The sequence below is a fragment of the Nocardia sp. NPDC020380 genome (assembly GCF_044386975.1).
In the GTDB taxonomy this organism is placed as follows: domain Bacteria; phylum Actinomycetota; class Actinomycetes; order Mycobacteriales; family Mycobacteriaceae; genus Nocardia.
In genome coordinates, this window is the sequence record NZ_JBIRVQ010000006.1 from 115,344 (window position 1) to 173,014 (window position 57,671).

Annotated in this window: 39 protein-coding genes and 1 pseudogene (2 of these 40 cut by a window edge); 26 read left to right on the forward strand and 14 right to left on the reverse strand. The window is 68.2% G+C overall.

From position 1 onward, the window contains the following. From ACH438_RS17425 to ACH438_RS17440, 4 genes and pseudogenes are all read left to right on the forward strand, one after another. Positions 1–5,446, forward strand: the 3' portion of a protein-coding gene (locus tag ACH438_RS17425; protein WP_397006260.1) for an amino acid adenylation domain-containing protein. 2,030 nt of this gene lie to the left of the window's left edge; 5,446 of the gene's 7,476 nt are visible here — the last part of the coding sequence; the start codon falls outside the window, past its left edge; its stop codon occupies positions 5,444–5,446. A 248-nt stretch (positions 5,447–5,694) separates the two neighbouring features. Next, positions 5,695–23,034 (forward strand): annotated as a pseudogene (locus ACH438_RS17430) (amino acid adenylation domain-containing protein); the annotation flags it as partial. Positions 23,035–23,397: 363 nt separating this feature from the next. After that, positions 23,398–24,390, forward strand: a complete 993-nt coding sequence (locus ACH438_RS17435; protein ID WP_397007125.1) for an alpha/beta hydrolase — start codon at positions 23,398–23,400, stop codon at positions 24,388–24,390. A 132-nt stretch (positions 24,391–24,522) separates the two neighbouring features. Beyond that, positions 24,523–25,770 carry an Nramp family divalent metal transporter gene (locus tag ACH438_RS17440; protein ID WP_397006262.1) on the forward strand — a complete coding sequence of 416 codons (1,248 nt, stop codon included), beginning with the start codon at positions 24,523–24,525 and terminating at the stop codon, positions 25,768–25,770. A gap of 3 nt (positions 25,771–25,773) precedes the next feature. Here the strand turns inward: ACH438_RS17440 and ACH438_RS17445 are convergent, their stop codons facing one another. After that, the gene (locus ACH438_RS17445; RefSeq protein ID WP_397006264.1) at positions 25,774–26,619 is read right to left on the reverse strand and encodes an enoyl-CoA hydratase-related protein; all 846 of its coding nucleotides are present in this window, start codon (positions 26,617–26,619) and stop codon (positions 25,774–25,776) included. A gap of 127 nt (positions 26,620–26,746) precedes the next feature. Here ACH438_RS17445 and ACH438_RS17450 point away from each other — a divergent pair, with 127 nt between their 5' ends. Beyond that, on the forward strand, positions 26,747–27,979 hold the full coding sequence (locus tag ACH438_RS17450; RefSeq protein ID WP_397006266.1) for a TetR/AcrR family transcriptional regulator: 1,233 nt from the start codon (positions 26,747–26,749) through the stop codon (positions 27,977–27,979). Between the two features lie 197 nt (positions 27,980–28,176). Here the strand turns inward: ACH438_RS17450 and ACH438_RS17455 are convergent, their stop codons facing one another. Further along, the gene (locus ACH438_RS17455; RefSeq protein ID WP_397006268.1) at positions 28,177–29,667 is read right to left on the reverse strand and encodes an aldehyde dehydrogenase family protein; all 1,491 of its coding nucleotides are present in this window, start codon (positions 29,665–29,667) and stop codon (positions 28,177–28,179) included. Positions 29,668–29,975: 308 nt separating this feature from the next. On the opposite strand from ACH438_RS17455, the gene ACH438_RS17460 reads away from it, so the two are divergent. From ACH438_RS17460 to ACH438_RS17475, 4 genes are all read left to right on the forward strand, one after another. Then, positions 29,976–31,001, forward strand: coding sequence for an ATP-binding cassette domain-containing protein (locus ACH438_RS17460; RefSeq protein WP_397006270.1), 1,026 nt, complete (start codon positions 29,976–29,978; stop codon positions 30,999–31,001). After that, the gene (locus ACH438_RS17465) at positions 30,998–31,807 is read left to right on the forward strand and encodes an ABC transporter permease (RefSeq protein WP_397006272.1); all 810 of its coding nucleotides are present in this window, start codon (positions 30,998–31,000) and stop codon (positions 31,805–31,807) included. The genes ACH438_RS17460 and ACH438_RS17465 overlap by 4 nt, the downstream gene beginning before the upstream one ends. Continuing rightward, positions 31,804–32,661 carry an ABC transporter permease gene (locus ACH438_RS17470; protein WP_397006274.1) on the forward strand — a complete coding sequence of 286 codons (858 nt, stop codon included), beginning with the start codon at positions 31,804–31,806 and terminating at the stop codon, positions 32,659–32,661. Before ACH438_RS17465 ends, ACH438_RS17470 begins: the two co-directional genes overlap by 4 nt. Positions 32,662–32,771: 110 nt before the next feature. Next, complete coding sequence (locus ACH438_RS17475; RefSeq protein WP_397006277.1) at positions 32,772–33,800, forward strand: SDR family oxidoreductase; 1,029 nt, start codon at positions 32,772–32,774, stop codon at positions 33,798–33,800. 3 nt (positions 33,801–33,803) lie between these two features. On the opposite strand, the gene ACH438_RS17480 is transcribed toward ACH438_RS17475, so the two are convergent. From ACH438_RS17480 to ACH438_RS17495, 4 genes are all read right to left on the reverse strand, one after another. Continuing rightward, positions 33,804–35,042 carry a lycopene cyclase family protein gene (locus ACH438_RS17480; protein ID WP_397006279.1) on the reverse strand — a complete coding sequence of 413 codons (1,239 nt, stop codon included), beginning with the start codon at positions 35,040–35,042 and terminating at the stop codon, positions 33,804–33,806. Between the two features lie 95 nt (positions 35,043–35,137). Next, positions 35,138–35,614: a hotdog fold domain-containing protein gene (locus ACH438_RS17485; RefSeq protein ID WP_397006281.1), complete on the reverse strand. Its 477-nt coding sequence runs from the start codon at positions 35,612–35,614 to the stop codon at positions 35,138–35,140. A gap of 60 nt (positions 35,615–35,674) precedes the next feature. Continuing rightward, complete coding sequence (locus ACH438_RS17490; RefSeq protein ID WP_397006283.1) at positions 35,675–35,983, reverse strand: type II toxin-antitoxin system PemK/MazF family toxin; 309 nt, start codon at positions 35,981–35,983, stop codon at positions 35,675–35,677. Next, entirely contained in the window at positions 35,980–36,192 is a 213-nt protein-coding gene (locus ACH438_RS17495; RefSeq protein ID WP_397006285.1) for a hypothetical protein, read from the reverse strand. The genes ACH438_RS17490 and ACH438_RS17495 overlap by 4 nt, the downstream gene beginning before the upstream one ends. Positions 36,193–36,737: 545 nt before the next feature. Between ACH438_RS17495 and rpsJ the strand changes: the two genes are divergently transcribed. The 12 genes from rpsJ to ACH438_RS17555 all read left to right on the forward strand — a co-directional run bounded on the left by rpsJ (position 36,738) and on the right by ACH438_RS17555 (position 42,838). Continuing rightward, positions 36,738–37,043, forward strand: coding sequence for a 30S ribosomal protein S10 (rpsJ, locus tag ACH438_RS17500; protein ID WP_003938093.1), 306 nt, complete (start codon positions 36,738–36,740; stop codon positions 37,041–37,043). Between the two features lie 14 nt (positions 37,044–37,057). After that, positions 37,058–37,723: a 50S ribosomal protein L3 gene (gene rplC, locus ACH438_RS17505; RefSeq protein ID WP_397006287.1), complete on the forward strand. Its 666-nt coding sequence runs from the start codon at positions 37,058–37,060 to the stop codon at positions 37,721–37,723. After that, on the forward strand, positions 37,720–38,391 hold the full coding sequence (gene rplD, locus ACH438_RS17510) for a 50S ribosomal protein L4 (RefSeq protein ID WP_397006289.1): 672 nt from the start codon (positions 37,720–37,722) through the stop codon (positions 38,389–38,391). The genes rplC and rplD overlap by 4 nt, the downstream gene beginning before the upstream one ends. Beyond that, entirely contained in the window at positions 38,388–38,693 is a 306-nt protein-coding gene (gene rplW, locus ACH438_RS17515; protein WP_067712168.1) for a 50S ribosomal protein L23, read from the forward strand. Before rplD ends, rplW begins: the two co-directional genes overlap by 4 nt. A gap of 33 nt (positions 38,694–38,726) precedes the next feature. After that, positions 38,727–39,557: a 50S ribosomal protein L2 gene (rplB, locus tag ACH438_RS17520; protein ID WP_397006291.1), complete on the forward strand. Its 831-nt coding sequence runs from the start codon at positions 38,727–38,729 to the stop codon at positions 39,555–39,557. A gap of 14 nt (positions 39,558–39,571) precedes the next feature. After that, a complete protein-coding gene (gene rpsS, locus ACH438_RS17525) occupies positions 39,572–39,853 on the forward strand; it encodes a 30S ribosomal protein S19 (RefSeq protein ID WP_040804204.1) in 282 nt (93 codons plus the stop codon). After that, entirely contained in the window at positions 39,850–40,251 is a 402-nt protein-coding gene (gene rplV / locus ACH438_RS17530) for a 50S ribosomal protein L22 (protein WP_397006294.1), read from the forward strand. Before rpsS ends, rplV begins: the two co-directional genes overlap by 4 nt. Continuing rightward, positions 40,252–41,064: a 30S ribosomal protein S3 gene (rpsC, locus tag ACH438_RS17535; protein ID WP_397006296.1), complete on the forward strand. Its 813-nt coding sequence runs from the start codon at positions 40,252–40,254 to the stop codon at positions 41,062–41,064. A gap of 3 nt (positions 41,065–41,067) precedes the next feature. Continuing rightward, on the forward strand, positions 41,068–41,484 hold the full coding sequence (gene rplP / locus ACH438_RS17540; RefSeq protein WP_397006298.1) for a 50S ribosomal protein L16: 417 nt from the start codon (positions 41,068–41,070) through the stop codon (positions 41,482–41,484). Then, positions 41,484–41,723 carry a 50S ribosomal protein L29 gene (gene rpmC, locus ACH438_RS17545; RefSeq protein WP_397006300.1) on the forward strand — a complete coding sequence of 80 codons (240 nt, stop codon included), beginning with the start codon at positions 41,484–41,486 and terminating at the stop codon, positions 41,721–41,723. Before rplP ends, rpmC begins: the two co-directional genes overlap by 1 nt. Further along, a complete protein-coding gene (gene rpsQ / locus ACH438_RS17550) occupies positions 41,720–42,016 on the forward strand; it encodes a 30S ribosomal protein S17 (RefSeq protein WP_397006301.1) in 297 nt (98 codons plus the stop codon). The genes rpmC and rpsQ overlap by 4 nt, the downstream gene beginning before the upstream one ends. Positions 42,017–42,301: 285 nt before the next feature. Further along, positions 42,302–42,838, forward strand: a complete 537-nt coding sequence (locus ACH438_RS17555) for a hypothetical protein (protein WP_397006303.1) — start codon at positions 42,302–42,304, stop codon at positions 42,836–42,838. Between the two features lie 60 nt (positions 42,839–42,898). Here ACH438_RS17555 and ACH438_RS17560 read toward each other — a convergent pair whose 3' ends face one another. From ACH438_RS17560 to ACH438_RS17580, 5 genes are read right to left on the reverse strand one after another with little or no spacing between them, the layout of a single operon-like run. Beyond that, on the reverse strand, positions 42,899–43,276 hold the full coding sequence (locus ACH438_RS17560) for a hypothetical protein (protein ID WP_397006305.1): 378 nt from the start codon (positions 43,274–43,276) through the stop codon (positions 42,899–42,901). Further along, positions 43,273–44,592: a hypothetical protein gene (locus ACH438_RS17565; protein ID WP_397006307.1), complete on the reverse strand. Its 1,320-nt coding sequence runs from the start codon at positions 44,590–44,592 to the stop codon at positions 43,273–43,275. The genes ACH438_RS17560 and ACH438_RS17565 overlap by 4 nt, the downstream gene beginning before the upstream one ends. Before the next feature lies 1 nt (position 44,593). Then, positions 44,594–44,893 carry a WXG100 family type VII secretion target gene (locus ACH438_RS17570; protein ID WP_397006309.1) on the reverse strand — a complete coding sequence of 100 codons (300 nt, stop codon included), beginning with the start codon at positions 44,891–44,893 and terminating at the stop codon, positions 44,594–44,596. Next, on the reverse strand, positions 44,890–45,213 hold the full coding sequence (locus tag ACH438_RS17575) for a WXG100 family type VII secretion target (protein ID WP_397006311.1): 324 nt from the start codon (positions 45,211–45,213) through the stop codon (positions 44,890–44,892). Before ACH438_RS17575 ends, ACH438_RS17570 begins: the two co-directional genes overlap by 4 nt. A gap of 46 nt (positions 45,214–45,259) precedes the next feature. Beyond that, entirely contained in the window at positions 45,260–45,931 is a 672-nt protein-coding gene (locus tag ACH438_RS17580) for a TetR/AcrR family transcriptional regulator (protein WP_397006313.1), read from the reverse strand. Positions 45,932–46,075: 144 nt separating this feature from the next. Between ACH438_RS17580 and ACH438_RS17585 the strand changes: the two genes are divergently transcribed. Together ACH438_RS17585 and ACH438_RS17590 are read left to right on the forward strand one after the other, a co-directional pair. Further along, positions 46,076–48,133 (forward strand): CocE/NonD family hydrolase, encoded by a 2,058-nt coding sequence (locus ACH438_RS17585; RefSeq protein ID WP_397006315.1) that lies wholly within the window; start codon positions 46,076–46,078, stop codon positions 48,131–48,133. 138 nt (positions 48,134–48,271) lie between these two features. Further along, complete coding sequence (locus tag ACH438_RS17590; RefSeq protein ID WP_397006317.1) at positions 48,272–51,595, forward strand: FAD/NAD(P)-binding protein; 3,324 nt, start codon at positions 48,272–48,274, stop codon at positions 51,593–51,595. A gap of 91 nt (positions 51,596–51,686) precedes the next feature. On the opposite strand, the gene ACH438_RS17595 is transcribed toward ACH438_RS17590, so the two are convergent. After that, on the reverse strand, positions 51,687–52,106 hold the full coding sequence (locus ACH438_RS17595; RefSeq protein ID WP_397006319.1) for a DUF5997 family protein: 420 nt from the start codon (positions 52,104–52,106) through the stop codon (positions 51,687–51,689). 60 nt (positions 52,107–52,166) lie between these two features. Here ACH438_RS17595 and ACH438_RS17600 point away from each other — a divergent pair, with 60 nt between their 5' ends. The 3 genes from ACH438_RS17600 to ACH438_RS17610 all read left to right on the forward strand — a co-directional run bounded on the left by ACH438_RS17600 (position 52,167) and on the right by ACH438_RS17610 (position 56,170). Beyond that, positions 52,167–53,180 (forward strand): LysR family transcriptional regulator, encoded by a 1,014-nt coding sequence (locus ACH438_RS17600; RefSeq protein ID WP_397006321.1) that lies wholly within the window; start codon positions 52,167–52,169, stop codon positions 53,178–53,180. Positions 53,181–53,448: 268 nt separating this feature from the next. Next, positions 53,449–53,979, forward strand: coding sequence for an EXLDI protein (locus tag ACH438_RS17605; RefSeq protein ID WP_397006323.1), 531 nt, complete (start codon positions 53,449–53,451; stop codon positions 53,977–53,979). A 37-nt stretch (positions 53,980–54,016) separates the two neighbouring features. Beyond that, positions 54,017–56,170 (forward strand): MMPL family transporter, encoded by a 2,154-nt coding sequence (locus ACH438_RS17610; protein ID WP_397006325.1) that lies wholly within the window; start codon positions 54,017–54,019, stop codon positions 56,168–56,170. Positions 56,171–56,257: 87 nt separating this feature from the next. Here the strand turns inward: ACH438_RS17610 and ACH438_RS17615 are convergent, their stop codons facing one another. Continuing rightward, positions 56,258–57,022: a lysostaphin resistance A-like protein gene (locus ACH438_RS17615; RefSeq protein WP_397006327.1), complete on the reverse strand. Its 765-nt coding sequence runs from the start codon at positions 57,020–57,022 to the stop codon at positions 56,258–56,260. Between the two features lie 46 nt (positions 57,023–57,068). Next, on the reverse strand, positions 57,069–57,671 hold the 3' portion of the coding sequence (locus ACH438_RS17620; protein ID WP_397006329.1) for an RluA family pseudouridine synthase. The gene runs 342 nt beyond the window's last position; only the last 603 of its 945 coding nucleotides appear in the window; the start codon falls outside the window, past its right edge — the gene reads right to left on this strand; its stop codon occupies positions 57,069–57,071.

Here is a 57,671-nt window from a genome sequence, read left to right on the forward strand (position 1 = left end):
CGCCGCGGCGCGTGACCTGGTGGCGCGTCACGAGGTACTGCGCACCGTCTACCCGGAGGTCGACGGCGAGGGCTACCAGCTGGTGCTGGCGGCCGACGATCTGCGCGCGCTGCCGGTCATCCCGGTGCTGGATGTGGCCGCGGCCGATATCCCGGCCCGGGTGGCCGAGGTGGTCGGCGGCGGTTTCGATGTCACCGCCGCGCCGCCGATCCGCCTGCGGCTCTTGCGGATTGCCGCCGAGGAGCATGTGCTCGTCGCGGTCATCCACCACATCGCCGGTGACGGCGTCTCCATGGGCCCGCTCACCCGTGACCTGGTGACCGCCTATGTCGAGCGGGCCGGTGGCAAGGCGCCGCAGTGGGCGCCGCTGGCCGTGCAGTACGCGGATTACGCGGTGTGGCAGCGCGAAACCCTGGGCCGCGAGGACGATCCGGAATCGCTGCTGGCCCAGCAGATCGCGTTCTGGCGCGAGACCCTGGCCGACCTGCCCGACGAACTGGTGCTGCCGTTCGATCGCCCGCGCCCGCCGATCGCCTCCTACCGCGGTGGCACCTACGCCTTCCGCATCGACGACCGGATCTATGCGGCCGCACGGCATTTCGCCGAATCCCGCAACACCACGCTGTTCATGGTGGTGCACAGCGCGCTGGCCGTACTGCTGGCGCGGCTGTCCGGCACCCGCGATATCGCGATCGGCACCCCGGTCGCCGGCCGTGGCGAGGCCGAACTCGACGATCTCATCGGCATGTTCGTGAACACGCTGGTGCTGCGCACCGAGGTGGACCCGGCCGCCGGTTTCGAAACGCTGCTGCGGCAGGCCCGCGACGTGGACGCGCGCGCCTTCGGCAATGCCGATGTGCCGTTCGAGCGCCTGGTGGAACTGCTGGATCCGGCGCGCTCGCAGGCCCGTAACCCGCTGTTCCAGGTCATGCTGGCGTTCCAGAACATGGCGCCCACCACGCTGGAGCTGCCGGGCCTGAAGGTGGCGGGCGCGGATCTGCAGATCCCGTTCGCCAAGTTCGACCTGCAGCTCACCATGGCCGAGTCGTACGACGAGTACGGCGACGCCAGCGGACTGGCCGCCGAATTCTCCTATGCGCTGGACCTTTTCGACGAGGCCACGGTGGCCTCGTTCGCGCGCCGGTTCCAGCGGGTGCTGGCGGCCGCCACCGCCGACCCGGAGGTCCCGGTCGGCGATCTGCCGTTGCTCACCGACGCCGACCGGCAGCGGGTGCTCGGCGACTGGAACGACACCGCCTTCGATATGCAGGCCGCCGTCGGGCTGCCGGAAGGCACTGCCGCCACCCTGGTTTCGATGTTCGAGGCGCAGGTCGAGGCGACCCCGCACAATATCGCGCTGTCCTACGAGCACGAGACGCTCACCTACCGCGAGCTGGACGAGCGGGCCAACCGCCTGGCGCGGGAACTGCTCATGAACGGCTACGGCGCGGGCCCGGAATCGCTGGTGGCGCTGGCCATGCGGCGGTCCACCGAGCTGGTGGTCGCCATGTACGCCGTGCTCAAGGCGGGCGCCGCGTATCTGCCGATCGATCCGGATCAGCCGCTGGAACGCTCCGGCTACATCCTCGACATCGCCGCCCCGCGCCTGGTGCTGACCACCGAGCGGGACGAATTCGGTGTCGGCGACCGGGAACTCACGGTGCTCTACACCGAGCAGTTGGAGGCGACCGCCGGGCACCGGCACAGCTCCGCGCCGCTCACCGACGCCGAACGCATCCGGCCGCTGCGGGCGGGCAATACCGCGTACGTGATCTTCACTTCCGGCTCGACCGGACGCCCCAAGGGTGTGGCGGTCTCGCACACCGCCATCGTCAACCGCCTGGTGTGGATGCAGGCCGAATACCGGCTCGCCGGCGATGACGTGGTGCTGCAGAAGACCCCGGCCACCTTCGACGTGTCCGTGTGGGAGTTCTTCTGGCCCTTGCAGAACGGCGCGAAGCTGGTCGTGGCGAAGCCGGACGGGCACCGCGACCCGGTCTACCTGGCCCAGGTCATGTCCGAACAGGGCGTCACCACCGTGCATTTCGTGCCTTCGATGCTGTCGGTCTTCGTGGCCACGCTCGGCGGCGAGATCGGCACCGGCGGCCTGCGGCTGCGGCGGGTGTTCGCCTCGGGCGAGGCGCTGCCCGCCCCGACCGCGCAGAAGCTGCGCGAGCTGACCGGCGCGGAGCTGCACAATCTGTACGGCCCCACCGAAGCCGCGGTCGACGTCACCTACCACGAGGTCACCGACGCCGACACCGTCGCGGTGCCGATCGGCCGCCCGGTCTTCAATACCCGCCTGTACGTGCTGGATTCGCGGCTGCACCCGGTCGCCCCGGGCGTCGCCGGTGAGCTGTACCTGGCGGGCGATCAGCTCGCCATCGGGTACCTCTCGCGCGCTGATCTGACCGCGGATCGCTTCGTGGCCAACCCCTTCGGCCACGGCGAGCGCATGTACCGCACCGGCGACCTGGTCACCTGGACCGCCGAGGGCGAGGTGAACTACCTGGGCCGCACCGACTTCCAGGTGAAGCTGCGCGGCCTGCGCATCGAACTGGGCGAGATCGAGGCCGCGCTGCTGGCGCAGCCCGGCGTCGCGCAGTCGGTCGTGGTGGTGCGCACCGATCCGCACGCCGGTGATCAGCTGGTCGGCTACGTGGTGCGGGAGACCGTGGCGGGCCGCGCATCGGATACCGCGGCGGGCCGTGTATCGGATACCGTGGCGGGCCGCGCATCGGATACCGCGGCGGTCGAGCCCGAGGCGGTGAAGACCGCACTGGCCCAGCTGCTTCCGGGCTACATGGTCCCCGCGGCCGTGGTGGTGCTGGACGAGTTCCCGCTCAATGCCTCCGGCAAGCTGGACCGCCGCGCCCTGCCCGCACCGGTGTTCGAGGCCAAGCGTTTCCGGGCGCTCTCCACACCGATCGAGGAGATCGTGGCCGGCGTGTTCGCCGACCTGCTCGGCGTGGAGCGCGTCGGCGCGGACGACGACTTCTTCGACCTCGGCGGCAATTCGCTCATCGCCACCCGCGCGGTGTCCCGCATCAACGAGGCCCTCGACGCGGGCGTCTCGGTGCGTGAACTGTTCGAGACCTCCACGGTCGCCGCCCTCGCCGCCCGCATCGTGCCGGGCAGTGGTGTCGGCACCCGGCCGCCGCTGGTCGCCGCAGCGCGGGGAGGCGGAGCGGAGCGCCCAGAGCGGGTGCCGCTGTCGCTGGCACAGCAGCGCATGTGGGTGCTGAACCAGTTCGATACCAGCTCACCGGCTTACAACATTCCGATGGTCATCCGCCTCACCGGCACGCTGGACCTGCCCGCCCTGGGCCAGGCCGCCGAGGATGTGCTGGCCCGCCACGAGGTGCTGCGCACCCGCTACCCGGAGTCCGGGCCCGGCGGCGCGCCGTACCAGGAGGTGCTGTCGGTGGCGCAGGCGCTGCCGGAGATCGTCGGCACCCCGGCGCGTGGCCTGGAGGCCGAGCGGGTCGAGGACATCGGCGCGCGGGTGCAGGACCTCATCTTCACCGGATTCGATGTGGCGGCACAGGTTCCGGTGCGGCTGCGGCTGCTCACCGGTGACGCCCCCGACGACTACCTGCTGATCCTGGTCGCGCACCACATCGCCGCGGACGGCGCGTCGCTGGCCCCCCTGGCCCGCGACATCATGACCGCGTACGTGGCCCGCTCCGGCGAGGAGAACCCGGGCTGGGCGCCGCTGCCGGTGCAGTACGCGGACTTCGCGGTGTGGCAGCGCGCGGTCATCGGCTCCGACGAGGACGAGAACTCGGTCGCCGCACAGCAATTGGCGTACTGGCGCGAACAGCTCGCGGAACTGCCGGAGACGGCGCTGCTGCCGCTGGACCGCCCGCGGCCGCCGGTGGCGTCCATGGTCGGCGCGCTCGTCGACTTCAGTGTCGGCGCGGACGTGCACACCGGCCTGAATCGGATTGCGCGGCGGCACAATGCGTCGCTGTTCATGGTGGTGCACGCGGCCATCGCGGTGCTGCTGGCGCGCATGTCCGGCAGTTCGGACATCACCATCGGCACGCCGATCGCGGGTCGTGGCGAGCAGGCCCTCGACGATCTGGTCGGCATGTTCGTGAACACGCTGCCGCTGCGTACCGAGGTCGATACCGCGGCCTCCTTCGACGATCTGGTGGAGCGGGCCCGCGAAACCGATCTGTCCGCCTTCGCCAACGCGGATGTGCCGTTCGAGCGGGTCGCCGAGGTGGCGGCCCCCGGTCGCGGCGCAGCCAATCCGCTGCTGCAGGTGGTGCTGGCGCTGCAGAACACCGAGACCCCGGTGCTGGACCTGCCCGGTCTGACCGTCTCGGCCGTGGACGCGGAACTGGCGCAGGCCAAGTTCGATCTGCAGATCGGCGTGGACCCGCTGCCCGGTGCGGACGGCGCGCTCGGTGAACTGCTGGTGATGTTCTCCTACGCGACCGATCTGTTCGACGCGGAGACCATGGAGGCGCTGGGCCGCCGCCTGGCCCGCATCCTCACCGCGGTGGCGGCCGACCCGCACATTCCGGTCGGCGATATCGACATCCTGGATGCCACCGAACACGAACGCGCGCAGGCGAACACGCCGGTCGCGCAGCCGCCCGCCAATGCCCGCGGCACGGCGCTGCCGCAGTCGCTGTCGGCGGTGGTCGAGGACGATCCGGACGGTCCGGCCCTGGTGTGGGGCGAGGAAGCGTTGTCCTACAACGAACTCGACGCCCGCTCCTCGCGGCTGGCGCGGGTGCTCATCGGCCGCGGTTGCGGTCCGGGCACCGGTGTGGCGATCCGGCTGGATCGCGGTGTCGAGCTCGCGGTGGCCACCTGGGCGGTGCTCAAGGCGGGTGCGGCCGTGGTGCCGCTGCCGCTGACGGACACCGTGCCGCCGGCCGGACTGGACGTGAAGGTCGGCTTGACGGTCGGCGCTCCGGCGCCGGTGCCCGGCATCGACTGGCTGGCCCTCGACGATCCGTCGGTGGCCGCCGAGATGACGGCCGAATCCGCGCGCCCGGTCACCTACGCGCATCGCACCCGCGCCCTGCGCGGCGACGACACCGTCTTCGCCGCACCCGGCGCGATCACCCTCGACTACGACGCGCTGGCGGCCCTGGCCGATCGGGTGCGTTCGGCCGCGGAGCTGACCTTCGAGTCGCGCACCTATCAGCTGGGTCGCGGGCAGGGTCCGCTGGCGCTGGTGGAACTGGTGGCCGTCGGCGGGGTCGGCGCGTCCATGGTGCTGCCGGATCTGAGCGCGGGTCTGACGGGTGCGCTGGCCGACGAATGGGTCACACATCTGATCGCCGAACAGGCCCGATTGTCCGAAGTCGATCCGGGGGCCCTCGAGGATCTGCACGCTGTCGTCGTGGATGCGGATAAGGTGCCGGAGAACTGGGAACGAACGTTGTTGGTCACTCTGCCGGAACTGTCGGACGGCGCCGCGTAAGGGGTCGGCGCCACACCGCACAGGTCGCTGCACTGGTCATCGCCGACCAGCAGGGATGAGTAACACACCGCCCGTTCCCGCTCGATGAAAGTCGAGGGGTGAACGGGCGGCTGTAGTGATGACAGACAGGATGAGGACACCTAAATGATTCGAGTGGTCGGGGACCGGCGCTATGAGATGCCGGCGGTGCTCGCATGACCCGCACGGCTCGCGTACGTCCCACTCGAACCCGGCGTCCTCGGGTCCCCACGCTGCCGCAGCTGATGGCCACGGCGGTGGAGGCCAATCCCGGCGGTACCGCCGTCGTGCTGGCCGATGCCGAACGCACCCTCGGCACGCTCGGCTACGCCGAACTCGACGAGCGCTCGACCCGGCTGGCCCGGCTGCTCATCGACCGCGGCATCGGCCCGGAGGATCTGGTCGCCGTCGGCATCCGGCGCTCGATCGAATCCGTGGTGGCGGTCTGGGCGGTCGCCAAGGCCGGCGCCGGATTCGTGCCGGTCGACCCGAACTATCCGCCGGACCGCGTCGAGCACATGGTCTCCGATTCCGGCGCGGTACTGGGTCTCACGGTCGCCGATACCCGTCCGGAGCTGCCCGGCCTGATCGAATGGCTGGCCATCGACTCCGATGAGCTGCCCGTCGCCGACTATCCGGCCGATCCCATCACCAATGCCGACCGCGTCGGACCGCTGCGCGCCGAGCATCCCGCGTACGTCATCTACACCTCCGGTTCCACCGGAAAGCCCAAGGGCGTCATCGTCACCCACGCGGGCCTCGCGGGTTTCTGTGAGGTGCAGCGGGATTGGTACGGCGTCACCGCCGCGGACCGCACCCTGCACTTCGCGTCGCCGTCCTTCGACGCCTCGGTGCTGGAACTGCTGCTCGCCGTCGGCGGCGCGGCCACCATGGTCGTGGTGGCCCCGACCGTGTTCGGTGGCGCGGATCTGGCCGCGGTGCTGAAGCGCGAGCGGGTGACCCATGCCTTCATCACGCCGGCGGCCCTCGCCTCCGTCGATCCGGCCGGGCTGGACGATTTCCGGGTCGTGGTCGTCGGCGGCGAGGCCTGCCCGCCGGATCTGGTGCAGCGCTGGGCTGTTCCCGGCCGCGCGTTCTGGAACGGCTACGGGCCGACCGAGACCACCATCATGACCAATATCGCCGAGCAGTCGGTGGATCAGCCGGTGCACATCGGGCCCGGTATCCCGACGGTCACCTCGTACGTGCTCGACGAGCGGCTGAACCGCACCGCCACCGGCGCGGTGGGGGAGCTGTACCTCGCGAGCGCGCAGTTGGCGCGCGGGTATCACCAGCAGCCCGCGCTGACCGCTTCGCGTTTCGTGGCGAACCCGTTCGAACCCGGCGCGCGGCTGTACCGCACCGGTGACCTGGTGCGCTGGACCGCCGACGGCGGCATCGAATACATGGGCCGCAACGACTTCCAGGTGAAGATCCGCGGGTTCCGCATCGAACTCGGCGAGATCGACGCGGTGCTCGCGCAGCATCCGGCCGTGGATCTGGCCGTCACCGTCGGGCACGAACTGCCCAGCGGCGGCACCGTTCTCGTGTCCTATGTGCATGCGCGCGACGGGCAGACCGTCACCGCCGAGGAACTCATCGAGCTGGCCGGGCGCAGCCTGCCCGCGCACATGGTGCCCACCGCCGTCATGCTGCTGGACCACATTCCGCTGACCCCGGTCGGCAAGCTGGACCGCCGGGCGCTGCCCGAACCGGTGCTGCGGGCCAAGGAGTACCGGGCGCCGGAAACGCCGGTGCAGCAGGCCATCGCGGACGTGGTGGCCGAGGTGCTGCGAGTGGAGCGGGTCGGCCTCGACGACGATCTGTTCGCCATCGGCGCGGACAGCATCACCTCCATCCAGATCGTGTCCCGGGCGCGGGCGGCCGGTGTCGCCTTCCGGCCCAAGGATCTCTTCGAATCCCGCACCATCGAGGCGCTCGCCGCCGTCGCCGAGACGGTCGATCCGGGCGAGCCCGAGGAACAGCTGGCCACCGGGCCGCTGGTCACCCTCGGCAATGCCGATCTGGCCCGGCTGCGCGCGAAATACCCGAACCTCAACGAGGTCTGGCCGCTCACGCCCTTGCAGTCCGGCATGCTGTTCCATGCGCAGCTGGCCGAATCCTCGGTCGACGCGTACATGGTGCAGTTCGCCATCGATATCGCCGGGCAGATCGAGGTCGACCGGGTGCACGCCGCCGCCCAGGCCATGCTGGACCGGCATGTGAACCTGCGCGCCGTGTTCACCGAGGACGCCGCCGGGAATCCCGTCCAGGTCGTCCTCGACGATGTCGAACTGCCCTGGCAGTACCTGGATCTCAGCGACCGGGATCCGGCCGAGGCGGTCGCCGAGATCGACCGGCTGATGGCCTTCGAGGTGGCGCGGCACTTCGATATGAGCGCCGCGCCGCTCATGCGGATCGCGCTCTACCGCACCGCCGCCGACCGGTACCGGCTCGCCATCACCAGCCACCACATCCTCATCGACGGCTGGTCCATGCCGCTGCTCACGCAGGACATGCTGCTGCTGTACGCCGCCAACGGCGATGCCTCGCAGATCCCGGCCGTGCGGCCCTACCGCGACTACCTGGCCTGGCTGGCCGCGCGCGACCACAGCGCGGCGCGCGAGGCCTGGCGAGAGGCGCTGGCCGGATTCACCGAGCCGACGCCGCTCGCCTCCGTGGACCGGTCCCGCGAAATCGCTTCCGGCATCGGCGAAATCCGCTTCGACCTGCCCGCCGACGCCACCGCGGCGCTGGCCCGGGTGGCCGCCGACGCGGGCGTCACCCTCAATACCGTGGTGCAGGCGGCGTGGGGTCTGCTCATCGCGCGCAGCGCCGACCGCGACGATGTGGTGTTCGGCGCCACCGTGTCCGGCCGCCCGCATCAGCTGGCCGGTATCGAGACCATGGTCGGCCTGTTCCTGAACGCCATTCCGGTGCGGGTGCGGCTCACCGCGGGCAGCACGCTCGCGCAGGTGCTGCGCGCCCTGCAGGACGATCAGGCCGCGCTGCTCGATCATCATCACGTCGGGCTGGGCGAGATCCAGGAGATCGCCGGAGTCGACGGGCTTTTCGACTCCATCGTGGTGTTCTCGTCCTATCCGGTGGACGAGGAATCCCTCGACGATGCCGCCGCGCCCATCGACAATGCGGGCATCCTCGGCGCGTCCTCCACCAACGGCACCCACTACCCGCTCACCGTCATGGCGCAGCCGCACGGCGACGAACTGCGGTTCACGCTCAAGTACCTGCGTGACCTGTTCGACGCGGACGCGGCGCAGGCCGTGGTGCAGCGGCTCACCGCACTGCTGGACCGCTTCGCCGCGGACCCGCAGGCCCGGGTCGCCGATATCGACGCGCTGCTTCCCGCCGAGCGTGCGGAACTGGCCGCGGTCAACGACACGGATGTGCCGGAGCTGCTGGACGATTCGACCCTGCTCACCCTGTTCGACGCCCAGGTGGCGCGGACACCGGACGCCCCCGCCGTCATGTTCGGCGCGACCACCCTGAGCTACGCGGAACTGGATGTCCGTTCCCGGCGGCTCGCGCAGGAACTGACGCTGCGCGGCGTCGGCCCGGAATCCCGTGTCGCCGTGGCCATGCGGCGCAGCATCGACCTGGTCGTGGCCATCTACGCGGTGCTGCGTTCCGGCGGCGCCTACGTTCCGGTGGACCCGGACCATCCGGCCGAGCGCAATGAATACGTGCTCACCAGTGCGACTCCGGTCTGCGTGCTCACCCGCGCCGACGACGATTTCCTCACCGGTTCCGGGGTGCCGCTGTTCTTCGTCGAGGCGCTGGCGGGCGCGGATTCGCTCGTCGACGTGCGGCCCGCGCAGCCGCGGCCGCACAATGCCGCCTACGTCATCTACACGTCGGGTTCCACCGGCCGCCCCAAGGGCGTGGTGATCACCCACCGGCAGATGGCCAATCAGTTCCGCTGGGCGCAGCGCACCTACCCGCACGGTCCCGGGCACGTGGTGCTGCACAAGACGCCCATCACCTTCGACATCTCCACCTGGGAGCTGTTCTGGCCGCTGCAGAACGGCGCGGCCGTGGTGATCGCCGAACCGGACGGGCACCGCGACCCGGCCTATATCGCGCGCACCATCGACGAATACGGCGTCACCTCGGTGCATTTCGTGCCGTCCATGCTGGACGCCTACCTCGACGGCGCCGCCCGCCGGCATCCATCGCTGCGCTGGGTCTTCGCCGCCGGTGAAGCCCTCGCCGCGGAGAGCGCCACGAAATTCGCCGCCGCCCTGCCGGATACGGCCCTCGTCAACTGGTACGGCCCCGCCGAAGCCACCGTCGTCACCGCCCACCCGGCCGAACTGACCGCCGGCAATGCGGTGCCGATCGGCAGCCCCGTCGCCAATACCCGCGTCCACGTGCTGGATCGGCAGCTGCAACCGGTGCCCTTCGGCGCGGCCGGTGAACTCTACGTAGCCGGCGTCCAGCTGGCCCGCGGCTACCTCAGTGCCCCCGCCCTCACCGCGGAACGCTTCGTCGCGCACAGCGACGGCGAGCGGCTCTACCGCACCGGCGACGTGGTCCGCTGGATCCCCATCGAAGCGCGGGGAGGCGGAGCGGATGGTCACGCCCTGGAATACCTGGGCCGCAGCGACTTCCAGGTCAAGCTCCGTGGCCAGCGCATCGAACTCGGCGAGATCGAGACGGTACTGCTCAGCCACCCCGCCGTCCACCGCGCCGCCGTCACTCTGGTGCGCGGCGCGACCGGCGACCGCCTCGTGGCCTACATCGTGCCGGAGGCCGCCGCGGGATCCCGCACCGCGCGGGCGGATTCCACCGCCGCGCTGGACCCGGCATCGCCGGGATCCATTGCGGCACTGTCGGATTACAGCGCGACCGCGCAGGACGCAGTGCCGCCGGGATCTGCTGCGGCGGCGTCGAATTCCGCCGTGCTCGCGGGAGCCGGTACTTCGGTCGCCGAGGTCACGGATGCGGATCTGCTGGCGCATGCGCGGGCGGCGCTGCCGTCGTACATGGTGCCGTCGGCCGTGGTGCGGCTCGAGGCCATGCCGCTCAATGCGTCCGGGAAGCTGGATCGTAAGGCGCTGCCGGTGCCGGAGTTCCAGGCGCGTGCGTACCGGGAGCCGTCGAGTGCGGCCGAGCGCACGGTGGCCGAGGTGTTCGCGGCGGTGCTCGGCGCGGAACGGGTCGGCGCGGACGATGACTTCTTCGAGCTGGGCGGCAACTCGCTGAACGCCACCCAGGTGGTCGCGCGGCTGAGTGCCGCACTGGGCGTGCGGGTTCCGGTAAGGGCCGTGTTCGAAGCGCCCACCGTCGCCGAACTCGCCGCGACCGCGGGCTCGCATGCGGTGTCGCACACCGGTCCGCTGCGGCCCATGCCACGGCCGGAGCTGGTGCCGTTGTCCTATGCGCAGCAGCGCATGTGGTTCCTGAACCGCTTCGACACCGAGGCCGCCACCTACAACCTGCCCATCGCGCTGCGTGTGCAGGGCCCCCTCGACGTGGACGCCCTGCGCGCCGCCGTACACGATCTGGTGGAGCGGCACGAGGTGCTGCGCACCGTCTATCCGGAGCACGAGGGCGTGGGACACCAGGTGGTGCTGGGCGCCGACGATCCGGAAGCCCGCCCGTCGCTGTCCATGATCGACATCACCGAGGCCGAACTGCCCACGGCCGTGGCCGAAGTCGCGTTCTCCGGCTTCGATGTGACCGTGGCGCCTCCGCTGCGGCTGCGTCTGCTGCGCCTGGCCACGGACGATCACGTGCTGGTGTGCGTGGTCCACCACATCGCCGGTGACGGCTTCTCCGGCGGCCCGCTCACCCGCGACCTGATGACGGCCTACCTGAGCCGCATCCAGGGCGCGGAACCGCAGTGGACGCCGCTGCCCGTGCAGTACGCCGACTACGCGCTGTGGCAGCGCGAAACCCTCGGTGACGAAAGCGATGCCGATTCGCTGCTGGCCCGCCAGTTCGCCTTCTGGCACGACACCCTGGCCGGCCTGCCCGACCAGCTGGAGTTGCCGACCGATCGGCCGCGTCCGATCGCGGCCTCCGGCCGCGGCGCCACCTACGCCTTCGATATCGACCCGCACGTGCACGCCGCACTGAACCGGCTTGCGCAGCAGCACAATGCGACCCTGTTCATGGTGCTGCACTCCGCCTTCGCGGTGCTGCTGTCGCGCCTGTCCGGCAGCCGCGATATCGCGGTCGGCGCGCCCATCGCGGGCCGCGGCGAGGCCGAACTGGACAACCTGATCGGCATGTTCGTGAACACGCTGGTGCTGCGCACCGACGTGGACCCGGCGCAGTCCTTCAGCGACCTGCTGACCCGCGCCCGCGGCATCGACCTGGCCGCCTTCGAACACGCCGACGCGCCGTTCGAACGCATTGTGGAACTGCTGGATCCGCCGCGCTCGCAGGCCCGGCATCCGCTGTTCCAGGTCGCGCTGACCCTGCAGAACATGGCGGCCGCCGCGCTCGACCTGCCCGGCGTCTCCGTCACCGATGTCGACCTGAACGTGCCGGTCGCCAAGTTCGACCTGGACGTCACCCTGGTCGAGCGCACCGCCGCCGACGGTGTGCCGCAAGGCATCTCGGGCGGCTTCACCTACGCCACCGATCTGTTCGACGCCGCCACCGTGCGCGTGTTCGCGCAGCGGTTCGTGCGCCTGCTGGTGGCCGTCGCCACCCATCCGGAGACCGCGGTCGGCCGCCTGCCCATGCTGGACAGCGCCGAGACCGACCTGCTCACCCGGGTGGCCCGCGACGAGGTCATGGCCACCGCGCTGCTGCCCGAACTCCTCACTCGCGGTGTGGAACTCGGCCAGGAGCGCATCGCGGTGCGTTACCGCGGCCGCAGCATCAGCTACGGCGAACTCGACGAGGATTCCTCGCGCCTGGCGCGGGTGCTCGTCGCGCACGGCGTCGGCCCGGAGAAGCTGGTCGCCGTCTCCTTCCCGCGCTCCTACGAAATGGTGCTGGCGGTGCTCGCCATCGCCAAGGCCGGCGGCGCGCACGTGCCCATCGACCCCACCTATCCCGAGGACCGCGTGCGCTACATGCTCGCGGATTCCGGTGCGGTCCTGGGCATCACGAGCCGCGAACACCGCGCCGGACTGCCGGACGACACGCAGTGGCTGCTGCTCGACGAACGCGCCACCGTCCAGCAGTGCGCCGAACAATCGGCCCTGCCGGTCACCGATGCGGACCGCCTCGAGCCCCTGGACATGCGGCACCCGGCGTACGTCATCTACACGTCGGGTTCCACCGGAAAACCCAAGGGCGTCACCGTCACCCACGGTGGCCTGGGCGGGCTCTTCGATCACGCCGTCGGGCTGTACCAGCTGCGCGCCGAACACCGGTTCCTGCACATCTGCTCGCCCAGCTTCGACCCGTCGGTGCTGGAGTGGATGGTCGCCTTCGGCACCGGCGCGACCCTGGTGATCGTGCCCGGCGAGATCCTCGGCGGTGTCGAACTCGCCGATCTGATCCGCTCCGAGCAGGTCACGCACGCCATCATCACCCCGGCCGTGCTCGGCTCGGTCGATCCGGCCGGACAGGACCAGCTGGTCATGCTGTCCGTCGGCGGCGATGTCACCACCCCGGAACTGCTGGAGAAGTGGCAGCCGGACCGCAACTACTTCAATGGTTACGGCCCTACCGAAACCACCATCATCTCCTCGTACGCGCGGCTGCGCGCCGGTCGGCACATCACCGTCGGCACGCCGGTGCGCGGCATGTCGGCGCTGGTGCTGGATTCCCGGCTGCAGCCGGTGCCGCCGGGCGTCCCGGGCGAGCTGTACCTCGCGGGCGGCGGCCTGGCGCGCGGTTACTGGAGCCGGCCGGGCCTCACCTCGGAACGGTTCATCGCCAATCCCTGGGGCGCGCCGGGCGCGCGCATGTACCGCACCGGTGACCTGGTGCGCTGGTACGCGCACACCGAACAGCGCAACGGCAATTACGCCGTGCCGTCGGTGAATTGGGAGATCGACTACGTCGGGCGCACCGACTTCCAGGTCAAGATCCGCGGCTACCGCATCGAACTCGGCGAGATCGACGCCGTGCTCGCGCGGCATCCCGAGGTGGAATTCGCCATCACCCTCGGCCGCGAGAACGCCACCGGCTCAACGGTGCTGGTGTCCTACGTGCTGGGCGCGCCCGGCGCCGCAGTGCACGCCGAACAGCTGCGCGAGCACGTCGCGCGCAGCCTGCCCGTGCACATGGTGCCCTCGGCCATCGTCGTACTCGACGAACTGCCGCTCACCCCGGTCGGCAAGCTGGACCGGAAGGCCCTGCCGGAACCCGTGCTGCCCGAGCGCGAATACCGCGCTCCCGCAACACCCGTCGAGATCGCGGTGGCCGCGGTCTTCGCCGATGTGCTCGGCCTCGAACGGGTCGGCGCCGACGACGACTTCTTCGAACTCGGCGGCAACTCGCTCATCGCCATCCGCGTCGCGGCCCGCCTCGGCGCGGACCTCGAGACCCGGGTGCCGGTGCGCATGCTCTTCGACGCACCCACCGTCACCGAACTGGCGGCCGTGCTGGCCACGCACTCCGGAGCGATCCGCCGACCGGCGCTGGTGGCCGGTGCACGGCCGGAACGCATTCCGCTGTCGCTGGCGCAGCAGCGCATGTGGTTCCTGAACCGCTTCGACGCCGCCTCGACCGCCTACCACCTGCCGATCGCGCTGCGGCTGAGCGGCGAACTCGATGTCGCCGCCCTGCGGCAGGCCGTCGCGGACCTGGTGGCGCGGCACGAGGTGCTGCGCACCGTCTACCCCGAAACCGCCGGTGTCGCACACCAGATGGTGCTGCCCGTCGAACGGGCGGTTGTCGACCTCGCACCCGAACAGGTCGAACTCGCGATCCTGCCGGAGCGGATCGCCGCCCTGGTCGCCGCCGAATTCGATGTGACGAGCGAAATCCCGCTGCGCGTCCGCCTCTACCAACTGAGCGCGGACGAACACGTGGTGGCGCTCGTCGCCCACCACATCAGCGCCGACGGCTGGTCCATGGGCCCGCTGGCCCGCGACCTCATGACCGCCTACATCTCGCGCAGTCAGGGCGCCGCCCCGCAGTGGAGCGAATTGCCGGTCCAGTACGCGGATTACGCGCTCTGGCAGCGGGAAACCCTCGGCTCCGAACAGGATCCGGACAGCGTCATCACCGCGCAGGCCGACTACTGGCGCACCCAGCTCGCCGGACTGCCCGACGAACTGAACCTGCCCGCCGATCGCCCGCGCCCGCCGGCGCAATCCTTCCGCGGTGGGGCGGTGACCTTCCCGATCACCCCCGAGGTGCACGAAGGGCTGCGGCGCATCGCGCGTGAGCAGAACGCCACCCTGTTCATGGTGGTGCACAGTGCGCTCGCGGTCCTACTGGCCCGGCTCTCCGGCACGGACGACATCGCCATCGGCACGCCCATCGCGGGCCGCGGCGAGGCCGAACTCGACGATCTCATCGGCATGTTCGTCAACACCCTGGTGCTGCGCACCGCGGTCGACGGCGGGGAATCGTTCACCGATCTGCTCGCCCGCGCCAAGGACGCCGACCTGCAGGCGTTCGCGCACGCGGACATTCCGTTCGAGCGGCTCGTGGAACTGCTCAACCCGGAACGCTCCACGGCGCGTAACCCGCTCTTCCAGGTCGCCCTGTCCTTCCAGAACCTGCCGGACACCGACTTCGAACTGCCGGGCCTGCGCATCGCCGCGCTCGACTCCGGTATCGAGGCCTCCCAGTTCGACCTCTCGCTGACCATGCGGGACACCGGCGCCGACGCGGGCATGCTCGCGCTGTTCACCTATGCGCGAGACCTGTTCGACGAGGCCACCATCGAGGTGTTCGCGCTGCGGTTCACCCGCCTGCTCGAACAGATCGTGGCCGCGCCGGAAGCGCGGGGAGGAGGAGCGACCGCCGTCGGCGATCTGGAGATCCTCTCCGGCACCGAACGCGCCGATCTGCTCAGCCACACCGGCGGCCCGGTCGTGCCCGCCTCCACCCTGCCCGAGCTGCTGCGGGTGACGGTGGCGGCCAACCCGGACGGTGACGCCATCACCTACGCCGGGCGCACCTTCACCTACGCCGAACTCGACGACGCCTCCTCGCGCCTGGCGCGGGAACTCATCGCGCAGGGCGCGGGACCGGATGTCCGTGTGGCCATGGCCATTCCGCGTTCGGTGGAATCGGTGCTGGCCATGTGGGCCATCACCAAGACCGGCGCGGCCCTGGTGCCCGTCGACCCGACCTACCCGGCCGACCGGATCGCCCACATGGTGAGCGATTCCGGCGTGCGCTTCGGCATCGCCATGGCGGGCGCCATTCCGGCGCTGCCCGAACTGCCCGGCCCCTGGCTGGCGCTGAACACCCCCACGTTCGCCGCCGACGTCGAGAATCATTCCGGCGCCACCATCACCGACGCCGACCGGCGGGCGCCGCTGCGGCCCGGCAATATCGCCTACATCACCTACACGTCCGGTTCCACCGGCGTGCCCAAGGGCGTCGTGGTCACCCACGCCGGTCTCGCCAACTACAGCCAGGCGCAGCTGGACCGCTACCAGCTCGACTCGTCCTCGCGCACACTGCATTTCGCGTCGCCCAGCTTCGACGGCGCCATGATGGAGATCCTGCTGGCCGCCGGGCCCGCCGCCACCATGGTCGTGGTCCGGCCGGGTGTCTACGGCGGTGAGGAACTCGCCGAGATCCTGCGCACCGAACGCGTCACCCACGCCTTCATCACCACCGCGGCCGTCGCCACCATGGACCCGACCGGCCTCGACGACCTGAAGGTACTGGCCGCGGGCGGCGAGGCCATGCCGTCCGACATGGTCGCCAAGTGGACCGTGCCCGGCGCCGACGGCCGCGTCCGCGCGTTCCACAATGTGTACGGGCCCACCGAGACCACCATCGTCACCAATATGAGTCACCCGCTGTCCGCGGGCGATCCGCTCGTCATCGGCGGGCCCATCCGCGGCGTGCAGGAACTCGTGCTCGACGCGCGGCTGCGGCCGGTGCCGGAGGGCGTCTCCGGTGAGCTGTACATCGCGGGCATCCAGCTGGCCCGCGGCTACCACGATCGGCCCGGGCTCACCGCCGAACGGTTCATCGCGCACCCGTACCTCGAGGGCGCGCGCATGTACCGCACCGGTGACGTGGTGCGCTGGCGTGCCGACGGCACCGGGCGGCCCGCCATCGAATACGTGGGGCGCAACGACTTCCAGGTGAAGATCCGCGGCTTCCGCATCGAACTCGGCGAGATCGACGCGGCCCTCGTCGCGCACGACACCGTCGACTACGCGCTGACCGTCGGCCACAAGACCGAAGCCGGGGCCACCATTCTGGTCTCCTACGTGCTGCCCGTCGCCGGCCGCGAGATCGACACCGACGCGCTCACCACGGATCTCGCGGTGCGGCTGCCGGAATACATGGTGCCCGCGTCGATCATGGTGCTGGACGCCATCCCGCTCAACCCGGTCGGCAAGGTCGACCGGCGGGCACTGCCGGAACCGGTGCTCACCACGCGTGAATTCCGTGCTCCCAGTGGGGAAGCCGAACTCGCCGTCGCCAAGGTCTACGCCGATGTGCTGGGCGTGGAACGCGTCGGCGCGGACGACGACTTCTTCGAACTCGGCGGTAATTCGCTGCTCGCCACCCAGGTCGCGGCCCGCCTCGGCGCGGCCCTCGACATCCGGGTACCGGTGCGCACCCTGTTCACCGCCTCCACCGTCGCCGGGCTGGCCGCCGAACTCGCCGCGCTGGAAGGCACCGGCGGGCGCAAGGCGCTCACCGCACAGCTACGGCCGGAAGCGATTCCGCTGTCGCTGGCCCAGCAGCGCATGTGGTTCCTCAACCAGTTCGACCCGGCCTCCGCCGCCTACAACGTGCCCATCGCGGTGCGGCTGCGCGGCGATCTGGACACGGACGCCCTGCAGCAGGCCGTCGCCGATGTCATCGAACGGCACGAGACGCTGCGCACCGTCTACCCGCAGCCCGCGGACGCCGGTACACACGGCAATCCGCCCGCACAGGTGATCCTGCCCGCGGCACAGGCGGTTCCGGACCTCACGCCCATCCCGGTGAGCCCCGCCGAGGTGGTCGCCCGCGTGATCGAGGTCATCGCACCGGGCTTCGACGTCACCACCGAAGTGCCGTTGCGCGCCAAGCTGTTCCGGCTCGACACCGAACCCGCCGAACACGTGCTGGTCTTCACCGCCCACCACATCGCGGCGGACGGCTGGTCCATGGGACCGCTCACCCGCGACGTCATGCTCGCCTACGCGGCCCGCGCCAACGGCCAGGAACCGATGTGGCAGCCGCTGCCCGTGCAGTACGCGGACTTCGCGCTCTGGCAGCGCGAGGTACTCGGCGCCGAGGACGACCCGTCGAGTCTCATTGCGGCACAGGCGGATTACTGGCGCACCCAGCTCGCCGACCTGCCCGACGAGACCAACCTGCCCTCGGATCGCCCGCGCCCGCCGGTGCAGTCCTTCCGCGGCGGCGCGGTCGCCTTCCCGATCAGCCCCGAACTGCGGCACGGCCTGCAGGACATCGCGACCGGCCGCAACGCCACCATGTTCATGGTGCTGCACGCCGCCCTCGCGGTCTTCGTCTCCCGCCTGGCCGGCGTGAACGACGTCGCCATCGGCACGCCCATCGCGGGTCGCGGCGAGGCCGAACTCGACGATCTCATCGGCATGTTCGTCAACACCCTGGTGCTGCGCACGGCCGTCGACGGCGGGGACACCTTCACCGAACTGCTGGACCGGGCCAAGGACACCGACCTGCAGGCGTTCGCGCACGCGGACATTCCGTTCGAGCGGCTCGTCGAACTGCTCAACCCGGAACGCTCCACCGCGCGCAACCCGCTCTTCCAGGTGGCCTTGTCCTTCCAGAACCTGCCCACCGGCACCTTCGAACTCCCCGGGCTGACCGTCTCACCCGTCGAATTCGATGTGGAGATCGAGAAATTCGATCTGCAGCTGACCGTCAGCGACGGCGGTGACGCCGGCATGCACGCCATCCTCACCTTCGCGCGGGACCTGTTCGACCCGGTCACCGCCGAGGAGTTCACACAGCGGTTCACCCGCCTGCTCGAACAGATCGTGGCCGCGCCGCAGGCGCTGGTCGGCGATCTGGAACTGCTGGCCCCGGCCGAACGCGCGGACCTGCTGGACCGCACCGGCGGCCCGGCCGTCCCGCCCGTCACCCTGCCGGAACTGCTGCGCGCCGCTGTCCTCGCCAACCCGAAGGGCCCGGCGGTCTCGCTGCACGGACGGTCCTTCAGCTACGGCGACCTGGACGCGGCCTCGTCGAAGCTGGCGCGCGAACTCATCGTGCAGGGCGCCGGACCCGAAGTGCGGGTGGCCGTGGCGATCTCGCGGTCCATCGAATCGGTGCTGGCCATCTGGGCCGTGATCAAGACCGGTGCGGTCTTCATCCCGGTCGACCCCGACTATCCGGCCGATCGCATCGCGCACATGGTGAGCGACTCGGGCGCGGCGTTCGGTCTCATGCTGTCGGTCAAGTCCCCGGACCTGCCGCCCATCGACACCCTGACCGGGTGGATCGCACTGGACAACCCGCGCTTCATCGCGCAGGTCGAAACCCGCGCGGCCACCCCGGTCACCGACGCCGACCGGCTCGCGCCGGTGTCGCCGCAGCAGGCGGCGTACATCATCTACACCTCGGGCTCGACCGGCCTGCCCAAGGGCGTCATCGTCACCCACGCGGGCCTGGCGAACTTCCGGGCCGAGCAGAACGAGCGCTACGGGCTCGACTCCTACTCGCGCGCACTGCATTTCGCATCGCCGTCGTTCGACGCGTCGGTGCTGGAATACCTGCTCGCCATCGGTGCGGGCGGTGCCCTGGTCATCGTGCCGCCGGGCATCTACGGCGGCGAGGAACTGGCCGAGGTGATCCGGCGCGAACGGGCGACGCACGCGTTCATCACGCCCGCCGCCCTGTCCACCTTCGGACCGGCCGGACTGGATTCGCTGCGGGTACTGGTCGCCGGCGGTGAAGCCGTACCGGCCGATCTGGTGGAGAAGTGGGCGGTGCCGCTGGCGGACGGCACGATTCGCGCCTTCCACAATGGTTACGGTCCCACCGAGACCACCATCATGACCAATATCAGCGACGCGCTGACCCCGGGCGATCCGGTCACCATCGGCGCCCCGATCCGCGGCATGCAATCGCTGATCCTGGACGACCGGCTGCGGCCGGTGCCGGAAGGCGTTGCGGGCGAGCTGTATCTGTCCGGCATCCAGCTGGCGCGCGGCTACCACGCGCGACCCGGACTGACCGCCGAACGGTTCGTGGCCAACCCGTATGTCGACGGTGCCCGCATGTACCGGACCGGTGACGTGGTGCGCTGGCGCACCGACGACGACGGCCAGGCCGTCGTGGAATACGTGGGCCGCAATGACTTCCAGGTGAAGATCCGCGGCTTCCGCATCGAGCTCGGCGAGATCGACGCGGCCCTGGTCGCGCACGACACCGTCGACTTCGCGGTAACCGTCGGGCACAAGACCGACGCCGGGGCGACCATCCTGGCCTCCTACGTGCTGCCCGTCGCCGGTCGCGAGATCGACGTCGACGCACTCCTCGAGTTCGTGTCCGGCAGGCTGCCCGAGTACATGGTGCCCACCGCGGTCACCGTGCTCGACGCCGTGCCGCTCACCCCGGTCGGCAAGCTCGATCGCGCCGCGCTGCCGGAACCCGTACTGCGGCAACGCGAATACCGGGCTCCGCGCACTCCGCTGGAAGAAGCCGTCGCCAAGACCATCGCCGAAGTCCTCGGCATCGACCAGGTCGGCATCGACGACGACTTCTTCGCGCTCGGCGGCACCTCGCTGCTGGCCACCCAGGTGGTCAGCCGGCTGCGGGCGCTCACCGGCGCCCAGGTCATGGTGGCGTGGTTCTTCACCGGGCCCACCGCGGCCGGGCTCGCGGCGCAGATCGTGGCCGCGCTGGAGAGCGAGCACGACTACGACTCGGCCTCCGAGGCCGCGCTCGCCGTCGTACTGCCGATTCGGGCGACCGGTACCCGCACACCGCTGTTCTGCCCGCCGCCCATGTCCGGAATGGCCTGGTGCTACGCCGGTCTCGCGCGGGTGCTGCCCGAGGATCAGCCGATCATCGGCCTGCAGTCGCCGGTGTTCACCGAAATCGATTACGCGCCGACGTCATTGCGGGAGGTGGCGCGGCGGTACATCGCCGAGATGCGCGCCATCCAGCCCGAGGGGCCGTACCGGCTCGCCGGGTTCTCCCTCGGCGGCACCCTGGCCCAGGCCATTGCCACCGAACTCCAAGCCGACGGCGACAAGGTCGATCTGGTGGCGATCCTGGACACGTTCCCGGACATGGAATTCGCGGACTTCCGCGACGCCATCATCGACGAATTCGCGCAGCTGGGCATCGGGCCCGAGGCGTTCCCCGACGGGGATCTCCTCGAACTCAGCGAGGAGGCGCTCGCCGCACTGCACGCGGCGCTGCCCACCGACCTGGGCGTGCTCACCCTCGAACGGGTGCGGCGCATCTACCAGGGTGCGGTGCGGACGGTCGCGCTGCGCACCGAGCATCGGGCGGGCGTCTTCGTCGGCGATATCGAACTGTTCTACGCCGAGGTGCCGACCGAGGGGTATGAACAGCGCTCCCCGGAGGAGTGGCGGCCGTACACCACGGGCCGGATCACTGTGCACTCCATGCCGTTCCGGCATCAGCTGCTCATCACCGCGGAGGCCTTCGCGCTCATCGGCCCGCAGCTGACCGAACTCCTCGACGCCGCCGACCGCAAACGCGACACCCGGGACATTCCGGACACCGGCGACGACTGGGCCGTCACCCAGGTCCTCCCCGTCATCCGCCCCGAAGACCTCGTACCGGTCAAGCTGCTTTCCGACACGCACCCGGAACTCGCCGAGTCCCAGCCGAATCCGGCCGACGACCCGGAATCCGAAGTTTATGCTCCCGCAAATGGGGAAACGGCCGACAGGAAATCGGCACAAGCAGGGGAAACCACGGAACCGGACGACCCGGAACCCGTCACCACCACACCGGCACCCGAATCCACCTCCGCCACAACCACTCAGCCGACCGCAGTCGAGGCGGACGAGACTGCCGCAGCGCGGACCGGTGCAGCCGGCTCGGAGCGGACTGCCGCCACCGGTGACGCTGCCACGGCGGCGGCCGGGGACTCCGCGGCCGAGTCGGCTGGGGTTCGGCCCGTGCACATGGGGCCGAGACTCACTGCGGTGGGGGAGGTTTCGGCATTGCCCGCCGGTGCGATGACGCTGCTGGAGCTCGAGCCGTCGGGATTGTGGGTGCGGGCCATCACCCTCGATATCGCGGCCGGGATCTCCGGTAGCCGGGTGCGGCGGTCCGTGGCCACGCTGCTGGATCGGCATCCGGGACTGTGGGCGCGATTGCGGCGCGACGGGGAAGCCGCCGTGCTGGACATTCCGGCGCAGCAGCCGCGTGGCGCGGCTGTCGTGTGGCAGCTGGATCCCTCGGTCGAGGCCGTCGGCGATCCGGTGGAGGCCGTGATCCACGCCGCCGCAGCGGAACTCGACCCCGAGAAGGGGTACAACATCCGCTTCGTCCTGATGGAGAACGCCGCCGCCAACACCGCCAACGCCGCCGACCCGGACGAACGCCCCGCGGCCATCCTGGTCGTGGTCGCCAACGGCCTGGTCGTCGACGACACCTCGTGGCGCACCGTCATCGAGGACCTCACCGCCTCCTGGTCCGGCGGCCACGCCACCCCGCCCAGCGCCGACGCCCACCCGGTCGGCATCGCGGGCGCCCTCGCCGACCGCGCCCTCGACCCGGGCACCGTCGCCGAATTGGGCTGGTGGCGTACCGAACTGGCCGGCGCCCTCCCCGGCGTCTCCCCGGAACAGGTGGCCGCCGACGGCCGCCTCGGCGGTCGCGGCCGCGTCTCGGTGACCATCACCGGTGAGGGCGCGGCAGCCGTGGACATGGCGGCCCGCCGCTACCGCGCCACCATCGACGAGGTCCTGCTGGGCGCGCTCGCCGTGGCCCTGCTCGACCCGGGCGCCGAATCCGCCCGCGACACCGCGGGTTCGGTGGTGCGCCTCGTCGCCGACGGGCGGCTGCCCGGCGATCCGGCCGGACTGCGCACCGTCGGCGCGTTCAGCACCACCTACCCGTTCCCGCTGCGCCTGGACGATATCGACTTCGCCCAGGTGCGAGCGGGCGGCCGGGACGCCGGCTCGGTCATCGAGCAGATCCGCGACCGATGCCGCGAAGTGCCTTCGCGCGGTGTCGGATTCGGGCTGCTCGCGCACCTGAACTCGGCCACCGTGGCCGATATCGCCGCCCTGCCGGTCGGCCGCATCGGCTTCCGCTACCGCGATCTGCGCCCGGCCCGGGTCTACCCGGAACCGGTCGCCGACGACCTGTACCTGGACGTCACCGTCGACACCAGCCAGGACGGCCTGGTGGCCCGCTTCGACTTCGCGGGTGCGGTTCTCGACCTCGAACAGGTCAAGAAACTGGTCGAAGGCTGGGTGCAGGCGCTCGGCGGACTCGCCGAACACGGCCGCTCCGCGGGGCAGTGACACCACTCTGCGGGCCGGCAGTGACACGCCCGCACCGGACCGCAGTGACGGAGCAGCGCAGCGTAATTGCGACATAGCAGGCGGGCCGGACGGAATCGATGACATTCCGTCCGGCCGGTGCGTCCATCCCAGCGATCAACCCGTAACATGGGGCGCTGTCGCGGCGATTGGATAGGCCGTACGGTCTGTCAGGGTCGGCCATCTACACCGGAGCACCCGGCCGCGGGGTCTGCCGACCTGCAAATCGACACGAGATGAAGGTGCGAAACATTGATTCGTCGAACTGTCCGGAACGGGGTAGCGCGCCGCCGTGGCGCCAAGGCCGCGGCCTTCCTCGCCGCCACAGCGGTTCTCACCGGCCTCATGACCGGCATCGGTGGCGGCACCGCCTCCGCTGACCCGATCATCGACGGCAAGAAGCTCCTGGCGGATCCGGTCTCGCCCGACGGGTCGAAGATCACCAAGGCCGAGATGAAGGACGGCCGGAACATCCGGCTCTACGTCTACTCCGCGGCCATGGACGCCACCTACCCGATCGATGTGCAGCGTCCCTCCGACGCGTCCGTCCCGCGCCCCACCCTGTACCTGCTCAACGGTGCGGGCGGCGGCCAGGACAGCGCCACCTGGGTGCACAACACCGATATCGTCAGCGGCTTCCTCGGTGACAAGAACGTCAATGTCATCCAGCCCATCGGCGGCAAATGGTCCTACTACCAGGACTGGGACAAGACCGACCCGACGCTGGGCGTCAACAAGTGGACCACCTTCTTCACCCAGGAACTCCCGCCGCTGATCGACGCCGCGCTGGGCACCAACGGCGTGAACGCCGTCGCCGGCATCTCGACCTCCGGCACCACCGTGCTCACCCTCGCCGAGGCCAAGCCGGACCTGTACAAGTCCGTCGCCGCCTACTCCGGCTGCGCGCAGATGGCCGACCCGGTCGGCCGGGAGTTCATGCGCCTCACCGTCGACACCTGGGGTGGCGGCGATCTGACCAATATGTACGGCGACGACAACTCCCCGGAGTGGGCCGAGCACGATCCGGTCATCAATGCCGAGAAGCTGCGCGGCATGAACCTCTACATCTCGTCCGGCAGCGGCCTGCCCGGCCAGTACGACACCCTCAACGGTCAGTACGCGCTGCCCGGCGCCTACGGCCTGGCCAACCAGATGATCATCGGTGGCGCCATCGAGTCCGGCACCAACTTCTGCAGCCACAATCTGATGAACAAGCTGAACTCGATCGGCATCCCGGCCACCTACAACTTCCCGCCCACCGGCACCCACTCGTGGGGCTACTGGCGGGACGACTTCATCAACTCCTGGCCGGTCCTGGCCCAGGGCCTCGGCATCTGATCCGAACCAGCGCATACTTGACCGCCCCGGCGTATTACGCCGGGGCGGTTTCTTTTTGTGGTCTCGTCATGCGGTCCAGTTCACAGTTTCACGGCCTTAACAAAAAAGTTCGGGTACCCGTAAACTATGGAAATGAGTACCAGCGTGGCCGAACATCGCACGGCGTTCCAACGAGCCAGATCCGCCTCGCTGCTCCTGGGGCCCGCCTTCGTCGCGGCCATCGCCTACGTCGACCCGGGTAACGTCGCCTCCAATGTCAGCGCCGGCGCGCAGTTCGGCTACCTGCTGGTCTGGGTCATCGTCATGGCCAATGTGATGGCCGGGCTGGTGCAGTTCCTCTCCGCCAAACTCGGACTCGTCACCGGCAGATCCCTGCCGGAACTGGTGCGGGACAAGGCCAGTGGGCCGGTTCGCCTCGCCTACTGGGGGCAGGCCGAAATCGTCGCCATGGCAACCGATCTCGCCGAGGTGGTCGGCGGTGCCATCGCACTGAAACTGCTGTTCGGACTGCCGCTGCTGCTGGGCGGCGTCATCACCGGCGTGGTCTCGCTGGGCCTGCTCGCCATTCAGAACCGGCGCGGGCAGCAACCCTTCGAACGCATCATCCTCGGCATGCTCGGCATCATCTCCATCGGATTCCTTGCCTCCGTGGTCATTTCACCGCCCTCCGCCTCCGGCACCCTGGAGGGCCTGATACCCCGCTTCGACGGCAGCGAGAGCGTGCTGCTGGCCGCCGCCATGATCGGCGCGACCGTCATGCCGCACGTCGTCTACCTGCACTCCGGCATGTCCCGCGACCGGCACGGGCATCCGGAACCCGGCCCGGCGCGCAAGCGGCTGCTGCGCATCACCCGCTACGACGTCGGCCTCGCCATGCTGCTGGCCGGCGCGGTGAACCTGGCCATGCTGCTCATGGCCGCCAATACCCTGCGCGGCCGCGAGGGCGTGGACACCATCGAGGGCGCCCATGCGGCCGTACGGGATTCGCTCGGACCGCTCGCGGGTCTGCTGCTGGCCGTCGGACTACTGGCTTCCGGGCTGGCCTCCACTTCGGTCGGCGCGTACGCGGGCGCCATGATCATGCAGGGCCTGCTGCATCGTGGCATTCCACTCGTGGTGCGCCGCGTGGTCACCCTCATCCCGGCGCTGGCCGTGCTCGCCGCCGGCGTCGACGCGACGCGGGCGCTCATCATCTCCCAGGTCGTCCTGTCCTTCGGCATTCCGCTGGCGCTGATCCCCCTGGTCCGCTTCACCAGCAATCGGGAGCTGATGGGGGACAACGTGAATCACCGCGTCACCACGGCGCTGGCCTGGCTGGTGGCGGCGGTCATCAGCGTCCTCAATATCCTGCTGATCTACTTGACCGTGAAGGGCAACTGATCCCTATTCCCCGAAAACCGCCTTGCGTTTTCCGAGCATGGCGGCCACCCCCTCGGCGAAGTCGGGCTGCTGCAGCAGTTCCACCTGGCCCTTCCGCTCGGCCGCCAGCACGGCATCGAGCGGAGTCAGGGTGGCGGTATTGAGGGCGCGTTTGGTGAGTTCCAAGGCCCGGCGTGGACCGTGAGCAATCTTGTCCACGGCGGCCTCCACCTTCGCGTCCAGTTCCGCCTCCGGGTAGACCCCGGCGATCAGGGCATGCTTCACGGCCTCGGTCACGGGCAGCCGATTCCCCAGCAATGCCATCTCGGCCGCCAGCGGGCGTCCGGCCGCCGCCGCGACCATGGCCGCCGCGCCGCCGTCGGGCATGATGCCGATATTGATGAACGCCAGCAGCAGATACGCCTCCTCGGAGGCGTAGGTGAGGTCGGCGGCCAGCGCGAGGGCGACGCCGATGCCCGCGGCCGCGCCCCGCACCCGGGCAATGACCGGAATAGGCGCGTCCACAATGGATTTCACCATCGCATTGGCGGCGACCATGGTCTGATCGGCGGTGTCTTCGTCGATCGAATCGCCGCTCACCGACAGATCGGCGCCGGTGCAGAAGTCGCCGCCCTCGCCGGTCAGTACGATCACCCGGACCGCGGGATCCGCCGACGCCGCGCGTATGGTGTCGCCGAGCCCGAGCATGGTGGCGTAGTCGATGGCGTTCTTGCGCTTGGGGTTGGTGAGCGTGATGCGTAGCACCCGCTTGTCCAGAACCGCCGTGTAGCCAGTGGTGGTCGCGGTATAACGCCCACCCGTCGCCCGGCCACCGCCCCCCGAGGAATCGCTGCGCGATACTGTAGCCATTTTTCGCTCCTAGCTCCGCGTGCGGTACGCACGCGGAGCGATATGTTCACTTTTGCGAATTGTGGTTAACTTAGGGGCGTCCGTCCGGCGGTGTCAACAGCCGGAGCCACTGAGAAGGAGAAACCGCATGGTCGCCGACAGCAGCGAGGCAGGCCTCGCTTCCGCGCGACCCGACGGCGAATCCGGACCGCGGCGCCGCCCCAAGAATCGTAAGGCGCAGATTGTCCGCGTCGCCGCGCGCGCCTTTGCTGAGCGGGGCTATCACCCCGTCGGCGTGGATGAGATCGCCGCCGAGGTCGGAATCTCCGGCCCGGCCCTCTACCGGCACTTCACCAACAAGTACGCGCTGCTCGTCGCCGCCGCCGAAATGGGCGCACAGCATCTGCTGGACGCCGCCCGCGCCGCCGACGATCCGGCCCTGGAACCGGAACCGCGACTCACCGCCCTGATCCGCGGCATCGCCGAGTACACCATCGACGTGCGCCGCGAGGGCGGTCTCTACCGCTGGGAACGCCGCTACCTGGAACGCGAGGACCGCGCCCGCATCCGCGTCATCTACACCGAACTCCACGAAACCGTCGAAGCGCCCATCGCCGCGCTCTACCCCGACGCCGACCCGGCCGACAGCCAGCTCCGCGCCGCCGCCGTGCTCAGCGTCATCGGCAGCATCACCGCGCACCGCACGGCCCTGTCCACCACGCGTCTGGTCAACCTGATCAACGACATCTGCTGGGACATCCTGCGCGTCGAACTGCCGCCCGCCCCGCCCGCGGTCGCCGGCGACCCGATCCTGCGCGGCCTGCCGGTCATCTCCAAGCGGGAGCAACTGCTCACCGAGGCCATCCGCATCTTCGGCCGGCAGGGCTATCACGAGGCCAGCATCGAGGAGATCGGCGCCGCGGCCGGTATCAACGCCTCCAGCGTCTACCGCTACTTCAGCAGCAAGGCCGATCTGCTCGCCGCCGCCTTCCACCGCACCGGCGAACGCGTCGCCATCGCCAATACGGAAGCCTTGTCCGAGGCCACCTCTCGCGCCGACGCGGCGGTCCGCATCGCCGACCGCTTCGCCCGCATGACCTTCGCCATGCCGGAGATCCTGCCCGTCTACTTCTCGGAATTCTCGAACATCCCGGCCTCCGAACAACATCGGCTCCGATCCATCCAGCGCCAGAACGTCCTGGAGTGGGCCAACCTGCTCGACGGCGATCAGGTGGAGGCCCGCTTCCGCGTGCACGCCGCCATCGGCCAGGTCATCGATGTCGGCCGCCGCATCCGCTTCGACGGCCGCCCGCAGAACCTGGCCCGCGTCAGCGCACTCATGCGCGCGGTGCTGCTCGGCGCCAATGCCGCCGCCGAATAGCGCTGCCCGGCAAGGCTGAACCACGCCGCGTGGCGGGCTGAATCCCGCCGCGTTGCGGGCCGTAGTCCGCTGCGTGGCAGGCCGGAGTCCGCGCTGGGCAGGGCCGATGACCGGGGCTCGGCCGAATGCCCCCGCGGGGAAAACCGGACATTGCTGCCGGGCAGGGCCCACCCCGCCCTACCGCGGCATCGTCTGTGTCACACCCGATGTCGTAGGCGGAAGAGCGCCCGGGCCACCCGCAGACGCTGCGGATGACGTTCGAAGGTGCCCAGGGTGACCTGATCGGTCGGGTGCTTGTCGCTGATGGTCTGGGCGCGGGTGAACAGTTCCGGTGTGAGCGGGTCCCGCGTGCGGCCGGGGCCGTGGATGCCGTAGACCGGCGTGGAATTGACGGTGACCAGTTCGGTGCGCAGCCGCCCCGCGAAGTCCGGCACGCTCCGTACGTCCCGCGTGAAAACCGCTACGGGAAGCGGGGTTTCGGCGGCATTGATGCGTTCGGCGGCCTCGTCCATGTCGGCCACGCGGTCGATGATCAGTACCGGGCCCACCGCTTCCCCGGTCACGGCGGAACTCGTATCGGGCACATCGGTGAGCACGATCGGCTCGATGTACGGCTCCCGGATGGAGTCCAGTCCGCCCACCAGTGCGTGACCGCCGCGGCTGAGCGCATCGCGAACCTGCTTGCGTACCAGGTCGATCTGCGCCTCGACCAGCATCGGGCCGTACGAGGCGCGCTTGTCCGCGCCGGGCCGCAGCCGCTGGGCCTGATCGGCGACCAGTTCGAGGAACGGGTCGTAGACGGAATCCGCGACGTACGCGATGTGCACCCCGGCCGGATGCTGGCCGGAATTCGCCATGGCCCCGTACACCGCTGCCGCCGCCGCGGTATCGAGCCGCGCGTCGACCTGCACCACCATCGCGCCGCGTCCGCCGGGCTCCACGGTCAGGGGAGTTCCGGACTGCGCGCACAGCACCGACAATTCGCGGGCGCCCGCGGGGGAACCGGCGTACGCGATCTTGTCGAGGCGGGCGCGGGTGAGCGCGGCGGCCGTGGTGCTGTCACCGGTGACCACTTGCAGCACAGGCTGATTCGGCGCCAGATGACTCCAGGTGTCGGCGATCCACGCGCCCACACCGGGGGTCAGTTCACTGGGTTTGAAGACCACGCTGTTGCCGCCCGCCATGGCGGATGCGATCGAATTCATCGGTGTGAGAACGGGATTGTGCCACGGCCCCAGCACCCCCACCGTGCCCAGCGGCAGCCGCGCCACCGAGCCGTTGCGGTCGCGGCGGAAGCGGGCGGCGACCCGGCGGCCGAGCATCCGTTCGGCATGGCGGGCAACCCAATCCAGTTGTTCCACCGCGAGCGTCACCTCGATGGCGGCGTCCATCCGGGGTTTGCCGGTCTCGCTGCTGATCAGCTCCACCAGGTCCCGGGTGCCGCGGGCGATGCTGCGTTTCCAGTCCAGCAGCCAGCGTTTGCGGCCGTCGAATCCGATTGCGGCCCACCACTGCTGGGCGGTGCGCGCGGAACGGACGGTGCGGGTGAGCTCACCCGCACCCATGACGGCGTATTCGCCGAGCACCTCTCCGGTGCGTGGATCGTAGGAGGTGAGGACCTTCGGTCTGCTCGCCCCGGTACGCGCTGCGCGCGGCTGTTCGGAACGAGCCTGCGCGGATTCGGCCATGGTTACCCTCTCGCGGCCATTGAACTACTCCCCGCTTCGCCAGACTATGGTTCGAGTCGCAGATGCGACAAGGTAGCGAAATCACTGCATACCGCCCGGTCCGCGCCTGGATCAGCGGCTATGCGGTGACCGATCGGTTTGTGACCAAGGACACGTTTGCCCAATAACTGCTTTGGCGAAGGAAAGGTCCCGTTCCAGACTCGCCTGTAACATCACGGCCGACGGTGTGGATCATCCCGGGAGGGATGTGGGGACCCGTCCGACGGGGCGTCAGAAAATCGTGCCCGCCCAGCAATAGTGGAGAGTTGATGCCGAGCTTGGACAGACCGGATTCGAAAACGCCGCACCCGGAAACCGGCGTCGGAGACCCGGCCGTATATGTCGAAGACGTCCGCAAGTCATTCGGCGAGGTGCACGCCTTGCGCGGCATCTCCTTCACCGCCGACCGCGGCCGCGTACTCGGCATCCTCGGGCCCAACGGCGCCGGCAAGACCACCACGGTCAAGATCCTCTCCACCCTGCTGCGCCCCGACTCCGGCATCGCCCGCGTCGCCGGGCACGACGTCCGCAAGGACCCCGCGGCGGTCCGGCGATCCATCATGATGACCGGACAGTTCGCCGCCCTTGACGAAAATCTCTCCGGCCGCGAGAACCTCGAACTCTTCGGCCGCCTCATGGGCCTCGGCCGCAAGGACGCCCGTCGCCGCGCCGACACCCTGCTCGAGGAATTCGATCTCACCGGCGCCGGCCGCCGCGCCGTCCGCCACTACTCCGGCGGCATGCGCCGCCGCGTCGACATCGCCTGCGGGCTCGTCGTCCGGCCCGAGGTCGTCTTCCTCGACGAACCCACCACCGGCCTGGATCCCCGCAGCCGCCAAGGCGTGTGGGACCTCGTCACCGCCCTCAAGAACCAGGGCATCACCGTCCTGCTGACCACGCAGTACCTCGAAGAGGCCGACGTGCTCAGCGACAACATCATCGTCATCGACAAGGGCACCGTCATCGCCGAAGGCACCGCCGACGCCCTCAAGCAGAAGACCGGCGGCAGCTACTGCGAGATCGTGCCGCTCGACCCGACCCAGCTGAGCCGTGTCGCCGAGGCGCTCGGCGATCTGGTGCCGGCCGCGGTCCTCGCGGATATCGGTGGCCACGACCGGCTTTCGATCCCCGCGCCGGACGGGGCCGCCACCCTGTCCGACGCGCTACGCCGGCTCGACGGCGTCGGCATCGAACTCGCCGACATCGGGCTGCGGCGGCCCTCTTTGGACGACGTATTCCTTTCCCTCACAGGGCATTCCGGCACTCCGGAAATCGAAGCGGGAGAGTCGCAATGAGCGCCCCCGCGACCACCGCCGCCGACCTCTTCACCGACGTCCCCCCCACCCGGCCCAACAGCTTCGCGCAGTGGCGGGCGCTCACCGGGCGCATCGTCTGGGTCATGGCCACCAAGGGCGAACTCGTCGTCGCGGCCATCACACCGCTGGTGTTCGCCGTCGGCTTCTACCTGCCGCTCAAATTCGTCATGCAGGTCAAGGGCATTCACTACGCGCAGTACGTCATGCCGATCATCGTGCTGCAGACCATGTCCTTCACCATGATGTCGAACGCGCAGCTTGCCGCATTCGAGACCTTGACCGGACTCAATATGCGCATGCAGACCATGCCGATCGGCAAACTGGTGCCACTGCTGTCCCGCTTGTCCGCGGGCCTGGTGCGGTCGGTGACCTCGCTGGCCGCCGCCATCGGCTGGGGCTACATGATCGGCTTCCGATTCATCGCCGGTCCGGGACAGGCCGTGCTGTTCTGTGCGTTCTCGCTGCTGGTCGGCACCGTGCTGGCGATCGGGGCGGACGGACTCGGATCGCTCACGAAGAGTCCCGAATCCCTCAGTCAGGCGCTGACCCTGCCCACGCTCATCTTCGGCATGCTGTCCTGCGGATTCGTTCCGGAAGCCGGTTTCCCGGAGTGGATTCGGCCGTTCGCCCGTAATCAGCCCATCTCGCAGTTCTCCTACGCGCTGCGTGACATGGCCCAGGGCGGCGTGACATGGCATGTGTTCTGGGTGCCGCTCGTCTGGCTGATCGGCCTCGCGGTCGTATTCCTGCCGATGGCGGTCTGGGCGAGTGTGAGGCGATCATGACCACAGTCGAGGCCGGTGTGGCCGAAAAGGATTGGGCCGGATACCAGCCGCTGCCCGAGGTGAAGCCGCGCTCCGAGCGGACGATCGGGATCTGGGCGGAGCAGACCCTCATCCAGACCAAGCGGTTGCTGATCGGGTGGTCCAGGGACCCCGCTACCGCGGTCCAGGCCCTCATCTACCCGGCCCTCACATTGCTCATGTTCCATGTGGTGCTGGGCGATACGATCAGCTCCGTCACCGGAATCCCCGCCGTCTACGGGCAGGTGCCGATGGTCATGCTGGTCGCGGCCATGTCCGGATCCGTGATCAGCGCGCTCGGATTCAAGGCGGAGAAGGCGACCGGACTGCTCGGCCGCTTCTACACCATGCCCACCCACCGGGCCGCCGGCTTCACCGGACGCCTGCTGGCCGAGGCCATCCGCGTACTCGTCACCACGCTGTTCGTGCTCATCGTGGGGATCTGCCTCGGCTTCCGATTCTGGTACGGGCCGGGCGGCGCCATCGGCATGATATTGATGCCGGTCTTCTTCGGCATCGGATTCGCGGTGCTGGTCACGGCGCTCGCCACCCTCTCCGACGGTGTCGTGCTGGTATCGGTGGTCGGCATCATCAGCAATCTGCTGATGTTCTTCAACTCCGGCTTCGTGCCCGTGTACGCGTATCCGCGGTGGCTGCAGAAGGTCGTCGAGAACCAGCCGATGAGCACCACCATCGACGCCATGCGCGGGCTCGCCTACGACGGGCCGATCTTCACGCCGCTGTGGAAGACGCTCGCCTGGGTGCTCGGCACCATCGTCATATTCGCCTACCCCGCGATCCGCGGTTACCGCCGCGCCGCCGAGACGGGCGCGTAGCTCACTCCGATTGCCTCGGCGATCCGCACCTACTGTGCGGATCGCCGAAATACGCGCGCCCCGACCGTGGTACGGGCGGAATGCGTGTTGTGTCACGTTAAGGTGGCCGCATGGCTTACCTGGTTACCGGGGCAACTGGGTTCATCGGTCGGTTTCTCGTCCCCGAACTTCTGCGTCGAGGCGAAGACGTCCATGTACTCGTGCGCCCCGGCGAAGACTCCGTGCTCCGCTTCAACCGGTGCCTCCGCACCTGGGGACCGACCGGTCGCGTCCGACCGGTCCGCGGCGACCTCGGCGCACCCGGACTCGGCATCGACCCGGGCTGGATTGCCGCACAGCGCGGTTCGATCGACCACGTCTTCCACCTCGCCGGCGGCTACGACACCGCCGGCCCCGCCGGCGGCACCCGCCGCGTCACCGAACTCGCCGCCGCCGTGGAAGCGGGCCGCCTGCACCATGTTTCGACCGTGCAGGTCGCCGGCTCCTGGGACGGCATGTTCACCGAGGACACCACCGAGGTCGGCCAGGTCCTCGCCACCCCGTACCAGCGCGCCATGCTGCAGGCCGAACACGCCGTGCGCGAACAGGCCGCCGTGCCGTGGCGCATCTACCGGCCGTCCATCATCATCGGCCACTCCCGCACCGGCGAGATCGACCGCATCGACGGGCCCTACTACTTCTTCCGGCTGCTGCGCATGGCCGCGCAACTGCCGCGCATCCTGCCCGTCGTCGCACCCAAGCTCGGCGAAACCAACCTGGTCCCGGTCGATTTCGTGACCCGCGCCCTCGACCACATCGCGCACCGCGCCGGCGGCGACAACACCACCTACCACCTGGTCGACCCGCGCCGGCAAACCGTCGCCGAGGTCTTCAACCTCTTCGCCGACGAAGCGGGCGCACCGCATCTGGTCGAGGTCATGCCCAAGCAGACCCTCGACCTCACCCTCCGCGTCCCCGGCATGGGCTGGGCGCTGCGCCAGGTCGGCGTCCCCACCGACCTCATCGAGCACACCCAGCTCAGCTGCCATCTCGACGCGCGCCACACCGCCGCCGCCTTGGCCGGCACCGATATCCGGGTCCCGCCGCTGGAGGCCTACGCGCCCATCATCTGGAAGTACTGGATCGAAAACTGGGTGTGACCGCTAGGGCGTGGCCGAGTCCTCGTGACGGGAATCCTCGTGCCGGGAAAGCGAAGTCCCGCCCGCGGGCGTCGGCCGCGGATACTCCCACCCCACCCACCGATTCCGGTTGGTCCACCCGACCAGATCGAACCGCCACCGGAACGGCCACGTCCGCGCCACCGTCATGAACAGCGCCGACCCCAGCGCGGTGTAATCGTCGTGCGCCGACAACAGTGCCCGCTGCTGCCGCGGCGGCCGCGTGAAGAACGCCTCGAACATGGCGATCGACTGTGCGGTGGTGAGCCGCCCCAGCCCGTACACGCCCCGCATCCGCATCCAATAGACGAGTCGCGCCTCCCACGGCCACATCGCCTCGATCGGATCCTTCCCCTGCCGAATGGCCTCCACCGCCGTATCCACCAGCGAAAGCGAATCCGCCACACAGTATCCCGTGATCGGATGCATCATCCCGCCCCGCGACCCGAACGGAATCACCTGCCCCCGCCCGGCTTTCGGCGGCATCTGATCCAGCGGATAATGCGCCGCCTCGGTAGGTTCATCCCCCCGTAATGTAATCCCATGCGCGGCAAGCCGATTCAACGTCCGCCGCCGCAATTCATGCTGCGGCATCCCACCCCGCAACCCGAGACTGGTCTCCTCGAAAATGACCGTCCCATCCCCGAGCGGCACGGAATAAAGGAACGACGGCGGCTCATCGGGCCCTGCCCCATTCTCCGCCCGCCAATCCAAAAGCAGCCCCTGCCCCTCGCTCACCATCGGCGCCGCAATGTCTTCATCCACGAAAATCCCATGCGCACTGGCAGTCCGCCGCGCCCCTGGCGCGCCCTGCCCTCGCGTATCGATGACGGTCGCAGCCCGAACCTCGGTCCCATCGCCCAACTCCACCCGATGCGCCTCGACAGTCCGGGCTCGCCCAGCAATAACGGTCGCATCATCCAGCGGCACCGAATCGAACAGCCCTTGCTTCGACAGCACGCAATAAGGCCGAGGAATCCGATGCTCACTCGTGGTCCACACCACCGGCGCCTCGATCCGGCTCGCAATCGCCGTGCGCGGCAACCACTCCGGCAATTCATCGATCCAGCACGAGTAAGTGGGCCCCCAAAGCCGCTCGGGCCGCGGATCCACCGCGACAACCCGCATCCCCGCCACCATCGCCCGATGCGCCAACGCCCGCCCCGTAGGCCCGAGCCCCACCACACACACGTCGGCCGCCCCGCCGACCTCCCGGCCACTCATACCCGCATCCAACCAGCCCGGCCCCTACGTCCGCCAGCACCGCCCCGGCCCCGCGCGGACGGCAAAAGGGCCCGGCATTCCGGGCCCGTCCGCGGCTACTTCGGGGTGACCCAGGTGGTGATGTCGGCGTGGACTACCTCGAGGCCGGACTTGTCGTAGATGGAGACGGGGACGATCAGGTCCTGGCCTTCGGTGATCTTGTCGAAGTCGGGGAGTTCGGGGAGTTTGGCTACGGCGCGGAGGCTGGAGTTGGCCTTGGCGAGGTATTGGACATTCATGGATTTGGGGATCCAGCGGTGGGTGCCGGGGACGGTGGCCTCGGAGAGCATGCCCATGGCGACCTCGGCGAGGTTGCAGGCCGCGATGGCGTGGAAGGTGCCCAGGTGGTTGTGGATGCCGAACCACTTGGGGGCCGTGACCTCGCACAGGCCGGGTTCGAGGCGCACCACGCTGGGCAGCACGGTGCCGAAGTAGGGGACCCGCGCGACCATGCCGAGGGAGAACAAGGTGTGGCCGATGCGGTTGTCGGGAAGCTTCTTCCAGCCGCGGTAGGTGGCGGTCTCTTTGGTCATGCCGCCGATCTTACTCAGAAGTAAGTTCAGCGGAAGGAGCTGCTCGACACGATGTCCGCCTCAGGGGAGATTCAGCAAACGGCGTAGCGCCCTGTCGACGCTGTCCATGACGTCCTCGCTCACCGTGAACAGCAAATCTCGTAGATTCTCGGGGTTGACGCGAGAAACGTTCAAGCACTTCGCGTACAGGCCGTCTCCGACCGCAACGCTCAGGGACAGGGCGACGTTTTCGCTGATCGGCATCACATCGGTTATGTCGATGCATACGCACGCACCTTCGGCGTTGACCGGGTCGGCGCTGACCACAAGCACGTTCCGTATCCGGCCGATCGCCTGGTAGGCGCGAACTTCACCGCGAGCATGGCTCAAGATCGAAACTCCTCCATCTCCGCTTCGCGGTCTTCGTGGGAAATGAACGCGCCGGGCACCTTTCGCTCGGCGGCCAGTTCCATGCGGACGGCCGCGCGCAGCAGGGCCTCTTCGCACACCTTCGCCACCCATGCGGACACGTTGCCGTTCGCTTCGGCTTTGATTGCGTCGGTTAGGTCGTCCGGCAGCCGGACGGTCATCTTCGCCATACTTCTGAGCCTACCCAGCGTCCGACAGATGCGCCGGTGTTTGCCGGCCTTGCAATCACCTCGCTGGGCTGCGGCGGTGGTGCCGGATGGGCTGGGCGAGCGGATCACCCCGCGCGGTGGTTGTGACCAGGGCCATCGGCCGTGGGCGGGGGAGGGGGTCCGATTTGAAGTCGGCCCTGCGCTCGAGGCATACTGTTCGGGTTGCCCACACCGAGTTGTGTCTATTCCATTGGAAAGATGCAGGTCGTGGGTGAGTATGACCCAATTTTGCACCCCGCTGATAGCGGCGTGGGTGCGTCCGGGACAATGTTCCGAGGCCATAGCGGATTTACTCCGGGGCCGAGGAATGAGCGGCGGAGCGACACGCCCGACCGCGTGGACCGGATGAACCATGACAGATGAACAGCGGCGATGGATCGGGCCCAGGTGGCCGGTCGTGTGGTGGCTGATGCGTCTTCGTGTGTTCGGGCTGTGCAAATGAGGGTGGTCTGAGAGGGCAATAGCCTTTTTGGCCCACAACGCAAGCGGAGAAAAGGACACTCAGCGTGGCGGGACAGAAGATCCGCATCAGGCTCAAGGCCTACGACCATGAGGCGATCGACGCGTCTGCGCGCAAGATCGTCGAGACGGTGACCCGTACCGGCGCCCGTGTCGTCGGACCGGTGCCGTTGCCGACCGAAAAGAACGTGTACTGCGTCATCCGTTCGCCGCATAAGTACAAGGATTCGCGCGAACACTTCGAGATGCGCACCCACAAGCGGCTTATCGACATCCTCGACCCGACGCCGAAGACGGTTGACGCCCTGATGCGCATCGACCTGCCGGCCAGTGTCGACGTCAACATTCAGTGACGGGGACTTCGAATATGACTGACAACAAGACTCGTCCGGCCGCGGGCATCCTGGGCACCAAGCTCGGCATGACCCAGGTCTTCGACGAAAAGAACCGCGTCGTTCCCGTGACCGTCATCAAGGCGGGCCCGAACGTCGTTACCCAGATCCGCACGGTCGAGCGCGACGGCTATTCCGCCGTCCAGGTCGCCTATGGCGCCATCGACCCGCGCAAGGTGAACAAGCCGGTCTCCGGCCAGTTCACCAAGGCCGGTGTCACCCCGCGCCGCCACATCGCCGAGATCCGTCTCGCCGATGTCGCCGGCATCGAGGTCGGCCAGGAGATCAACGCCGATGCTTTCGAGGCCGGCGGCTACGTCGACGTGACCGGCACCTCCAAGGGCAAGGGCTTCGCGGGCACCATGAAGCGTCACGGCTTCAAGGGCCAGGGTGCTTCGCACGGTGCGCAGGCCGTGCACCGTCGTCCGGGCTCCATCGGTGGTTGCTCCACCCCGGGTCGCGTGTTCAAGGGCATGCGCATGTCGGGCCGCATGGGTAACGACCGTGTGACCACGCAGAACCTCTCGGTCCACAAGGTGGATGCCGAGAACGGCCTGCTGCTGATCAAGGGCGCGATCCCGGGCCGCACCGGCGGCATCGTGGTCGTCAAGAGTGCAGTGAAGGGTGGTGCCCGGGCATGAGCACCGAGACCAAGACCAACCTGACGCTCACGGTCAAGGCCGCTGGCGGCAAGACCGAGGGCACCGTCGAGCTCCCCGCGGAGATCTTCGACGTGACCGCGAACATCGCGTTGATGCACCAGGTCGTCGTGGCCCAGCAGGCCGCGGCTCGCCAGGGCACGCACGCCACCAAGACCCGCGGTGAAGTCCGCGGTGGTGGCAAGAAGCCGTACCGCCAGAAGGGCACCGGCCGTGCGCGTCAGGGTTCGACCCGTGCGCCGCAGTTCGCCGGCGGTGGCACCGTCCACGGCCCGCAGCCGCGCGACTACACCCAGCGCCTGCCCAAGAAGATGAAGGTTGCCGCCCTGCGTGGCGCCCTGTCGGACCGGGCGCGCAACGAGCGCATCCACGTGATCACCGAACTGGTTGCGGGACAGACCCCGTCGACCAAGGTGGCCAAGTCCTTCCTGGCCGAGATCTCGGACCGGAAGAACATCCTGGTCGTCGTCGGTCGTGAAGATGTCACCGCGTGGAAGAGCGTGGCGAACCTGCAGAACGTGCACCCGATCGCCCCTGATCAGCTGAACACCTACGACGTTCTCAAGAGCGACGAGGTCATCTTCAGCGTCGAGGCGCTCAACGCCTTCGTGCACGGCCCTGCCGAAGCTGCACAGGAGGAGAGCAAGTGACCACCATCGCCGACCCGCGCGACATTCTGCTGGCGCCGGTGATCTCCGAGAAGTCCTACGGACTGATCGAGGAGGGCACCTACACCTTCATCGTGCACCCGGACTCGAACAAGACGCAGATCAAGATTGCCGTCGAGAAGGTTTTCGGCGTCAAGGTGACCAGCGTCAACACCGCCAATCGTCAGGGCAAGCGCAAGCGGACCCGCTTCGGTTATGGCACGCGTAAGAGCACCAAGCGCGCGCTCGTGACCATCTCGGCCGACAGCAAGCCCATCGAGATCTTCGGAGGCCCGGTCGCGTAAGCGGGCGGACATCCAGAAAGTAGAGAAGAACTCATGGCAATCCGTAAGTACAAGCCCACGACCCCGGGTCGCCGCGGCGCATCGGTCTCGGACTTCGCCGAGATCACCCGCTCGACCCCCGAGAAGTCGCTGCTGCGTCCGCTCACCAAGACCGGTGGCCGTAACGCGCAGGGCCGCATCACCACTCGTCACAAGGGTGGCGGCCACAAGCGCGCCTACCGTCTGATCGACTTCCGTCGGCTGGACAAGGACGGCATCCCGGCCAAGGTCGCGCACATCGAGTACGACCCGAACCGCACCGCCAATATCGCTCTGCTGCACTTCGCGGACGGCGAGAAGCGCTACATCATCGCGCCGAAGGGCATTGCCCAGGGCACGAAGATCGAGTCGGGCACCGGCGCGGACATCAAGCCCGGCAACAACCTGCCGCTGCGCTCGATCCCGACCGGTACCACCATCCACGCGGTGGAGCTGCGTCCCGGTGGCGGCGCCAAGCTGGCCCGTGCGGCCGGCATGAGCATCCAGCTGCTGGGTAAGGAAGGCCAGTACGCCGTGCTGCGTATGCCTTCCGGTGAGATCCGTCGTGTCGACGTGCGCTGCCGCGCCACCGTCGGCGAGGTCGGCAACGCCGAGCAGTCGAACATCAACTGGGGCAAGGCCGGCCGTATGCGGTGGAAGGGCGTTCGCCCGACCGTCCGTGGTGTGGTCATGAACCCGGTCGATCACCCGCACGGTGGTGGTGAGGGTAAGACCTCCGGTGGTCGCCACCCGGTCTCCCCGTGGGGCAAGCCCGAGGGCCGTACCCGTAAGCCCAACCGTCCCAGCGACAAGCTCATCGTCCGCCGCCGCGGCAAGAAGCGTTAAGGAGGAGGTTAAAGATGCCACGTAGCCTGAAGAAGGGCCCGTTCGTCGACGGACACCTCCTCAAGAAGGTGGACGTCCAGAACGAGAAGGGCACGAAGCAGGTCATCAAGACCTGGTCGCGTCGTTCCACCATCATTCCCGACTTCATCGGTCACACGTTCTCGGTCCACGACGGCCGCAAGCACGTGCCGGTGTTCGTGTCGGAGAACATGGTTGGACACAAGCTCGGTGAATTCGCGCCGACTCGCACGTTCAAGAGCCACGTCAAGGAAGATCGGAAGAGCAAGCGGCGATGAGCACTGAAACTCAGAACCCGACCGCGCGCGCGACCGCCAAGCACGTTCGCGTGACGCCGATGAAGGCGCGTCGTGTCGTGGACATGGTCCGTGGCCGTCGTGTCGAGGATGCGCTGAACATCCTGAAGTTCGCGCCGCAGGCCGCGAGCGAACCGGTCGCGAAGGTTGTCGCCTCGGCGGCCGCCAACGCCGAGAACAACCTCGGCCTGAACCCGGCCACCCTGGTCATCTCGACGGCGTATGTCGACGAGGGCGCGACCATGAAGCGTTTCCAGCCGCGGGCCCAGGGCCGCGCGTTCCGGATCCGCAAGCGCACCAGCCACATCACCATCGAGGTCGAGAGCGTGCCCACCGCCGGCGCTGCCACTCGTAGCCGCCGGAAGGGAGGGGCAAAGTAAATGGGACAGAAGATCAATCCCCATGGCTTCCGCCTCGGTATCACCACCGACTGGAAGTCGCGTTGGTACGCCGACAAGCAGTACAAGGAATACGTCGGCGAAGACGTCCAGATCCGCAAGCTCCTCGCCACCGGCATGGAGCGGGCCGGCATCTCGAAGGTCGAGATCGAGCGCACCCGTGACCGTGTGCGTGTGGATATCCACACCGCGCGTCCGGGCATCGTGATCGGTCGCCGTGGCGCCGAGGCCGACCGTATTCGTGCCGAGCTGGAGAAGCTCACCAAGAAGCAGGTGCAGCTGAACATCCTCGAGGTCAAGAACCCCGAGTCGGATGCGCAGCTCGTTGCTCAGGGTGTTGCCGAGCAGCTGTCGAACCGTGTGGCGTTCCGTCGCGCGATGCGTAAGGCCATCCAGTCGGCCATGCGTTCGCCGAACGTCAAGGGCATCCGTGTGCAGTGCTCGGGCCGCCTCGGTGGCGCCGAAATGTCGCGCTCGGAGTTCTACCGTGAGGGTCGCGTGCCGCTGCACACCCTGCGTGCGGACATCGACTACGGCCTGTACGAGGCCAAGACCACCTTCGGCCGTATCGGCGTGAAGGTCTGGATCTACAAGGGCGACATCGTCGGTGGCAAGCGTGAGGTCACTGCCGCCGCCGCGCCGTCCGGTGATCGTGATCGTCGCGAGCGTCGTGAGCGTCCGAGCCGTCCGCGTCGCTCGGGTGCCCAGGGCACCACTGCGACCAGCACCGAGGCCGGCCGGGCCGCTACCGCCGTTGCGGAGGCGCCGGCTCCGGCAGAAAATCAGGAGGGCTGACCAATGTTGATGCCCCGCAAGGTCAAGCACCGTAAGCAGCATCACCCGAAGCGCTCTGGCATGTCCAAGGGCGGCACCGCGGTTTCGTTCGGCGAGTTCGGCATTCAGGCCCTGGAGCCGGCCTACGTGACGAACCGTCAGATCGAGTCGGCGCGTATTGCGATGACCCGCCACATCAAGCGTGGCGGCAAGGTCTGGATCAACATCTACCCGGACCGTCCTATCACCAAGAAGCCGGCCGAAACCCGCATGGGTTCCGGTAAGGGTTCGCCGGAGTGGTGGATCGCGAACGTGAAGCCCGGTCGGGTCATGTTCGAGTTGTCCTACCCGAACGAGGAGACCGCTCGTGAGGCCCTGCGCCGCGCGATGCACAAGCTCCCGATGAAGTGCAGGATCGTGACGCGAGAGGAGCAGTTCTGATGGCTACCGGAACTCCGGCTGCAGAGCTGCGCGAGCTGACCGCTGAGGAGCTCGTCGCGAAACTGCGTGAAGGCAAGGAAGAGCTGTTCAACCTGCGCTTCCAGATGGCGACCGGCCAGTTGCAGAACAACCGGCGCCTGCGTGTGGTCCGTCACGAGATCGCCCGTATTTACACGGTCATGCGTGAGCGCGAGCTCGGCCTGGCCTCCGGTCCTGAAGGCAAGGGAGACGCCGCATGAGCGACGTAAAGGGCCCGGCCAAGACGCCGGCCAAGCAGGAGGAACGCGGTCAGCGCAAGGTGCGCATCGGCTACGTCGTCTCCGACAAGATGACCAAGACCATCGTGGTCGAGCTGGAAGATCGTGTGAAGCACAAGCTTTACGGCAAGATCATCCGCACCACCTCGAAGGTCAAGGCCCACGACGAGAACGAGGTTGCCGGTGTCGGCGACCGCGTGCAGCTGATGGAGACCCGTCCGCTGTCCGCCACCAAGCGGTGGCGTCTGGTCGAGGTCCTGGAGAAGGCCAAGTAAGCCTGCTCCACGACTTGATCGAGTCATGACACTGGCCCGCTTCCTTTCCGGAAGCGGGCCAGTGTGTTTCGTGGTGGACCCGCCCTCCTTTCCGGGGGCGGGTCCTTCGCATATTTCTTGCGGGTTCGTCACTCGCATGCGGGCACTCGTCCAAGTGTGATGAAACTGAAACTCTATATGTCCAAACAGGATTGGCGTGTCGCCCGCGCGACGCATTAGCCTGAACGGGCTATGAGGGATGCTGCAACAACTTCGGGAGCCTGGCGGACGGACGACGGCGAAGCGGTGACTTTCCGCGATGCCGCAGTGGCATGGGCACTGGCCGCCCACGAAGTCCTGGTCGAATCCGCTTCCGGCTACGGTCATTTCGTCACCATCAATGAACTCGCCGAGCGCATCCAAGAGATGTCCGGCATCCGCACCGACGCCCCCACCCGCACCTGGATGGACGCCATCCTCCGCAAGGTGGCCCGCCGCTGCCACAACGCCGGCGAGCCGCCCCTGACGGCCCTGTGCGTCAAGCAGAACCACAAGGTGAGCGACAGCTACAAATACGTCCTCGAACTGGCCCACCTCCCCATCCCCGCCGACCTCGAGGTCCACGCCGCCTACGCCCGCTGGCAGTGTTACGCCGCCTACGGCGCCGACATCCCCGCCGACGGCGGCATCCCCCCACTCATCCCCCGCAACGGCGGCGCCCCCCTCCGCGTCACCTCCACCACCCCCGCCTCCACCCCCAAACCAGACCCCGAAGCCCGCAAAGCAGTCTGCACCAACTGCTTCACCGAACTCCCCGCCAACGGCGTCTGCTACTACTGCTGATTCGAAACCCCAATGCCCACTCCCGAATTCGGCGGTGGGCATTTTGCCGTCACGGGAACCTCAGTCGGTGAGCTGGAACTCGGGATCCTTGTCGGTCCAGATCCGCACCTTGCCCCAGTCGCCTTCGGCGGTATAGGCGCCCGCGTCGTTCGTGAGCGCATCGATATTGCCGAGGTCCTCCTCGCCGGCGGCATCGGTGTATTCGCGAAGCGATTTCGAGATCCACTCGGTGCGAGAGACATCGGGGAAGATCAGCTGTCCCCGCACGTAGCAATACTGTTCGCCCGGTAGCGGATCGTGGTAGCCCGGGCTCTCCGGTGTGAGCACGGCTTCGAGCGAGAACCTGAACTCGTTGGGCAGCTCGGAGATTCCGAGAACATAGCTGTCCTCGAGATAGACGCCGCTCAGTGCGGGATAATCGGTGTAATCGCGCGTCACTGGAGATCCCAATCGATCGGTGTGTGGTTGGCTGGGCTCTTGCGGGTGACGGCATTCCCGAACGGATCCGTCCGCTGTCCGTCGGCGTCGCGGATCTCCACATGCGGTTTCTCGCTACCTGGTGCGCGCGAGCTGCCCTGCTTGATCGTCATTCGGACAACACCGTTTTCGTCAGAGTACTTGACCGGGCCGTTCTCGGATTGCGACCTCACCCAGCCCTGATCCCGCGCGAATTGTTCCAGCTCGCTGGCCTTCGGGACATGGTCGTCCTTGAAGAGACTGCCGAGTTCACTGGTCGTCCGGCTCTCCACGACGGCTGCGTCGGCACCGGACTCCACGTCTATGACCTTGGCGGGGAGTTGGGCGAGTTTGTCGAGGTCGGTGCTGGTGGTGGCGAGGGCGTCGGTTTCTTCGGCTGCGGCGGTGAGGGTTTCGTAGAGTTTGCTGGATTCGATGGCGTTCTTGATGAGGGCTGCGGTGTCGGTGATGTTCTCGGCGGCTTTGGCGGCGGCTGCGGCGTCGACTATCAGGCCTATGCCGGCGGTGATGAAGGTGGCGACTATGGAGACGGCGATGCTGGCCGCGATCATTTCGGCCAGTTCGTCGATGAAGTGCTTGATCTGGTTGCGGAGGTCGGTGAGGCGGCTGCGGTGGTTGTGGCAGTCGGCTTCGAGGGTGGTGGCGGCCAATTCGATGCTGCGGGCCGCGGAACTGAGGGTGGTGAGGTGGCCGAGGATATCGGGGACCTCGGGAGAGTCCATGCCGTTGATGAGGGAGGCGGCCGCGCCGATGGTGAGCTGGGATTCGGCTATGGCCGGGGATTGGGCGAAGGCGTGCCAGGCCTGGGCGGCCTTGTCGAGTTTGTCGGTGTCGCCGTCCGGGACCGGAATGCCGATCTTTTCGAGCAGATTGGGGATATCGGTTTCGAGGCCGCGGCCGGGTCCGCCAGCGGCTGGCGCGCCCACCCAGCAGAGGGGAACGGGGGATTCCGGGGTCGGCGGCTTCACCGGGGCAGCGCCCTTGGCGGTGTTCGTATCGGCTTGGTAGTCGGCCAGGGCGTGGTTGTAGCCCGCGAGCGCGACCAAACCCGCATAGTAGCGGAGGGTTTGGGCCAGTTTGCGTGTGTTGTCGGTGGCGTTGGCGGACTTGGAGTCGTAGGCGGCGGCCCACTGTTTGGCGTGATCGGTGGTGCCCGCCATGGACCCGGTACCGGCCAGGCTCTGGGTGAGTGTGGTTGCCGCGGTGTCGATATCGTCGCCGAGCTTGGACAGTCGCTCGGCGGTATCGGCATACGCCTGCGGGTTGACCGCAACCATGTCACTGCCCGCCGAACATCTTGGTGTTGGCGGTTATTGCGTTGGTGTACTGGGTGTGGGCGTTGCGGGCGGCGGTGGTCATGTCTGAGACGCCGGTGGTGAAAAGTTGTGCGGCTTTGGACCATTCGGCGTGGGCTTGGCGGTGGGCTTCGGCGGCGGTGCCGGTCCAGGGGCCGGTGTGGAGGGTGGTGATTTTTTGGTCGAGGGTGGCGAGGTGGTCGGTGAGGTAGGTGGTGAGGTTGGCGAGTTTGGTTATTACCTCGTCGAGGTGGGGGAGGTCTACTTCGAATTCGCCGGTCATGGGAGGTCCAGGGTGGTGAATTCGGTGGCGAATCGGGTGTCTTGGGTGGTGTAGGTGTCGGCGGTGACGCCCAGGGCTCGGGCGAGGGTGGTGAGGGTGTTCAGGATTTCGGTGCCGCTGGTGTGGACTTCGGACCAGCCGTCGGCGAAGCTGTCGGCTGCGGTGCCGGTCCAGGATTTGCCGGTCAGGGCGTCGACTTCGCGGGCTGCGGAGGTGAGGGCCTGGCGGAGGGTGCCGGCCAGGTCGTAGGCGTAGGCGCCTATGGCTCGGACGTCGTCGGGGACGACGGAGAGGGTGGGGCCGGCCTCGCCTTCGGTCATGGAGCGGGATGCTATCACCGCTGATCAGTGGGGGTATTGGGTTGCGTCAGTTCGCAGTCGTGGGCCAGTTGGGGGTGCCGAAGAGGGCGAGGGTGAAGGCGTGGAGGTGGGGGAGGAGGGTGGGGAGGGCGTGGGGGCCGGTGAGTTGGAGGCAGTCGCGGATGCGGTCGTCGATGGCGCCGATGAGGGATTCGAAGACTTCGGGTGGGAGGTCGGCGGGGATGTCGCCCTGAGTGCGGCCGATGTTGAACGCCGCCTGCATGCGTTGGGCCAGGCGGGTTTTCATGCGGCGGCGTTGTTCGGCGACGGTGGGGCCGGCGACCAGGCATTCGAGGTGGAGGGCGCGGGCGCAGTAGTCGTTGTCGGTGAGGGTGCGCAGGTATTCGCGCAGGGTGGTGTGGATGAGGGTGCGCCAGTCGGTGTGCGGGACGTCGCGGACGCTCTCGTCGAGGTAACCGGTGACCAGGTCGACGGCGGCGTCGAAGGCGGCGGAGAAACAGTCGTCGCGGCCGCGGAACTGCTGGTAGAAGGTGCGCCGGGAGACGTTGGCGCGGGCCACGATATCGGCGACGGTGGTGTTGGTGTAGCCGCGTTCGGCGACGGCCTCGAGGACGCCCATGTACATGCGCATGCGCTGGGAGTGCACGACATCCGCGGGGTCGAGCCCGTGTGTGCCGCGCGGTAGTCGGCGGCGGTCGATGCCGGTTTCCAATCCCATTCTTCGAGCATAGTGATCGCCGTCATGTGATCTACTGCACAAAATCCCGAAATGTCTGAGACAGATTGTGCACGCACCCAACTATGGGTACGCCAGTGTTTGCAAGCCGTGCGTCCTGGGCAAGGGTCGCCGGAAGGGGTCCGCATGATGGGGAGATTCCGTAAAGCTCTGGCCAGGTCCGCCGTCTTATCGGTGGCCTTGGCCCTGACCGCACTCTGGGTGACGCCGGCCGCGCACGCCGACACCCCGCCGGATGGTGGCGAACTCGCCGCCTCTTGGCTCGCCGCACACGACGGCCCCGCCAAGTACCCGGGCCGCTACCCGGGCGAGGTGCACATCGATTTCGACGTCCCGATCACCATGAGCGACGGTACGGTTCTGAAGGCCAATATCTATCGCCCCGTGGACGCGAACGGCGTACCGGTGACCGCGCCGCTGCCGACCATCGTCAACCTCACCCCGTACACGAAGTTCGCGTCCTGGCTGGCCGATGTGGCGCTGTCGGTGCCCGTGCTGTCGGACGCGCTGATCCAGCTGGTCAATTCGATCGACCTGACCGGCACGCCGCTGCAGTCGCTCACCGACCTCACCCGCGCGCTGAGTGGCGGCGCCGCACGAGGTTTCGGCGCCGACCGCAAGCTGATCCAGCAGGGCTACACGCAGATCGTGGTCGATGTGCGCGGCACCGGTTATTCGCAGGGCACCTGGCAGTTCTTCCAATCCCGGGAAACCCAGGACACTTCCGAGGTGATCGACTGGGCCGCGAATCAGCCGTGGTCCGACGGCAATATCGGCATGAACGGCATCTCGTATTCGGGCATCAATCAATACCTGGCCGCCGAGCAGAATCCGCCGCATCTGAAGGCGATCTTCCCGGTGGAGGGCAGCACCGATGTGGTCGGCGATGTCGCGGCTCCCGGTGGCGGACTGGGCCTTTTCGCGCCCGTGTATATCGCCGCCGTGGACGCCCTCAAGAATATCCCGGACCCGGTGGGCCTGCTGCTGGGCCATCTGGACCCGAAGTGGCTGCTGGACCGCATCAGCACCCCGTTCGAATTCTTCGACTACATCCTGATGGCGCTGGTCCCGGACGTGAGTCAGCTACCCGAGCCGCTGCGTAAACAGCTGGAACCGGGCAGTCCGCTGCGAAATGCGTTCACCGACAGTCATCCCGAGCGCATTCATGTGCCGACCTTCGCGTACGGCGGCTGGCAGGACATCTTCGCCCCGTCGAGTTCGATGGTCTATGACCGGCTTCCGCTGCCGCCGGAGCAGAAGAAGCTGATCATGGGCAATACGTATCACGCGAATCCGGGTTCCGGTTTCGGTAATCCGGGTCGTCCGCCGCGCCTGGATGTCTTGCAAATGGCCTGGTACGACAAGTGGCTCAAGGGCATCGACAACGGCATCGACAAATACGGCCCAGTGGTGTTGTGGCAGCAGGGCGGTTGGTTCGTCAGCCAGCAGGGCTTCGCGAAGCAGGATGCCGACTATCGGCGGGTCTATCTGTCCGCGGCCCGAAGTGGCACGGCGAACAGCGTCTACGACGGTTCCCTGTCCGCGCAGGCCCCGGATGCTCCCGCGCAGCTGACGGTTTCGCCATTGCAGGGTGCGACGGCCTTGTGCTCGCGGGATTCCGCGGTGGAGTCCGCGGGTGCCTTGTCGATTCTCCCTTTCTGCGCCGAGGACGACCGCATTCACGAACTGGGCGGCCTGACCTTCACGAGCGCCCCGGTGTCGGAGGCCACCACCATCTCCGGCCCGATCACCGCGCACCTGAACACCATGTACGACACCTCGGAGGGCTACTGGTCCGTCACGCTGAACGATGTTGCGCCGGACGGTCGTTCGACGGTGCTGGCGAGCGGTCAGCTGACCGCGTCCCTGCGTGCCGTGGACGAGTCGAAGAGCAAGAAGGACGCCGCCGGCGACTACACGGAGACGGCCTACAAGCTGACCTTGGCGGACCGGCAGCCCCTGGTTCCGGGTCAGCCGACGGTGCTGGATATCGCGGTGAACCCGGTGGACGCGGTGCTGCAGCCGGGTCATCGGGTGCGAATCGATGTGTACGCCAGCAACTTCCCGCGCGGCGTGCTGCTGCCACCGCTGCTGGTGGAGAGCCGGCTCGCGCCGCAGCATCTGATGCTGGATCCGGACGAGCCGAGTTTCGTGAATCTGCCGTTGAGCCGCGAACTGGACTGATCGTCCAGGGGTTACCGACCTTTCGGGTAAACGAGGCATTCCATACCACGCGTTCTTGAGGAGAATTCGGGGCGCTGCTAGCCTCGGCATCGCGTTCGCAATCGGGCGAACTGATTCGAGCTCGATCGGTGAAATTGAATGCTCGACAATGTGTTGCGCGTCGCCGTCGTAGGTATGGGTCCTCGTGGCCTCAATGTTTTCGAACGTATTTGCGCCAATGCCCGGCAACTGGGATTCACCGCGGGCGTGGAGCTGATTCTGCTCGATGCGAAAAGAGTCGGCACCGGGGCGGTCTGGCGGACCGATCAGTCGCCCCACCTGCTGATGAACACTGTTTCGGAGCAGGTCACCATATTCACCGACGATACGGTCGAAATGGCTGGGCCCGTGGACCGCGGGCCCAGCTTATTCGAATGGTCGGATTTCCTGGCCAAGATCGGCAACTTCGCCGGCCTCCCCGGATCGGCCTATCAGGAAGCCCTCGGTATCCGGCCGGACACCTATCCGCCGCGCTACTACTACGGCCATTATCTGCGCTGGGCTTTCGAAAGAACCCGGGACAGATACGCGGAATGGGTGCACGTCCGCGAAATCGTGGCTACGGCAGTGGATGTGCGCGACGGCCCGACCGGCCTGCAGGACCTGCAGTTGAGTACCGGGGAATGGATACGCGGCCTGCACGCGGTCGTCCTGACCCAAGGGCACCTGGGGGAGACCCCGACCGAAGCGCCCGGCTCCCTGCCGGATGCGGCCCGCCGCGCGAGCCTCGCGCATATCCCGCCCGCCAATGCCGCCGATATCGACATCGACCGGATTCCGGAGCGGCTGCCGGTCCTGATGCGCGGCCTGGGCCTCACCTTCTTCGACTATCTGGTCCTGCTGACGGTCGGCCGCGGCGGCCGTTTCAAGGAATCCGATTGCGGCCTGGAGTATGTCGCGTCCGGCCGGGAACCGATGGTGATCGCCGGCTGCCGCCGCGGCGTCCCGCATCACGCGCGCGGCGAGAACGAGAAGGGCGTGGACGGCCGCCACACGCCACTCCTGCTGACTCCCGCGCGGATCGCCGGATTGCAGCGGCGCGCAAGGGATCACGGTGACTTGTCCTTCCGTGACGATGTGTGGCCGCTGATCGCCCGCGAGGTCGAATCGGTGTACTACTCGGCGCTCATCGCCGACCGCACCAGCCCGCGCGCCCTGCAGGTCTTCCGCGAGCTGTACCTGGCCGCCCCCACCGCCCGCGTCACCGAGGAGATCCTCGCCGCCAACGGTATCCGCCAGCGCTGGGATTGGGAGACGCTCACCGATCCGGCCCGCGGCCGCCGCTTCCCCGATCCGGCCGCTTTCCAGGAATGGCTGCTCGACTATCTGGACGCCGATGTGCGCCAGGCGAATCTGGGCAATGTGCACGGCCCGGTGAAGGCGGCCCTGGATGTCCTGCGTGACCTGCGCAACGAGGTCCGGCTGGTGGTCGATCACGGCGGTATCGCGGGTTCGTCGTATCGCGATGACCTGGATCGCTGGTACACGCCGATGAACGCCTTCCTGTCCATCGGCCCGCCCGCCCAGCGCATCGCCGAACTGGCGGCCCTGATCCGCGCCGGCATCGTGCGCGTCGTGGGTCCGGGCATGCGGGTCGGCGTGGATGCCGAACTGGGTTGTTTCACCGCGGAGTCACCGCGTGTGGACGGTTCCCGCGCCATGAGCGGTGTCCTCGTGGACGCGTTCCTCCCGGCGCCGGATCTGCGCCGCACCTCGGATCGCCTGCTGCGCAATCTGTTCGATCGCGGCCAGGTGCACGGCTACGAGATCCGTTCGCCCGACGGCACCGCGTACGTCACCGGCGGGCTCACCATCGCCCCGCAATCCCATCACCTGGTGGACGCCGATCACCGAATCCACCCGCGCCGCTACGCATTCGGCGTGCCGACGGAGGCCGTACGCTGGGTGACGGCGGCCGGCCCGCGCCCCGGCGTCAATTCGGTCACCCTCGCGGACGGTGATGCCATCGCCCGCGAGATCCTCACCGCCCACCGCTACGAGCCGGCGGTGAATTCCACGGAAAGACAGGACGATATGACACACGACAGCGGTCTGTTCGCTCCGGTGAGTGTCGGTGCGCCGGTGGAAGCCCTGCTGAGCGATGACGCCTGGATCGCCGCCATGTCCGATGTGGAGCTGGCCCTGGCCCGCGCGGAGGCCGGGCTGGGCATGGTGCCCGCCGGCGTCGTCGAGCACATGGCGGAAGCGCTGCGCGAGCACGCCTTCGACGCCCGGGCACTGGCGCGGGCCTCGCGGGGTGCGGCCAATCCGGTGGTGAGCTTCGTGGAGGAACTGCACGTCGCGGTCGCCGAGGTCGATCCGGTGAGCGCCAACTACGTCCATTACGGGTCGACGAGCCAGGACATCCTGGATACGGCCACCATGCTCATCGCCTCCCGCGTGCTGGGCGTGATCATCGACGACCTGGAGCACGTCGTCGTCTCGCTCGCCGAGCTGGCCCGGCGGCATCGCACCACACCGATCGCGGCCAGGACCCTCGCCATGCACGCGGTGCCGACGACCTTCGGCGCGAAGGTCGCGGTGTGGATGCAGGGCCTGCTCGACGCCCGGGACCGCCTCTTGCAGGTTCGTGCCGGTCTCCCGGTCCAATTGGGCGGGGCCGCAGGCACTCTGGCCTCATACATCGAATGCGCCCGCTGCGCGGAGTCGGACCTGTCCGAGGCGTCCACCGGCGAGATCATGGACCGCCTCACGGCCGGATTCGCGGCGGAACTGTCCCTGTCGGTGAGCGCCACCCCATGGCACACGATCCGCACCCCCATCGCCGACCTCGCCTCCGCCCTGGCCCTCACCTCGGGCGTGCTCGGCAAGCTGGCGGTCGACGTGATCTCCCAGTCCCGCACCGAAATAGCCGAGCTGACCGAACCGGCCGCTCCCGGTCGCGGCGAATCATCGGCCATGCCCCAGAAGCGGAACCCGGTGCTCAGCACCATGATTCGCGCGGCATCGCTGCAGGTCCCGGCCCTCGCCTGCACCCTCTTCGGCACCCTGGTGGCGGAGGACGAACGCCCGGCCGGCGCCTGGCACGCCGAATGGCAGCCCCTGCGAGATTGCCTGCTCCTGGTAGGCGGCGCGGCTCACACCGCGGTCGAGCTCGCCGAGGGCCTGACCGCCGACGCCGACCGCATGCGCGAAAACCTGGCGCTCACCGAAGGCCAACTGGTCTCCGAACGCCTCTCGATCCGCCTGGCCCCTCTACTCGGCAAGCCCACAGCCAAGAAAACCCTCCAGGCGGCATCCTTCGAATCCCACGCGACCTCCCGCCCCTTGGCCGACGTCCTCGCCGAATCCCCCGACGTAGCAACCCATCTCACCAAGCCCGAACTCAACGACCTCCTCCGCCCGGAAAACTACCTGGGCGCAGCCCCCGACCTGGTCGACAGAGTCCTCCGCCGCCTCTAACCCCCCGGGTTCTCCGTCGAGTGGCACATGAGGGACGGGTCTTCTCGCGTTTTGCGGACCTGGTGTGCCACTCGGCTCCGAGGCCGGAGGATTACTTGCCGAACCGGTTCTTGGCGGGCCGGTTGGTGGCTGCGCGGCGGGCGGCTTCCTTCTCCTTGACGCGGTCGGCTTCCTTGCGGACGTTGACCAGGTTCTCGCGTTCGCGGAGGAGCCATTCGGGCGGGTCGGCGAGCAGGCCGTCGATTTCGGCGGCGGTGAGGGCGTCGCCGATGCCGTTGCGGGCCAGGCCGGTGTTGGTGATGCCGAGTTTGCGGGCCACCACATCACGGGGGAAGGGGCCATTCTGGCGCAGGTCCTGCAGCCATTGCGGCGGGTTGGTGCGCAGCTCTTCGAGCTGGGCACGGGTGATGGGTGAGTTCCGGAATTCCTCGGGGGTTGCCGGGAGATAGATGTCGAGCTTGTTGGCCGCGGTCAGCGGCTTCATGTTCTGGGGGTTCTTGTCCGGGCTCACCGATCAAGGGTATCGGGCGGGGCGGGCGGGACGGACTGCGCGGTGCAATAACCTGGGGACATGAGCGGTCAGGGCCCGGAAGAGACGGCGAGCGGTACCGGTGGCGAGGCGGTGCCCGCGCCGGGTGAGGCGGTATCCGGCCGGTTCGCGGCGATCGATGTGCAGCGGTTGCGCTGGTTCGTCGCGGTTGCGGAGGAATTGCACTTCGCGCGGGCGGCCCGTGACCTCGGGATCGCCCGGCAGCGGCTGAGCCGGACGGTCATCGAGCTGGAGGAGGAGCTCGGCACGAAGCTGTTCGTGCCGGGTGCGCAGCCGACGGAGCTGGCGGAGTCCGGCCGGGAGCTGCTGGCCGCGGCGAAGGAGCTGATCGCCGCGGCCGAGGCGGCGGAACCCGAACCCGTCGATGACGGCGGCGAGCGCCTGCGCGTGGGTTTCGTCCCGGGCGTGACGGTGACCAAGTGGGAGCGGATCTGGGCCGATCGTTTCCCGGATATCCGCCTGCACCTGGTGAATGTGCCCATGGCGGAACAGGAATCGGCGCTGCGTGAGGGGCGCGTGGACATGTGCTTCGTGCGCCTGCCCATCGACCGCGAGGGCATGAACGCGATCCCGCTCTACCGTGAGGTGCCGGTCGTGGTGGTGCCGAAGGATCACCCGATCTCCCTGTTCGATCAGGTGAGCACCGCCGATCTGGCCGATGAGCGGATGCAGGATGCCGCCGATCTGGATGAGGCGGCCATGACCATGGAATTGGTGGCGGCCGTGAGCGGCGCCGCCATCGTGCCGCATTCGATTGCGCGCCTGCATCATCGGAAGGATCTGGTCTATCGCACCATGACCGATGTGCCGGAGACGGAGATCGCGCTGGCCTGGCCCGCGGCGAGTACCGGTGATCTGGTGGAGGAGTTCGTCGGGGTGGTGCGCGGGCGTTCGGCGAACAGTTCGCGGGCGCCGCAGGTCCGCACGCCGGAGCGGAGTGCGAAGCAGCCGGTGCGCAAGCAGTCCGGGAAGCCGGCCGCGAAGCAGGGTGGTAAGGCGGCGGCGAAGAAGCCGGGTAAGCGGCGCGGCCGCTAGTCGCATGCCGGTCCGCCTTCCGGCGTATCGGGGCTGGTCACGCGGGTCCGTCTCCAGGTGGAGGCGGGCCTTTCGCGTTTCAGGGGGAATTCAGGGTGTTCTCGGGGTTGCGCTATACGTATACGTCTACTTATAGTCTTCTCATGGGGTGGCATCGAGCACCCTGAATCACGAAAGCCGTTGCGGCACAGCTGATCATGGCCGCGAGATACCGGTGTTGTACACACGCATGCCCACATGCGCATTTCAAGATGAATTGGAGCACGTCATGGACGACATCCAGAACCCCGGCGCGGAGGACGCGCGACCCACCACCGCGCTGGTGCAGGACGCACTGCCCGACGGCATGCGGGAAATCCAGGTCCGGGTCGGTCCCGCCGGTCACCGCGTCCAGCGGTTCATCGGCAAGGAGCTCGGCGAATCGCAGCGCTTCAATGGTGAAGGCGCCGAAGTGATCCGGGTGTATCAGAGCCGCAAGGGCAAGCTGGTCGTGCACCGCCACATCGTGGAGTGGGCGGACTTCACCGCCTCCACCAAGCAGGCCTATCAGGAGAAGAAGGACGAATTCCTGATCGCCCGCCGCGCCTCGACCACCTCGGACTTCTCCGTACTCACCGACTGGGCCAAAGGTTTCAAGGACTGGCGCGAACTGCTCGGTCTCGGTGACGACGGGGCCGGGGACTTCACGCTCGAAATCGTCGACTCCCTGGAGGAGTTGCGGGACCGGATTCCCGCCAAGGTCTACCGCATCGTCGCCGATGTGGTGGAGAACCCGTCCACGCAGTTTCTCGATATCTGAATAGCGCGGCCGAAACCCTGAAAGGACTTCTCCCGCCATGTTCTCCCGATTGGGGCGCTTCGTCGTCCGATTCCCGTGGCTGGTGATCGCCGCCTGGTTGATCGCCATAGTCGCAGTGGTCGCGACAGCGCCCAAGCTCACCGCCACGACCGACCAATCCGACTTCCTGCCTTCGCATTACGAGTCCATCCAGGCGATGGACCTGCAGCAGAAGGCGTTTCCCAACAGCACCACGCCGGCCGCGCTCATCGTCTTCGAACGCGCCGACGGCGCACCGCTGACCGAGACCGATTCCGCGACCATCCAGGCCGCGGCCGATCAGCTCGCGGGGCAGAACATCAAGGATGTCACTGCGATCCAGGCGACGCCCCCTTCGGAGAACCGGCTGGTGCAGATCGCCGCGGTCGATATGACCAAGGTGACCAACCCCAGCGACACCCGGCAGTCCGATGCCGTGAAAGCCCTGCGCACCGCGTTGAAGCAGGATGTGAACGGCACCGACTTGAAGGCCGGCATCACCGGCTCGGCCGCGCAGGCGCTGGATCAGACCGACTCCGGTAACAAGGCGCTGGCCATCATCATGTTCGCGACCATCGGCCTGATCCTGGTGCTGTTGCTGGTCATCTTCCGCAGCCCGATCCTGGCGTTCCTCCCGATCATCGTGATCGGCGGCGTCTTCGCGCTGGTCGGCGGATTGGTCGCGGACGTCTCGCACGCCTTCGACCTGAAGATCGACTCCTCGGTCCAGACCCTGTTGTCGGTGGTGCTTTTCGGTGTCGGCACCGACTACATCCTCTTCCTGATGTTCCGCTACCGGGAACGTCTGCGCGCCGGTGAGGATGCCAAGACCGCCATGGTCAGCTCGGTCGCCCGCGTCGGCGAGGCCATCACCTCGGCCGCGGCCGCGGTCATCATCGCCTTCGGCGCCCTGACCCTGTCCACCCTGGGCATGTACCGTTCGCTCGGCCCGGCGCTGGCCATCGCGGTGGCGGTGACACTGCTCGCGGGCCTGACCTTGGTCCCGGCCATCGTTTCCCTGTTGGGCACCAAGGTGTTCTGGCCGTCGAAGGCCTGGCAGCGGGAACCCACGGGTGCGCGTTTCGCGGCGGCCGGTGCGGCGCTGGGCCGGCGGCCGGGTGTGTTCGCGGCGGTCGCCGGTGGTGTGCTGCTGATCCTGGGCATCTTCGCGCTGAACTTCCACCCGACCTTCGATATGACTTCCAGTTCGACCTCGAACGCGTCGGAATCGGTTGTGTACCAGAAGGAATTGCTGAAGGGCATGCCCGCGGGTACCACGCAGCCGTCGCAGGTGTACCTGCAGAGCACGAACGGCCCGCTGACCACGGCCGAGACGGACAACTTCAAGTCCGCGCTGGCGGTGAAGGGCGTGGGTCAGGTCTCGGACGCGAAGCTGTCCGAGGACAAGACCATCGCCGAATACCAGGTGACGCTGTCGGATTCACCCGAATCGGATGCCGCGCTGAAGACGGTGAAGGGCCCGCTCCGCGATGCCGCGCATGCGGCGGCCCCGACCGGGGACAAGGCCTATGTGGGCGGTATGACCTCGGTGTTCGTCGACTTCCAGGCCGCCATGAACCGTGACTACATGGTGGTGTTCCCGGTGGCCGCGGTGCTGATCATGATCGTGCTGGCGCTGCTGCTGCGCAGCTTCGTCGCACCCTGGTATCTGATGGCCTCGGTCTTCCTCGGTTTCGCCGCGACGCTGGGTGCGGCCGTGCTGGTCTTCCAGCACCTGAAGGGTGATTCGGGCCTGATCTTCATGCTGCCGCTGATCATGTACCTGTTCGTGGTGGCGCTGGGCACCGACTACAACATCCTCATGGTGGCGCGACTGCGGGAGGAGGCCCGGGAGGGCAATGATCCGCACCGGGCGGCCGCGCTGGCGGTGCGCCACACGGGTCCGACGGTGGCCGCGGCGGGTGTCATTCTGGCGGGTACCTTCGCCTCGATGATGTTGTCCGGCAACGACTTGATGTCGCAGATGGGCTTCGCCATCTCGGTGGGTATCGCGATCGCGGCCTTCGTCATGGCGATGTTCTTCACGCCGGCGGTGACGGCCTTGATCGGCCGTAAGGCCTGGTGGCCGGGTCACGGCGGGGATTCCCGCCAGGAGGATCTGGATACCGAGTGGGCGCGCCTGGATCCGGAACCGGGTACGGCACGCCGCTGATCCGAGCCGGACAATGTGGTCCGAAACAGCCGGGCCCGCTTCCCTTTCGAGGGCAGCGGGCCCGGTTTGTTTTGTCTCGGTGCGGGTTCAGCGCAGGGCGGTATGCCAGACGATGGCGGCGGCCAGCGCGCCCGCGCCGTTCAAAGACCAATGCAGTGCGATGGGCGCCAGCAGGCTTCCGCTGCGCCGGCGCAACCAGGTGAAGACGACGCCGGCCGCGGCGGTGGCCAGTACCGCGCCGCCGATGCCGAGGATCTGGCCCTCGAGGCCGCTGCCCAGGAATCCGGACAGGCCTTTGTTCCCGTTGGTGAGTCCCAGTGAGGAGGCCACATGCCAGAGCCCGAAGAGCATGGATCCGGCCGCGAACAGCCCGCGTGCTCCGACGGCCCGGTCCAGGGTTCCGTGCAGTACGCCGCGGAACGCGAGTTCCTCCGGGATGGCCGTCTGCAGCGGAATGACGATCATGGACGCGATGAGCGCACCCGAGATGGTGGCGTAGCGGTCGTTCAGGAAGAAGGGCCGAGTGATCGGCAGCAAGGCCCCGATGGCGACCGCGCCCAGCACCACGCCGACCGCCGCGACCGCCCAGAGGGTGCCGCGCCGCCAGTGCCGCGGCGAGAGGCCGAGCTCCGCCCAGCCCAGTCCGCGGCGGCGGACCATGGCCACCAGCACCACCGCGGCTATCGGGACGGTGATGATGCTGGCCCAGGACGTGGTGAAGTGGGCGATGAGGTTGGTGCAGGTCAAAACGATCACTACAACGGCCACGTCGACGTATGCGTGGAGTTTGCGGCCGGGGATCGGGGCGGGTGCCGGGAGTACGGCGACCTCACCGTTATCGTTCTGAGACATTGCGGCCAGCGTACGCCTGGAATCTAAGAATGGTCTTCGAATGTGGTCAAGGCCGCTGATTTCCGCGCGTCCAGCCGTCGAAATCGTCCCAAGCCTGCAAGGTCCGGGTGGTGTCGAAACGCCGGGGTTCGCGGGTGATGGGGTCGGTGAACTCCAGTGTCGAGGCCAGTAGTTGCAGCGGCCGGGTGTAGTCGTCGACCGGTTTGTCGGTGAGGTCGGGATAGAAGTCGTCGCCGAGGATCGGGATGCCGAGGCTGTTCATGTGCAGCCGGAGCTGATGGGTGCGCCCGGTGCGCGGCCGCAGCAGATAGCGGCCGAGCCCGTCGCGCTGCTCGAGCAGTTCGACATGCGTCTCCGCATTGGGCTCGCCGTCCGTCTCGAAGGCCTTGAGCACCTGGCGTTCCTTGACGATCCGGCTGATCACCGTGCGCGGCAGTTCGAGTGCCGGGTCGACGCGGGCGATGGCCTGATATTCCTTGTGCACCAGCCGTTTGTGGAACATGGTCTGGTACGCGCCGCGGCGTTCGGGATTCACGACGAAGAGCACCAGCCCGGCGGTCACCCGATCGAGCCGATGCGCGGGAATCAGATCCGGCAGGTCGAGTTCGCGCCGCAGCTTCACCAGCGCGGTCTGCAGAATGTGCTGCCC

Excerpts from the sequence above, each read along its gene's own strand:
- ACH438_RS17435 (WP_397007125.1), top strand. The coding sequence starts at position 23,398 with ATGACCGGCATCGGTGGCGGCACCGCCTCCGCTGACCCGATCATCGAC.
- ACH438_RS17440 (WP_397006262.1), top strand. The coding sequence starts at position 24,523 with ATGAGTACCAGCGTGGCCGAACATCGCACGGCGTTCCAACGAGCCAGA.
- ACH438_RS17445 (WP_397006264.1), bottom strand. The coding sequence starts at position 26,619 with ATGGCTACAGTATCGCGCAGCGATTCCTCGGGGGGCGGTGGCCGGGCG.
- ACH438_RS17450 (WP_397006266.1), top strand. The coding sequence starts at position 26,747 with ATGGTCGCCGACAGCAGCGAGGCAGGCCTCGCTTCCGCGCGACCCGAC.
- ACH438_RS17455 (WP_397006268.1), bottom strand. The coding sequence starts at position 29,667 with ATGGCCGAATCCGCGCAGGCTCGTTCCGAACAGCCGCGCGCAGCGCGT.
- ACH438_RS17460 (WP_397006270.1), top strand. The coding sequence starts at position 29,976 with ATGCCGAGCTTGGACAGACCGGATTCGAAAACGCCGCACCCGGAAACC.
- ACH438_RS17465 (WP_397006272.1), top strand. The coding sequence starts at position 30,998 with ATGAGCGCCCCCGCGACCACCGCCGCCGACCTCTTCACCGACGTCCCC.
- ACH438_RS17470 (WP_397006274.1), top strand. The coding sequence starts at position 31,804 with ATGACCACAGTCGAGGCCGGTGTGGCCGAAAAGGATTGGGCCGGATAC.
- ACH438_RS17475 (WP_397006277.1), top strand. The coding sequence starts at position 32,772 with ATGGCTTACCTGGTTACCGGGGCAACTGGGTTCATCGGTCGGTTTCTC.
- ACH438_RS17480 (WP_397006279.1), bottom strand. The coding sequence starts at position 35,042 with ATGAGTGGCCGGGAGGTCGGCGGGGCGGCCGACGTGTGTGTGGTGGGG.
- ACH438_RS17485 (WP_397006281.1), bottom strand. The coding sequence starts at position 35,614 with ATGACCAAAGAGACCGCCACCTACCGCGGCTGGAAGAAGCTTCCCGAC.
- ACH438_RS17495 (WP_397006285.1), bottom strand. The coding sequence starts at position 36,192 with ATGGCGAAGATGACCGTCCGGCTGCCGGACGACCTAACCGACGCAATC.
- rplC (WP_397006287.1), top strand. The coding sequence starts at position 37,058 with ATGACTGACAACAAGACTCGTCCGGCCGCGGGCATCCTGGGCACCAAG.
- rplD (WP_397006289.1), top strand. The coding sequence starts at position 37,720 with ATGAGCACCGAGACCAAGACCAACCTGACGCTCACGGTCAAGGCCGCT.
- rplB (WP_397006291.1), top strand. The coding sequence starts at position 38,727 with ATGGCAATCCGTAAGTACAAGCCCACGACCCCGGGTCGCCGCGGCGCA.
- rpsS (WP_040804204.1), top strand. The coding sequence starts at position 39,572 with ATGCCACGTAGCCTGAAGAAGGGCCCGTTCGTCGACGGACACCTCCTC.
- rplV (WP_397006294.1), top strand. The coding sequence starts at position 39,850 with ATGAGCACTGAAACTCAGAACCCGACCGCGCGCGCGACCGCCAAGCAC.
- rpsC (WP_397006296.1), top strand. The coding sequence starts at position 40,252 with ATGGGACAGAAGATCAATCCCCATGGCTTCCGCCTCGGTATCACCACC.
- rplP (WP_397006298.1), top strand. The coding sequence starts at position 41,068 with ATGTTGATGCCCCGCAAGGTCAAGCACCGTAAGCAGCATCACCCGAAG.
- rpmC (WP_397006300.1), top strand. The coding sequence starts at position 41,484 with ATGGCTACCGGAACTCCGGCTGCAGAGCTGCGCGAGCTGACCGCTGAG.
- rpsQ (WP_397006301.1), top strand. The coding sequence starts at position 41,720 with ATGAGCGACGTAAAGGGCCCGGCCAAGACGCCGGCCAAGCAGGAGGAA.
- ACH438_RS17565 (WP_397006307.1), bottom strand. The coding sequence starts at position 44,592 with ATGGTTGCGGTCAACCCGCAGGCGTATGCCGATACCGCCGAGCGACTG.
- ACH438_RS17570 (WP_397006309.1), bottom strand. The coding sequence starts at position 44,893 with ATGACCGGCGAATTCGAAGTAGACCTCCCCCACCTCGACGAGGTAATA.
- ACH438_RS17575 (WP_397006311.1), bottom strand. The coding sequence starts at position 45,213 with ATGACCGAAGGCGAGGCCGGCCCCACCCTCTCCGTCGTCCCCGACGAC.
- ACH438_RS17580 (WP_397006313.1), bottom strand. The coding sequence starts at position 45,931 with ATGGGATTGGAAACCGGCATCGACCGCCGCCGACTACCGCGCGGCACA.
- ACH438_RS17585 (WP_397006315.1), top strand. The coding sequence starts at position 46,076 with ATGATGGGGAGATTCCGTAAAGCTCTGGCCAGGTCCGCCGTCTTATCG.
- ACH438_RS17590 (WP_397006317.1), top strand. The coding sequence starts at position 48,272 with ATGCTCGACAATGTGTTGCGCGTCGCCGTCGTAGGTATGGGTCCTCGT.
- ACH438_RS17600 (WP_397006321.1), top strand. The coding sequence starts at position 52,167 with ATGAGCGGTCAGGGCCCGGAAGAGACGGCGAGCGGTACCGGTGGCGAG.
- ACH438_RS17605 (WP_397006323.1), top strand. The coding sequence starts at position 53,449 with ATGGACGACATCCAGAACCCCGGCGCGGAGGACGCGCGACCCACCACC.
- ACH438_RS17610 (WP_397006325.1), top strand. The coding sequence starts at position 54,017 with ATGTTCTCCCGATTGGGGCGCTTCGTCGTCCGATTCCCGTGGCTGGTG.
- ACH438_RS17615 (WP_397006327.1), bottom strand. The coding sequence starts at position 57,022 with ATGTCTCAGAACGATAACGGTGAGGTCGCCGTACTCCCGGCACCCGCC.